51 protein-coding genes, 2 tRNA genes and 2 pseudogenes (1 of these 55 running past the window's edge) are annotated in these 57,671 nt (G+C 55.7%); 24 read left to right on the top strand and 31 right to left on the bottom strand.

Annotated elements, in window-relative coordinates; all coding sequences use genetic code 11:
• Positions 1-110 carry the 5' portion of a ribonuclease E inhibitor RraB gene (rraB, locus tag L579_RS18830; protein ID WP_013507725.1) on the bottom strand. 310 nt of this gene lie to the left of the window's left edge, so the window shows 110 of its 420 coding nt (coding positions 1-110); its start codon is at positions 108-110; the stop codon falls past the left edge of the window.
• Between the two features lie 164 nt (positions 111-274).
• On the opposite strand from rraB, the gene argF reads away from it, so the two are divergent.
• The 4 genes from argF to ridA all read left to right on the top strand — a co-directional run bounded on the left by argF (position 275) and on the right by ridA (position 3,407).
• Positions 275-1,282, top strand: coding sequence for an ornithine carbamoyltransferase (gene argF / locus L579_RS18825; protein ID WP_021185762.1), 1,008 nt, complete (start codon positions 275-277; stop codon positions 1,280-1,282).
• Between the two features lie 244 nt (positions 1,283-1,526).
• Entirely contained in the window at positions 1,527-2,462 is a 936-nt protein-coding gene (gene pyrB, locus L579_RS18820) for an aspartate carbamoyltransferase (RefSeq protein WP_021185760.1), read from the top strand.
• A 13-nt stretch (positions 2,463-2,475) separates the two neighbouring features.
• Positions 2,476-2,940: an aspartate carbamoyltransferase regulatory subunit gene (gene pyrI, locus L579_RS18815; RefSeq protein ID WP_021185759.1), complete on the top strand. Its 465-nt coding sequence runs from the start codon at positions 2,476-2,478 to the stop codon at positions 2,938-2,940.
• Between the two features lie 80 nt (positions 2,941-3,020).
• Complete coding sequence (gene ridA / locus L579_RS18810; protein ID WP_021185758.1) at positions 3,021-3,407, top strand: 2-iminobutanoate/2-iminopropanoate deaminase; 387 nt, start codon at positions 3,021-3,023, stop codon at positions 3,405-3,407.
• Positions 3,408-3,495: 88 nt separating this feature from the next.
• Here ridA and L579_RS18805 read toward each other — a convergent pair whose 3' ends face one another.
• On the bottom strand, positions 3,496-5,880 hold the full coding sequence (locus L579_RS18805) for a beta-N-acetylhexosaminidase (protein WP_021185757.1): 2,385 nt from the start codon (positions 5,878-5,880) through the stop codon (positions 3,496-3,498).
• Positions 5,881-6,149: 269 nt separating this feature from the next.
• Between L579_RS18805 and nrdD the strand changes: the two genes are divergently transcribed.
• Both nrdD and nrdG read left to right on the top strand, forming a co-directional pair.
• Positions 6,150-8,288, top strand: a complete 2,139-nt coding sequence (nrdD, locus tag L579_RS18800; protein ID WP_021185756.1) for an anaerobic ribonucleoside-triphosphate reductase — start codon at positions 6,150-6,152, stop codon at positions 8,286-8,288.
• Positions 8,285-8,749 (top strand): annotated as a pseudogene (gene nrdG / locus L579_RS18795) (anaerobic ribonucleoside-triphosphate reductase-activating protein); the annotation flags it as partial. The gene nrdD and the pseudogene nrdG, both read left to right, overlap by 4 nt.
• Here the strand turns inward: nrdG and L579_RS18790 are convergent.
• A complete protein-coding gene (locus tag L579_RS18790) occupies positions 8,744-9,781 on the bottom strand; it encodes a permease (protein WP_021185755.1) in 1,038 nt (345 codons plus the stop codon). The pseudogene nrdG and the gene L579_RS18790 sit on opposite strands and share 6 nt — an antisense overlap.
• A 179-nt stretch (positions 9,782-9,960) precedes the next feature.
• Positions 9,961-10,389 carry a YhbP family protein gene (locus L579_RS18785; RefSeq protein WP_021185754.1) on the bottom strand — a complete coding sequence of 143 codons (429 nt, stop codon included), beginning with the start codon at positions 10,387-10,389 and terminating at the stop codon, positions 9,961-9,963.
• Positions 10,390-10,489: 100 nt separating this feature from the next.
• Between L579_RS18785 and L579_RS18780 the strand changes: the two genes are divergently transcribed.
• Positions 10,490-10,777: a GIY-YIG nuclease family protein gene (locus L579_RS18780; protein WP_013507715.1), complete on the top strand. Its 288-nt coding sequence runs from the start codon at positions 10,490-10,492 to the stop codon at positions 10,775-10,777.
• Here L579_RS18780 and L579_RS18775 read toward each other — a convergent pair.
• Together L579_RS18775 and L579_RS18770 are read right to left on the bottom strand one after the other, a co-directional pair.
• Positions 10,761-11,267: a GNAT family N-acetyltransferase gene (locus L579_RS18775; protein WP_013507714.1), complete on the bottom strand. Its 507-nt coding sequence runs from the start codon at positions 11,265-11,267 to the stop codon at positions 10,761-10,763. The two genes, L579_RS18780 and L579_RS18775, sit on opposite strands and share 17 nt — an antisense overlap.
• A complete protein-coding gene (locus L579_RS18770) occupies positions 11,261-11,788 on the bottom strand; it encodes a ubiquinone anaerobic biosynthesis accessory factor UbiT (RefSeq protein ID WP_021185753.1) in 528 nt (175 codons plus the stop codon). The genes L579_RS18775 and L579_RS18770 overlap by 7 nt, the downstream gene beginning before the upstream one ends.
• A 202-nt stretch (positions 11,789-11,990) precedes the next feature.
• Between L579_RS18770 and L579_RS18765 the strand changes: the two genes are divergently transcribed.
• The 3 genes from L579_RS18765 (at position 11,991) to L579_RS18755 (ending at position 15,011) form a co-directional block, all read left to right on the top strand.
• Entirely contained in the window at positions 11,991-12,986 is a 996-nt protein-coding gene (locus tag L579_RS18765; RefSeq protein WP_021185752.1) for a ubiquinone anaerobic biosynthesis protein UbiU, read from the top strand.
• Between the two features lie 9 nt (positions 12,987-12,995).
• A complete protein-coding gene (locus L579_RS18760) occupies positions 12,996-13,883 on the top strand; it encodes a U32 family peptidase (protein ID WP_021185751.1) in 888 nt (295 codons plus the stop codon).
• A gap of 117 nt (positions 13,884-14,000) precedes the next feature.
• The gene (locus L579_RS18755; RefSeq protein ID WP_021185750.1) at positions 14,001-15,011 is read left to right on the top strand and encodes a luciferase-like monooxygenase; all 1,011 of its coding nucleotides are present in this window, start codon (positions 14,001-14,003) and stop codon (positions 15,009-15,011) included.
• Between the two features lie 3 nt (positions 15,012-15,014).
• On the opposite strand, the gene L579_RS18750 is transcribed toward L579_RS18755, so the two are convergent.
• Positions 15,015-15,929: an AraC family transcriptional regulator gene (locus L579_RS18750; RefSeq protein WP_021185749.1), complete on the bottom strand. Its 915-nt coding sequence runs from the start codon at positions 15,927-15,929 to the stop codon at positions 15,015-15,017.
• Positions 15,930-16,112: 183 nt separating this feature from the next.
• Here L579_RS18750 and L579_RS18745 point away from each other — a divergent pair, with 183 nt between their 5' ends.
• The gene (locus L579_RS18745) at positions 16,113-16,859 is read left to right on the top strand and encodes an SDR family NAD(P)-dependent oxidoreductase (protein ID WP_021185748.1); all 747 of its coding nucleotides are present in this window, start codon (positions 16,113-16,115) and stop codon (positions 16,857-16,859) included.
• Between the two features lie 59 nt (positions 16,860-16,918).
• Here L579_RS18745 and L579_RS18740 read toward each other — a convergent pair whose 3' ends face one another.
• From L579_RS18740 to rlmE, 17 genes are all read right to left on the bottom strand, one after another.
• Positions 16,919-18,844 carry a DEAD/DEAH family ATP-dependent RNA helicase gene (locus L579_RS18740; RefSeq protein WP_021185747.1) on the bottom strand — a complete coding sequence of 642 codons (1,926 nt, stop codon included), beginning with the start codon at positions 18,842-18,844 and terminating at the stop codon, positions 16,919-16,921.
• Between the two features lie 16 nt (positions 18,845-18,860).
• Positions 18,861-18,917: a protein YrbN gene (gene yrbN, locus L579_RS24355; RefSeq protein WP_100229640.1), complete on the bottom strand. Its 57-nt coding sequence runs from the start codon at positions 18,915-18,917 to the stop codon at positions 18,861-18,863.
• A gap of 105 nt (positions 18,918-19,022) precedes the next feature.
• Positions 19,023-19,907, bottom strand: a complete 885-nt coding sequence (gene nlpI / locus L579_RS18735; protein WP_021185746.1) for a lipoprotein NlpI — start codon at positions 19,905-19,907, stop codon at positions 19,023-19,025.
• Between the two features lie 132 nt (positions 19,908-20,039).
• Complete coding sequence (gene pnp / locus L579_RS18730; protein WP_021185745.1) at positions 20,040-22,178, bottom strand: polyribonucleotide nucleotidyltransferase; 2,139 nt, start codon at positions 22,176-22,178, stop codon at positions 20,040-20,042.
• A 309-nt stretch (positions 22,179-22,487) separates the two neighbouring features.
• A complete protein-coding gene (rpsO, locus tag L579_RS18725) occupies positions 22,488-22,757 on the bottom strand; it encodes a 30S ribosomal protein S15 (RefSeq protein WP_013507704.1) in 270 nt (89 codons plus the stop codon).
• A gap of 123 nt (positions 22,758-22,880) precedes the next feature.
• On the bottom strand, positions 22,881-23,825 hold the full coding sequence (truB, locus tag L579_RS18720) for a tRNA pseudouridine(55) synthase TruB (protein ID WP_021185744.1): 945 nt from the start codon (positions 23,823-23,825) through the stop codon (positions 22,881-22,883).
• Complete coding sequence (gene rbfA, locus L579_RS18715; protein WP_013507702.1) at positions 23,825-24,232, bottom strand: 30S ribosome-binding factor RbfA; 408 nt, start codon at positions 24,230-24,232, stop codon at positions 23,825-23,827. The genes truB and rbfA overlap by 1 nt, the downstream gene beginning before the upstream one ends.
• Before the next feature lie 65 nt (positions 24,233-24,297).
• Positions 24,298-26,991 carry a translation initiation factor IF-2 gene (gene infB, locus L579_RS18710; RefSeq protein ID WP_021185743.1) on the bottom strand — a complete coding sequence of 898 codons (2,694 nt, stop codon included), beginning with the start codon at positions 26,989-26,991 and terminating at the stop codon, positions 24,298-24,300.
• 17 nt (positions 26,992-27,008) lie between these two features.
• The gene (gene nusA, locus L579_RS18705) at positions 27,009-28,496 is read right to left on the bottom strand and encodes a transcription termination factor NusA (RefSeq protein ID WP_021185742.1); all 1,488 of its coding nucleotides are present in this window, start codon (positions 28,494-28,496) and stop codon (positions 27,009-27,011) included.
• A gap of 24 nt (positions 28,497-28,520) precedes the next feature.
• On the bottom strand, positions 28,521-28,973 hold the full coding sequence (gene rimP / locus L579_RS18700) for a ribosome maturation factor RimP (RefSeq protein ID WP_021185741.1): 453 nt from the start codon (positions 28,971-28,973) through the stop codon (positions 28,521-28,523).
• A gap of 212 nt (positions 28,974-29,185) precedes the next feature.
• Positions 29,186-29,262 (bottom strand) — tRNA-Met (locus tag L579_RS18695).
• A 59-nt stretch (positions 29,263-29,321) separates the two neighbouring features.
• Positions 29,322-29,408, bottom strand: a tRNA-Leu gene (locus L579_RS18690).
• A gap of 47 nt (positions 29,409-29,455) precedes the next feature.
• Positions 29,456-29,788, bottom strand: a complete 333-nt coding sequence (gene secG, locus L579_RS18685; protein WP_021185740.1) for a preprotein translocase subunit SecG — start codon at positions 29,786-29,788, stop codon at positions 29,456-29,458.
• A gap of 218 nt (positions 29,789-30,006) precedes the next feature.
• Positions 30,007-31,341 (bottom strand): phosphoglucosamine mutase, encoded by a 1,335-nt coding sequence (glmM, locus tag L579_RS18680; RefSeq protein WP_021185738.1) that lies wholly within the window; start codon positions 31,339-31,341, stop codon positions 30,007-30,009.
• A 6-nt stretch (positions 31,342-31,347) separates the two neighbouring features.
• Complete coding sequence (gene folP, locus L579_RS18675; RefSeq protein WP_021185737.1) at positions 31,348-32,181, bottom strand: dihydropteroate synthase; 834 nt, start codon at positions 32,179-32,181, stop codon at positions 31,348-31,350.
• A gap of 85 nt (positions 32,182-32,266) precedes the next feature.
• A complete protein-coding gene (ftsH, locus tag L579_RS18670) occupies positions 32,267-34,195 on the bottom strand; it encodes an ATP-dependent zinc metalloprotease FtsH (RefSeq protein ID WP_036627470.1) in 1,929 nt (642 codons plus the stop codon).
• 174 nt (positions 34,196-34,369) lie between these two features.
• Complete coding sequence (rlmE, locus tag L579_RS18665) at positions 34,370-34,999, bottom strand: 23S rRNA (uridine(2552)-2'-O)-methyltransferase RlmE (RefSeq protein ID WP_013507694.1); 630 nt, start codon at positions 34,997-34,999, stop codon at positions 34,370-34,372.
• Between the two features lie 126 nt (positions 35,000-35,125).
• On the opposite strand from rlmE, the gene yhbY reads away from it, so the two are divergent.
• On the top strand, positions 35,126-35,422 hold the full coding sequence (gene yhbY, locus L579_RS18660; protein ID WP_021185735.1) for a ribosome assembly RNA-binding protein YhbY: 297 nt from the start codon (positions 35,126-35,128) through the stop codon (positions 35,420-35,422).
• Positions 35,423-35,529: 107 nt separating this feature from the next.
• Here yhbY and greA read toward each other — a convergent pair whose 3' ends face one another.
• Positions 35,530-36,006 (bottom strand): transcription elongation factor GreA, encoded by a 477-nt coding sequence (greA, locus tag L579_RS18655; RefSeq protein ID WP_013507692.1) that lies wholly within the window; start codon positions 36,004-36,006, stop codon positions 35,530-35,532.
• 246 nt (positions 36,007-36,252) lie between these two features.
• Between greA and dacB the strand changes: the two genes are divergently transcribed.
• From dacB to pmrB, 3 genes are read left to right on the top strand one after another with little or no spacing between them, the layout of a single operon-like run.
• The gene (gene dacB / locus L579_RS18650) at positions 36,253-37,686 is read left to right on the top strand and encodes a serine-type D-Ala-D-Ala carboxypeptidase (protein WP_036627468.1); all 1,434 of its coding nucleotides are present in this window, start codon (positions 36,253-36,255) and stop codon (positions 37,684-37,686) included.
• Positions 37,686-38,348: a two-component system response regulator PmrA gene (gene pmrA / locus L579_RS18645; protein ID WP_021185733.1), complete on the top strand. Its 663-nt coding sequence runs from the start codon at positions 37,686-37,688 to the stop codon at positions 38,346-38,348. Before dacB ends, pmrA begins: the two co-directional genes overlap by 1 nt.
• Positions 38,345-39,403: a two-component system sensor histidine kinase PmrB gene (gene pmrB, locus L579_RS18640; RefSeq protein ID WP_021185732.1), complete on the top strand. Its 1,059-nt coding sequence runs from the start codon at positions 38,345-38,347 to the stop codon at positions 39,401-39,403. Before pmrA ends, pmrB begins: the two co-directional genes overlap by 4 nt.
• Here the strand turns inward: pmrB and L579_RS18635 are convergent.
• Positions 39,400-41,652 carry a TonB-dependent siderophore receptor gene (locus L579_RS18635; protein WP_021185731.1) on the bottom strand — a complete coding sequence of 751 codons (2,253 nt, stop codon included), beginning with the start codon at positions 41,650-41,652 and terminating at the stop codon, positions 39,400-39,402. The genes pmrB and L579_RS18635 overlap by 4 nt on opposite strands.
• Before the next feature lie 253 nt (positions 41,653-41,905).
• On the opposite strand from L579_RS18635, the gene fes reads away from it, so the two are divergent.
• From fes to L579_RS18620, 3 genes are read left to right on the top strand one after another with little or no spacing between them, the layout of a single operon-like run.
• The gene (gene fes, locus L579_RS18630; RefSeq protein ID WP_021185730.1) at positions 41,906-43,117 is read left to right on the top strand and encodes an enterochelin esterase; all 1,212 of its coding nucleotides are present in this window, start codon (positions 41,906-41,908) and stop codon (positions 43,115-43,117) included.
• Between the two features lie 29 nt (positions 43,118-43,146).
• A complete protein-coding gene (locus tag L579_RS18625) occupies positions 43,147-43,368 on the top strand; it encodes an MbtH family protein (protein ID WP_021185729.1) in 222 nt (73 codons plus the stop codon).
• On the top strand, positions 43,361-47,278 hold the full coding sequence (locus L579_RS18620) for an enterobactin synthase subunit F (protein WP_021185728.1): 3,918 nt from the start codon (positions 43,361-43,363) through the stop codon (positions 47,276-47,278). The genes L579_RS18625 and L579_RS18620 overlap by 8 nt, the downstream gene beginning before the upstream one ends.
• Positions 47,279-47,354: 76 nt before the next feature.
• On the opposite strand, the gene L579_RS18615 is transcribed toward L579_RS18620, so the two are convergent.
• From L579_RS18615 to fepD, 3 genes are read right to left on the bottom strand one after another with little or no spacing between them, the layout of a single operon-like run.
• Complete coding sequence (locus L579_RS18615) at positions 47,355-48,149, bottom strand: ATP-binding cassette domain-containing protein (protein WP_021185727.1); 795 nt, start codon at positions 48,147-48,149, stop codon at positions 47,355-47,357.
• On the bottom strand, positions 48,146-49,117 hold the full coding sequence (gene fepG / locus L579_RS18610; protein ID WP_021185726.1) for an iron-enterobactin ABC transporter permease: 972 nt from the start codon (positions 49,115-49,117) through the stop codon (positions 48,146-48,148). The genes L579_RS18615 and fepG overlap by 4 nt, the downstream gene beginning before the upstream one ends.
• Complete coding sequence (gene fepD, locus L579_RS18605; RefSeq protein WP_036627465.1) at positions 49,114-50,103, bottom strand: Fe(3+)-siderophore ABC transporter permease; 990 nt, start codon at positions 50,101-50,103, stop codon at positions 49,114-49,116. Before fepD ends, fepG begins: the two co-directional genes overlap by 4 nt.
• A gap of 148 nt (positions 50,104-50,251) precedes the next feature.
• Here fepD and entS point away from each other — a divergent pair, with 148 nt between their 5' ends.
• Entirely contained in the window at positions 50,252-51,502 is a 1,251-nt protein-coding gene (gene entS, locus L579_RS18600; protein ID WP_036627502.1) for an enterobactin transporter EntS, read from the top strand.
• Here entS and fepB read toward each other — a convergent pair.
• Positions 51,497-52,462, bottom strand: a complete 966-nt coding sequence (fepB, locus tag L579_RS18595; RefSeq protein WP_021185723.1) for a Fe2+-enterobactin ABC transporter substrate-binding protein — start codon at positions 52,460-52,462, stop codon at positions 51,497-51,499. The two genes, entS and fepB, sit on opposite strands and share 6 nt — an antisense overlap.
• 176 nt (positions 52,463-52,638) lie before the next feature.
• Between fepB and L579_RS18590 the strand changes: the two genes are divergently transcribed.
• From L579_RS18590 to L579_RS18570, 5 genes are read left to right on the top strand one after another with little or no spacing between them, the layout of a single operon-like run.
• A complete protein-coding gene (locus L579_RS18590) occupies positions 52,639-53,817 on the top strand; it encodes an isochorismate synthase (protein WP_021185722.1) in 1,179 nt (392 codons plus the stop codon).
• 10 nt (positions 53,818-53,827) lie between these two features.
• Complete coding sequence (locus L579_RS18585) at positions 53,828-55,444, top strand: (2,3-dihydroxybenzoyl)adenylate synthase (protein ID WP_021185721.1); 1,617 nt, start codon at positions 53,828-53,830, stop codon at positions 55,442-55,444.
• Between the two features lie 17 nt (positions 55,445-55,461).
• Entirely contained in the window at positions 55,462-56,316 is an 855-nt protein-coding gene (locus tag L579_RS18580) for an isochorismatase family protein (protein ID WP_021185720.1), read from the top strand.
• Positions 56,313-57,071: a 2,3-dihydro-2,3-dihydroxybenzoate dehydrogenase gene (dhbA, locus tag L579_RS18575; RefSeq protein ID WP_021185719.1), complete on the top strand. Its 759-nt coding sequence runs from the start codon at positions 56,313-56,315 to the stop codon at positions 57,069-57,071. The genes L579_RS18580 and dhbA overlap by 4 nt, the downstream gene beginning before the upstream one ends.
• 3 nt (positions 57,072-57,074) lie before the next feature.
• Positions 57,075-57,491, top strand: coding sequence for a hotdog fold thioesterase (locus tag L579_RS18570; RefSeq protein ID WP_021185718.1), 417 nt, complete (start codon positions 57,075-57,077; stop codon positions 57,489-57,491).
• A gap of 47 nt (positions 57,492-57,538) precedes the next feature.
• On the opposite strand, the pseudogene L579_RS24205 reads toward L579_RS18570, so the two are convergent.
• Positions 57,539-57,671: pseudogene (locus L579_RS24205) on the bottom strand (IS110 family transposase); the annotation flags it as partial.

The raw sequence follows: 57,671 nt of genomic DNA, 5'->3' as shown, positions 1-57,671 counted from the left end.
TGGTGCTCGATGGTGTAGAGGGCATCAGGATCGCTGCCATCTTCCAGTAATTCATCAATGATCAACCGCGTCTCTTCGCGTTGTTCTTCCAGCAATGCTTCGTATGCCATGGGGATATCCTCAAAATGTTCGGCAATGAATGCAATTATTTTCCCACACTGCCTCGCGCGCCACTACTCAAAACAGAAAGTTTCTTAACGCTGGGGTTGAAAATGCATATTCATACGGTTAGATTGAATTTTAATTCATTTATGATCCCCACACGGAGCGCTGTATGAGTCAGCTGAACCAACGTCATTTCCTGAGATTGCTGGACTTCACCCCAGCAGAAATTGATTACCTGTTAAGACTGGCCGGTGAATTAAAACACGCAAAGAAAAACGCCAGCGAAACACAGTACCTGAAAGGCAAAAACATCGCGCTCATCTTCGAAAAAGACTCGACTCGTACCCGTTGCTCTTTCGAAGTTGCCGCTTACGATCAGGGTGCTAACGTGACTTACCTCGGCCCAAGCGGCAGCCAGATCGGCCATAAAGAGTCGATGAAAGACACTGCGCGCGTGCTCGGACGTATGTATGACGGTATTCAATATCGTGGTTATGGTCAGGCGTTGGTGGAAACCCTGGCGGAACATGCCGGGGTGCCGGTCTGGAACGGTCTGACCACCGAATTCCATCCAACTCAGTTGCTGGCGGATCTGCTGACGATGCAGGAACATCTGCCACAAAAATCGCTGAACCAGATGACGCTGGTGTATGTTGGCGATGCGCGCAATAACATGGGCAACAGCATGCTGGAAGCAGCTGCGATGGTCGGGCTGGACCTGCGTCTGGTGGCACCGAAAGGCTGCTGGCCGGAAGAACAACTGGTGGAACAATGCCGCATCGCAGCGCAAAAAACCGGTGGCAAAATCACGCTGACCGAAGATATCGCCACCGGCGTGCAGGGTGCCGATTTCATCTACACTGACGTGTGGGTCTCGATGGGAGAAGACAAATCCGTGTGGTCTGATCGTATCGCGCTGTTGCGCCCGTATCAGGTAAACAGCGCGATGCTGGCGTTGACCGGCAATCCGCAGGTGAAGTTCCTGCACTGCCTGCCAGCGTTCCATGATGACCAAACCACGCTGGGACGTCAGATGGCTGAGCAGTATGGCCTGAACGACGGTATGGAAGTCAGCAACGAGGTGTTTGAATCGGCACACAGCATTGTGTTTGACCAGGCAGAAAACCGCATGCACACCATTAAAGCCGTGATGGTGGCAACGCTCGGCCAGCCCTGACTCAGGCGGCAGCAAACGATTACCTCGCGTGCGATTTTTGCTTGATGCAAAGCAGTGAATGCGTATAATGCGCCACAATTTGCCGGGAGGAAGCATGCAACAGCGCAGCGCACAATTTGACGCTCAATTACGCCAGAAAGCTGGCGGCGCACCTGTTTCTTTCCGTCATCAATCGATCGCAAATCAAGCCCCTTAAGCAGGGGCTTTTTTTTGTCCGTTATCCGGCAGCGCAGAGGAGAGAGCTATGGCCAACCCGCTATATCGTAAGCACATTATTTCAATTAACGATCTCAGCCGCGCTGAGCTGGAGCTGGTACTGCATACCGCCGCGCAGCTCAAGGCACACCCGCAGCCGGAATTGCTGAAACACAACGTCATCGCCAGCTGCTTCTTTGAAGCCTCAACGCGTACCCGTCTGTCGTTTGAAACCGCCATGCATCGCCTTGGTGCCTCGGTCGTCGGTTTTGCCGACGGCAGCAACACCTCGCTCGGTAAGAAAGGGGAAACCCTCGCCGATACCATTTCGGTGATTGGTACCTATGTCGATGCCATTGTGATGCGCCATCCGCAGGAAGGCGCGGCCCGTCTCGCTACCGAGTTTTCCGGCGGCGTGCCGATTCTCAACGCCGGAGACGGGGCTAACCAACATCCGACGCAAACCCTGCTCGATTTGTTCACCATTCGTGAAACCCAGAGCCGTCTGGATAACCTGAATGTGGCGATGGTGGGTGACCTGAAATATGGCCGTACCGTGCACTCCCTGACTCAGGCGCTGGCGAAGTTCGATGGCAACCGGTTCTTCTTTATCGCCCCTGATGCACTGGCGATGCCGTCTTACATCACCGATATGCTGGATGAGCAAAACATTCGCTGGTCGCGCCATGACAGCATCGAAGAGGTGATGCCGGAACTGGATATCCTGTACATGACGCGCGTGCAGAAAGAGCGTCTCGACCCGTCAGAATACGCCAACGTCAAAGCGCAGTTTATTCTGCGCGCCAGCGACCTGTTGGGCGCACGCGACAATATGAAGGTGCTGCACCCGCTGCCACGAATCGATGAGATCACCACGGATGTCGACAGCACACCGCACGCCTGGTATTTCCAGCAGGCCGGGAATGGCATCTTTGCCCGCCAGGCGTTGCTGGCTCTGGTACTGAATCGCGATCTGGCCCTGTAAGGAGGAAAACAGCATGACACACGATAACAAATTGCAGGTTGAAGCCATCAAACGCGGCACGGTGATTGACCATATCCCGGCGCAGGTTGGCTTTAAATTACTGTCGCTGTTTCGCCTGACCGAAACCGATCAGCGCATCACCATTGGTCTGAATCTGCCTTCTGGCGAAATGGGGCGTAAAGATCTGATCAAGATCGAGAACACCTTTCTCACCGATGATCAGATCAACCAACTGGCGGTGTATGCCCCTCATGCCACGGTCAACCGTATCGACGAATATGAAGTGGTGGCAAAGATCGCCCCGACACTGCCGGATCGCATCGAACGGGTGCTGACCTGCCCGAACGGCAACTGTATCAGCCGCAGTGAGCCAGTGTTCTCCAGTTTTGCCGTGAAAAAACGCGACGATGAAGTGCACCTGAAGTGCAAATATTGCGAGAAAGAGTTCGCGCACCATGTAGTGCTCGGTCACTGGTAATCGTCGGCATCGCCCCTATAATGGGGCGATCTTTTCATGCCGTCGGGAGCACTGGCGGCGCATTTTCTTAAGGAGAAACAATGTCTCGCGAAATCAGTACCGAAAAAGCACCGGCAGCGATTGGTCCGTACGTACAGGGCGTGGATCTCGGTAGCATGATCATTACCTCCGGCCAGATCCCGGTTGATCCGCAAACCGGCGCAGTGGCTGACGATGTGTCTGCTCAGGCGCGTCAGTCGCTGGAAAACGTGAAGGCGATTGTTGAAGCTGCCGGTCTGAAAGTGGGCGACATTGTGAAAACCACGGTGTTTGTCAAAGACCTGAATGACTTCGCCACCGTGAACGCAACCTATGAAGCGTTTTTCACCGAGCATAACGCCAGCTTCCCGGCTCGCTCCTGCGTGGAAGTGGCGCGTCTGCCGAAAGATGTGAAAATCGAAATCGAAGCCATCGCGATTCGTCGTTGATGCCCCCCGTAGCGGCGCGATTTATCGCGCGGATTTTTCCCGCATAGCGCACGAAATCGCGCGATAAATCGCGCCGCTACATCCTGGGTTATTTGACAGAACGCAGCAGTTTCTCCAGCGGTCGTACTAACGCCAGCACCGTCTCATCCTGCACCTCGGCAGCGTCATCCAGTTTCTCTTGCATCTGCGCCACTTCTCCCGCGCCATACGCCTGATTACGCTCCAGCGTCGCGACCAAATCCAGCCCCATGCGGCAGAGAATTGCCACCTGCTGTGCCTGCGGTTGCAGTGCATGCAGTTGATAGTTATGCAGCGTCAGCGGCAGCACCCGGTCGCTGTTACTTAGCCAGCGTTGCAATTGCTGGCGAATCACATTAGCGGCCTGCCGGTTGCCCCGATTAGCGATCAAGGCATCCACCGGCTTGTCCAGCAAACGCACCGCTTCGCTCTCGGCGGGCAGAATATCGGCCAGACGGTTAAGCGGCTCGAAATAGTTATAGTGGCCTGCCTGGAATTTCAGATGCTGCCGCGTGTAATATTGTGCCGGTTCCAGCACCTCACTCAGCACGCGCAGTGGGGTAATATCGGTGCTGTTCGCCAGTCGCATCATCTGTACCTCCGCCTGCTGATGTTGTTGCAGACCAACGGATATGGCACCCCAGCGATCGATGGCGCTCAACCGCTGATACATATTATCGCTGTCATTCACATCGGCAGCAGACCACAGGCGTTCCGCCACCACAAAGGTTCGTGGCCACAGTTTGGTGTCAATAATCTGGCTATTGACGTTTTCCGCCCACAGCGCCGCTTCACCCCCTTTCAGGTTTTCGCTTAACTGCTGCGGGCTGGGCAACGAAGGGGCAATCCCACTGGGTACTTGTGCCAGACGGCCCCCCTCGGTGGGATAACGGACATTGCCCACCAGCATATATCCGGTCAGTTTATTGTCCGTCAACGTCACCACCGGCTGCACTTCCCCCATCCAGGTATCCACCCGGAACGTGACCTGGCTGGATGACAACCAGTCAACCTGCTGCACCAGGCGCCGCGCTTTGCCGTTAAAGTCAATAAAACCGCGCCACCCCTCTTTTCCCTCAATCAGGGTGAAACTGCCCTGCACCGCGCTGCCTTTCAGACGTGGCAGGGTGAATGCCCAACTCTGTGCCTGCTCATCCGCCTGCACCTGATCCTCGCGGTTCAGCCCCTGCGGGAAAGGCTCATTACGATAGTGGTAAGCCGCAGGTTGTGGTTGATCAAGGTAGAAGCCGGTTGAAAGGATGCCGCGATAGTCGTTTTTCACCACCTCACCTAAGGCATCCTGCCCCTGCCACGACTGGATCAGAATGCTGCGCGGCAGATCGGGATGATAGATTTCGTCCCAGCCCACCATGCGACGTTGATGCGCTTCAAGAATCTTTTCCACCCGCTGATTAAACCAGGCCTGCAACGCATGGGCATCCTTTAACCCGTGATCGCGCATAAACTGTTGAATTTTAGGCGAGTCATTCCACTGCGCAGGATCAACCTCATCACCGCCAATATGCAGGTACGGATCCGGGAAGATCGCTGCCACTTCCCCCACCAGCGTATCGATAAAGGCAAAAACCTGTTCATTGCTCGGATCGAGCAGCGGCTTAAATACCCCCCAGCCTCGCTCCATTGAGTACGGTCCCGGTGCGCTGATCAGCTCTGGCATCGCCACGGCGATGGCCGAAGCATGGCCGGGTAGATCAATTTCCGGGACAACGCGGATGCCACGCTGCGTGGCATATTGCACCACATCGCGCATCTGCTGCTGGGTGTAGTAGCGACCATCACTGGCTTTATCCTGCAACTGCGGATAATGACTGGAGGCAAAACGCCAGCCCTGATCGTCGGTCAGGTGCCAGTGAAAAACATTCATACGGGCTGCCGCGATGCCATCAATCTGACGTTTGATGGTCTCCACCGGCATAAAATGACGTGCGGAGTCGATCAGCAAACCGCGCCAGGCAAAGCGCGGTTGGTCATTGATGGTGACATACGGGATGACCGTGCCGCTTTCGCTATTCTCAATCAGTTGCAGCAGAGTCTCCATACCACGCATGGCACCGAAGCGTGTCTGCGCCTCGAGCAAGACACCATCGCTGTTCACCTCCAGCTGATAGCTTTCATCGCTGTCCGGTTGCGGTAATGGGTCAACCGCCTCTTTGATTTGCACCCGGATAGTCGCCTTTTCATCCGATGCGTCCGTTGGCAACAACGGCCAGCCAGTTTGTCGCGCAATACGTCTGAGCCAGCGCGTCTCCGCCCCCTCCAGATGGTCCCCCGATATGTGTAGCGTCAGCTGTGGCGTTAGTTGATAGGCACCGCCGCTCCGAGGCAGCTCAACCTGTTGCGGCCAGGGCATCAGCGGCAGATCACCCGCCGGGGTGGCGAAAGCGGAAAAACTCACGGATAAACAACAGGCAAGCAGCGTGCGTTGCAGAGGCATGAAGGGCATCCTTGTTAACGATTGTCGGACCAAAGCGGGCAAAAGGCTCATTAAACCTGTTTCGCGTCGCACATCAAGTTGCAGAAAGCGGAACTATGGGCGGGTTAAAACTTTTTCAGTTTAGTCAGCGTTGCTGATTGCGCGCCTTTCAAACTTCCTTATTGCTTCTTTGCGCCATATCAAAAACCCTGCAATTAATTCTCAGGCAAACACCATATATAGCGATTACACTTCGTAAAAATCACAACATGTAGTTTCACGGAGAGTAAATGGCAACGGTAGTGATTAAGCGTGACGGCTGCAAAGTGCCGTTCGATGCCCAGCGCATTGCCTGCGCCGTACAGGCTGCGGCCAGTGCGGTACAGGTGAACGATGCGGCCTGGTGCGCCCAGGTTGCGGCAGAAGTGGAACAGCAACTGGCTGCACGCCACGAGGTGGATATCCGCGATATCCAATGCGCGGTCGAAGAGACGCTGATGAGCGGTCCGTGGCCGCAGCTGGCACGCGCCTATATTGAATATCGTCACGACCGTGACCTGGCGCGTGAACAGCGCGGGAAACTACATCACGCTATTCGTGGCCTGGTTGAACAAACCAACGCCGCGCTGTTGAACGAGAACGCCAACAAAGATAGCAAGGTGATCCCCACCCAGCGTGATTTGCTGGCAGGGATCGTCGCCAAACATTATGCGCAACAACAGATCCTGCCACGCGACGTGGTGCTGGCGCACGAACGCGGTGAGATCCACTACCACGATCTCGATTATTCGCCCTTCTTCCCGATGTTTAACTGCATGTTGATTGATCTGCACGGCATGCTAACCAACGGCTTCAAAATGGGTAACGCTGAGATCGAGCCACCCAAATCGATCGCCACCGCCACCGCCGTCACCGCGCAGATCATCGCCCAGGTCGCCAGCCACATTTACGGCGGCACCACCATTAACCGTATCGATGAAGTGCTGGCCCCCTTTGTCACCCTGAGCCTGGAAAAACATCGTGCTGTCGCCCTTGAATGGCAGATTGCCGATGCCGAGGCGTATGCCCGCGCGCGTACCGAAAAAGAGTGTTACGACGCCTTCCAGTCGCTGGAGTATGAGGTCAATACGCTGCATACCGCCAACGGCCAAACCCCCTTTGTCACCTTTGGTTTTGGCCTCGGCACTGACTGGGCGGCACGTTTGATCCAACAATCGATCCTGCGCAACCGTATTGCCGGGCTGGGCAAAAACCACAAAACCGCGGTATTTCCGAAGCTGGTATTTGCCATCCGTGAAGGGGTTAACCGCCGTGCGGGTGACGTCAATTACGACATCAAACAACTGGCGCTGGAGTGTGCCAGCAAGCGGATGTATCCCGATATCCTCAATTATGACCAGGTGGTGAAAGTCACGGGTTCGTTCAAGACGCCAATGGGTTGTCGCAGCTTCCTCGGCGTGTATGAAGAGCATGGTGAGCAGATCCACGAAGGACGCAACAACCTGGGCGTGATCAGTCTCAACCTGCCACGCATTGCGCTGGAAGCCCAGGGTGATGAGGCACGTTTCTGGTCGCTGCTGGATGAACGCCTGGCACTGGCGAAACGTGCGTTGATGACCCGTATCGCGCGGCTGGAAAAAACCAAGGCCCGCGTCGCGCCGATTCTGTATATGGAAGGTGCCTGTGGCGTACGCCTGAAGGCCGATGACGATATCGGGCCGATTTTCCGCAATGGCCGTGCCTCCATCTCCCTTGGCTATATCGGCCTGCATGAAACCCTCAATGCGTTGAGCGGTAACGAAGTGCATCCGTATGATGCCGATTATCTGCGCGCCAAAGGGGTGGCGATTGTCGCCCATCTGCGTCAAGCCGTGGATGCATGGAAAGCGGAAACCGGCTATGGCTTTAGCCTCTACAGCACGCCAAGCGAAAACCTGTGTGACCGCTTTTGCCGCCTTGATGCCGCCGAGTTTGGCGTGGTGCCGGGCGTCACCGACAAAGGTTATTACACCAACAGCTTCCATCTCGATGTCGAGAAGAAGGTTAATCCGTACGACAAAATCGACTTTGAAGCGCCTTACCCACCGATCGCCAACGGCGGTTTTATCTGTTACGGCGAATATCCCAATATCCAGCATAACCTCAAGGCGCTGGAAGATGTCTGGGACTATAGCTACGACCGCGTGCCCTACTACGGCACCAACACGCCCATTGATGAGTGCTACGAATGCGGCTTCAGCGGCGAATTCAGTTGCACCAGCAAAGGCTTTACCTGCCCTTGCTGCGGCAATCATGATCCGGCGCGGGTGTCGGTGACACGGCGCGTGTGCGGCTATCTCGGTAGCCCGGATGCACGTCCGTTTAACGCCGGTAAACAGGAAGAGGTGCAGCGCCGCGTGAAACATCTGGATACGGGACAACTGGGATGATGCATATCCATCGCTATTATGACGTCGATATTGTTAACGGTCCGGGCACACGCTGCACGTTGTTTGTCGCCGGTTGCGAACACCAATGTCGCGGCTGCTACAACCAAAGTACCTGGCGACTGGACTCCGGCGTGCCTTTCACGCTGGCGATGGAAGAACAGCTGATCGCCGATCTCAAAGATCGGCGCATTCCGCGTCAGGGATTGTCGCTCAGCGGCGGCGATCCGCTGCATCCCCATAACGTGCCACATATCCGCCGCCTGGTGAAACGGGTGCGGCGTGAATGCCCTGATAAGGATATCTGGCTGTGGACCGGCTACCAGTTAGCGGAACTGAACGCCGCGCAGCGGGAAGTGATCGCCGAAATCGACGTGTTAATCGATGGGCGATTTATCGAAGCGGAGAAAGATGCGCGGCTGCTATGGCGCGGCAGCCGCAATCAGAAAATCTGGTATCTACGCCAGCCACAGGGCGAGCACACCGACCAGCATTCCGCTGCAAGCGACGCCCAGCAAGGCTATCCACAACGCGCGGGCCGGGAATGCCCGGTGCAGCATCAGTAATGAGGGGACGCTGACCGCTGGCAATGTCAGCAGCAATGCCAGCGCGGGCGCGATGCCCATCCCGGCCAGCATCATGGTCTGGACAATCGGGATCTCTGCCGCAGTCGGGATGACAAACAGACATCCCGCCACTGCCATCACCACTACCCAGAACAACGTGTTACCCACGGCCCCATCCGCATGCGGGAACAGCCAGACGCGGGCAGCGCCAAGCAGCAGCACCGCCGCCACATACAACGGGATGGTGTTCCAGAACAGCCGCCACAGCACCCGCCACCAGCGCTGGAGAAAGGGGTCTTCCGGGGGAGCCGATGCCCTGGCCTCAAGTGCACCGACTTTCTGCGGCACGCTACGTTGCACCAGCCAGGCAATGCCCAGCACCATGATGATCCCCGCCACCAGACGGATGGCCGCGAACTGCCAGCCCAGGACAAAACCCATAAAAATCAGGGTGGCTGGATTCAGTACCGGATTCGCCAGCCAGAATGCCATCGCCGCGCCGCTGGAAACCTGCGACTGCCGCAAACCCGACGCAACCGGTGCGGCACAGCACGTACACATCATGCCTGGTAGCCCAAGCCCGGTGCCAATCAATGCGGAACCAAAACGGTTCTTGCCCATCAGACGCAACAGCCAGCTACGGGGGATCAACACCTGTACCAGCGATCCGAGCAGTACGCCGAGTACCGCCGCTTTCCACACCGCCAGAAAATAGACCATCGCGTAATCCAGCGCGGCACGCCAGGGTGACGCATCCGCGTTGGCTAAAATCGATTTACCGATCGAATGAGTCTCTGCCGCCGTGAATGCTTTGCCGTAGTAGGGTTGCCATTTGACGTACCAGAGGCCAACAATCACCACCAGCAGAAATAGCAGCGGTTTCCACCAGACAAAACGCGTTGCCGCAGCAGTTGAAGTGAGTTGAGTCATGACAGGATTCCGTATTCAGACTGAATAACGAATGCCGTACCGGAGGCACGACGGATTAACCCGCGGCGGCGCGATTTATCGCGCGGTTTTATCATCCATCGCGCACGAAATTGTGCGATAAATCGCGCACGAAATTGCGCGATAAATCGCGCCGCTACGGATAGAGGGTAGCAGAACGCTTAATCCGCGCGCTGCCAGACAATTTTTTTGCCAAACCCCAACGCGTTATCCGTCATCTTCACCTCTTCCAGCACAATTTCCCACAGTGGCGCTGTGACGGCTCGCGAAATGGGGAAACGTTTCTGGTAGGCATGACGCGCCTGTTGCTCGGCTTCATCCCTTAAGCGCTGAATATGGCCGCGATACTGCACACCCTTAATCAGCAACACGGTTTTCGGCTGGCCGTTAACCGTGCCCGCCACGCGCGGATTAGCCAACATCAGTTGACCATGACGGGTATCTGGCTCGGTCATCAGCCAGAACACCATGCGGGATTCATCAAAAACATAAAAACAGTTGGCGCACCAGAGATCGTCACCGTCTGTCGCGCACAGCGACAGCGCATGCTGTTTCTTCAGGTAGCGAATCAGATGGGAATGGTCGGACACAATCGAGCTCCCTTGCAGGCCAGAGGCCTGTGCTGACCAATAGCGGCAACGCCGGATGCGCGCTACACTGCCTGCCAGCAATTTTTCCGAGGTTAGTCATATGGAGCAGGGCTGGCAGCTTTATATGCTGCAAACCGCCGCAGGCATGCTTTACACCGGCATCACAACGGATGTTAACCGGCGTTTACAACAGCATCAGCAAGGGCGTGGAGCACGATCACTGCGCGGCAAAGGCCCGCTGACGCTGGTATTTCACTGTGATGCCGGGGATCGCGCCGCCGCATCACGACTGGAGTATCAGGTTAAACAGTTAAGCCGGGCGCAAAAGTTACAACTGGTAGCGCAACAACCGCTCAACCTGACGAACTGGTTTACGCAAAGCGATTGAAAGGCTCGGCAAAATCGATCTGCCCTTCTGCCCCGACGAACGCATCGTCGGCCAGTTTGTACACCTGAAACGCCGCTTCTGAACCGGTCCAGCGGCAATGCAAACCATGACGCGCTGCCGGTTCAAAACCGAAGGCATTGTAGTAAGCCGGGTCACCCAACACCACCACCGCGCTGTAACCAAATTCGTTCAGCGCGTCTAATCCCTCGTACACCAGCTGTTTACCGATACCCTGTTTACGTACCGTCTCGTCCACCGCCAGCGGTGCCAACGCCACCCAGCCGCGATCCTCACCCTGCAAGGTTACCGGGCTGAAAGCGGCATAACCCAATACCTGGCCTTCATCATCAGTCGCCACCACGCCGAGGGTCAGCAAACCATCTTCACGTAACTGTTGTACCAGTTCCGCTTCGGCGGCGCTGGCAAAACAGCGCTTTAACAGGCTGTCGATGCTGGCTGCATCAACACCAATTTCAGTACGAATTAACATGAGATCCTCGCGCGCGACTCACTGGCCTTCGCGTCCTGTTTCAGTCCTGCCTCAACAAAGGCAGCCAGCTGTTGCAACCCCGTGCGCAACGGCGTGGGCATGGCATCCAGTTCAATGGCATCCATCAGGTTTTTCACCTCCAGTCCCAGCTCCGTGTCGCCTTCAATCACCAGGCGGCGTTGAAAGAACAACATATCGGGGTCTGCTTTGCGTGCTGCCACCAGCAACAGATCGTTAGCTTCACCACGAAACCAGACATCAGCCTCTGTATCGTGTGAAACGGTCAGACGCCCATCCTGCAAGGTCGTCATCCAGCGCAAATTGATGTCGCTGATTTCAATCCCCAGGGAACGTCCTTCCAGAAAGTCTAACTCACCTTCAGCCAAAGCATGGCGAAATTGCCAGTTTAGGAGTTGTTGCAAAACGGCTTTTTTCAGCGCAAAAGGGGTCAATGAAACCGGTAACCCGAGGAATTTTGGGCCTTTTTCAACAATCAGGCCGCGTAAGCGAGTAAACACCATCTGCACTCCCTTTAGAAAATTTTACCTATTCTGCCACATCCGTTTGGCTTCGCATCCACTGAGATCAAGGAATTCGCAGTCTGGTTGTGTGAAAAATCTTCACTCTGCATCACCATTGGCCGTTTCACTGCCTTAAATCAACATTCTGCGGCGAGGGCTTACCTACACTCAACGCCGTCCAGAACCTGGGGGAGGAAAAAGTATGGAACTGCTGTGCCCGGCGGGGAATCTGCCTGCGCTGAAATCGGCGGTGGAGCATGGCGCCGACGCCGTTTATGTCGGCCTGAAAGACGATACCAATGCCCGCCACTTTGCTGGCCTTAATTTTACCGATAAAAAACTGGCCGAAGCCGCGCGCTATCTGCACCAGCATCGGCGCAAACTGCATGTGGCGATTAACACGTTTGCCCATCCCGATGGCATGAATCGCTGGCAGCAAGCGATTGATATCGCTGCCCAGAATGGTGCGGATGCGCTGATCCTCGCGGATATCGCCACGCTGGAATATGCGGCGAAGCACTATCCACAGGTTGAACGCCATCTGTCGGTACAGGCTTCGGCCACCAATCTGGAAGCGATCCGTTTTTATCATCGCCATTTTCAGTTGCACCGCGTGGTGCTGCCGCGCGTACTGTCGCTACATCAGGTGAAACAGCTGGCGCGTGAAACACCTGTCCCGCTGGAGGTGTTCGCTTTTGGCAGCCTGTGCATCATGGCCGAAGGTCGTTGTTATCTCTCCTCATGGCTGACGGGTGAATCGCCCAACAGCGCCGGAGCCTGCTCACCCGCCAAATTCGTGCGCTGGCAGCAGACGCCAAATGGCATGGAGTCACGCCTGAATGAAGTATTGATTGACCGTTACGGCCCCGATGAAAGCGCCGGTTATCCCACCCTGTGTAAAGGGCGCTATGAAGTCGATGACCAGCGTTATCACGTCCTGGAAGAACCGACCAGCCTGAACACTCTGTCGCTGTTGCCGGACTTGCTGCGGGCCGGTGTGGCATCCGTGAAGATCGAAGGACGCCAGCGCAGCCCGGCCTACGTGGCGCAAGTGGCGAAAGTGTGGCGCCAGGCGATTGATCGATGTATCGCCGCACCGGAACAGTTTGCCGTGCAGACCCCGTGGATGCAGGCGTTGGGAGAACTTTCTGAAGGTAGCCAGACCACGCTCGGCGCTTACCATCGCGACTGGCAGTAAGGAGTCAGCATGAAATACGCAATCGGACCGGTGCTGTGGTACTGGCCCAGCGACAAACTGGAAAATTTTTATCAACGTGCCGCGCAATCCAGCGCGGAAATCGTTTATCTGGGGGAAGCGGTATGCAGCAAACGCCGCGCTACGCCGTTCGCGCAATGGATGGAGATGGGCCGGGCGCTGGCGCAGCACGGTAAGCAGGTGGTGATCAGCACGCTGGCGCTGCTGCAATCGCCTTCAGAACTCAAGGAGCTGCGGCGCTATGTGGAAAACGGCGAGTTTCTGATTGAAGCCAACGATATCGGCACCGTGAATATGGCGGCTGAACGCCAGTTGCCATTTGTCGCTGGCCCAACGCTCAACGTCTACAACGCGCAAACGCTTCAGCTGCTGTTGCAGGAAGGAATGACGCGCTGGTGCATGCCGGTCGAGATGTCACGCGACTGGCTGATCCAGCTGTTGCAACAGTGCGATGCGGCAGGCGTACGTGATCGTTTTGAGGTAGAGGTGCTGGGTTACGGCCATCTGCCACTGGCGTTATCCGCACGCTGCTTTACCGCCCGCTCGGAAAATCGTGCCAAAGATGATTGCCAGACCTGCTGCATTGATTATCCCAATGGCCGACGCGTGCTATCCCAGGAAGGCCAGCAGGTGTTCGTGCTCAACGGTATCCAGACCATGAGCGGCTACTGCTACAACCTTGGCAATGATCTGGCCGGTATGCATAACTGGGTCGATATCGTGCGTTTATCGCCGCAGGATGAAAGCACACTGGAAGATGTGGATCGCTTCCGCGCCAACGAAGCCGGTGAAGCGCCCTTAATGGTGGCGCGCGGCAGCGACAGCAACGGTTACTGGCGACGCCTGGCCGGGATGGCGCTGGATACGACAGGCCGCTGAAAGGCACGTTCCGGCTATATTCCTGCGGTTATTAGCAGTTTTAATATGGGTACTGATGCGTAATACTGGATGGCGCAGGTTTGATGAACACCTGCGCCATACTTATTTGGAGTGCCCATGTCTGAGAAAAAAACAGTTCGCCTGTCCGTGCTGGATCTGGCTCCTATTCCACAGGGTTCAACGCCCCGCGATGCGTTCCAGAATTCGCTGGCATTGGCCCGTCAGGCTGAAGCCCTTGGCTTTCATCGCTACTGGTTGGCAGAGCACCACAATATGACCGGCATTGCCAGCGCGGCAACCTCCGTATTGATTGGTTATCTGGCTGCCAACACCGAAACCCTGCGTCTCGGCTCCGGCGGCATTATGCTGCCGAACCATTCACCGTTGGTGATCGCCGAACAATTTGGCACCCTGGAGGCGCTCTATCCGGGACGTATCGATTTAGGGCTGGGCCGTGCGCCGGGTTCCGACCAGCGTACTATGCTGGCGCTGCGTCGCCATCTGTCGAGCGCACAGGCCGACAGCTTCCCCGATGATGTCGTTGAGCTGCTGAACTGGTTTGATGCTGAGGTGGGTGAATGTCCACCGGTTCAACCGGTGCCCGGCCTGTGCTCAAAAATTCCGGTGTGGCTGCTGGGTTCCAGTCTTTACAGCGCCCAGTTGGCCGCACAGCTTGGCTTGCCATTTGCCTTTGCCTCGCATTTTGCCCCGGATCTGCTGCTCCAGGCATTGCACCTGTACCGTGAGAAGTTCCAGCCTTCAGCGCGTCTGGAAAAACCTTACGCAATGGTGTGCGTCAATGTGGTGGCCGCCGATAGCGAACGTAATGCGCGCTTCCTGTTTACCTCAATGCAGCAGCAATTTATCAATCTGCGTCGCGGTAAACCGGGTCCACTCCCTGCGCCAGTGGAGAATATGGACAACTTATGGTCGCCGTCAGAGCAGTACGGCGTGCAGCAAGCACTCAGCATGTCGATCGTCGGAGATAGCGATAAAGTTCGCCACGGTCTCGCGGCGCTGGTGCGCGAAACTCAGGCGGATGAAATCATGGTGAATGGCCAGATTTTCGATCCACAGGCGCGCCTCAGCTCCTTCGCTATCGCGATGGAAGCTGCCCGCTCGCTGTAACGGTTATTGCGGTGGGTACGCTTCCTGGCCCACCGCCATCTGACGGATATCCCGTCCAGGAGACTGGCCATAGAATCGGCTGTATTCACGGCTGAACTGTGAAGCGCTTTGATATCCCACCCGATAGCCCGCCGTTCCGGCATCCAGTTTTTCCATCAACATCAGACGTCGCGCTTCATTCAGACGTAGCTGTTTTTGATACTGCATTGGCGTCATGGCAGTGACCGATTTGAAGTGATGGTGCAGTGACGAAATGCTCATGCCTACGTTGCTTGCCAGCTGATCCATCTTTAACGGCTGATGAAAGTTTTCCCGCAACCAACGCGCAGCGCGCGCCACTTTGTTACCCGGACGTTCTGCCAGTGCCATATTCAGAATGCGCGGCCCTTCCGGCCCGGTCAGCAGACGATAAAAAATTTCCTGCTCAATTAACGGTGCCAGCGCCGCGATGTCCTGTGGCTGATCCAGCAGTTCAATCAGGCGAATGACCGCATCCACTAACGGCGGGGCCACTTTATGCACCGTAATGCCACGCTCATTAGTGGTGGCGGCGGCTACCTGATGCAACGGAAAGTGCTCCAGATAACGCATCAGACGTGCCTCATTGATGGTTATGCCCACCCCCAGATTGGGTTTCTCCTCCGTCGCCATCACCACGCAGGATTGCACGGCCATATCCAGCGTCACCAACAGCAAATCGCCCGCCCCGTAATGCATCACATCCTCTCCCATGCGCAGCGCTTTCTGTCCCTGCGCGACCAGCGCAAAGCTGGCCCAGGTGGCAACATGCGTCAGGCTGGTGGGTCTGGAACTGCGGCCAAAAGAGAGAAAATCGATTGCGCTGTGGTGACGGCCATCAGCCGGTGCGTGGCGGGCTATCATGGCAACCAGTTGCTGCCACTGTTCCTGATGAATCATGCGTTGGGCGCTCCGCGATGAAAGATCGTTAAGTCGCTATTCTAACCTGGCGTGGTTGTTAAGCCTGCTCCCTGGGATGGAGATTTGCAGGATCGTGCAAAAAGCTTGCAGGATTGCGCTACCGGTAGATTGTATGGACAGCGCATTCTTATGCTTCCCCGAAACCTCAGGTGGAGAGACACAATGAAAGCACTTGAAGGCAAAATTGCGCTGGTGACGGGCGCTTCGAAAGGCATTGGTGCCGCCATTGCCATGACTTTCGCGGCGGCCGGCGCCCGGGTGGTAGTGAATTATCGTCAGGATGAAGTCGGCGCAGCTGACGTGGTGACGGATATCCGTGCTCTGGGTAGCGATGCCATCGCCGTGCAGGCTGATGTCTCGCGTGAAGCTGATGTTGCACGGCTCTTTGCTACCGCCATTGATCAATTCGGCGCACCGGACATTGTGGTGAACAACGCAGGCATTTTTCATCATGGTGATTTCACCGCGCTGAGTGTCGTTGAGATGCAGCAACAGCTGAATGTAAACCTGTTCGGCACACTTCTGGTTTGCCAGCGAGCAGCACAGCATTTTCCGTCACGCGGCGGTTGCATCATCAACCTGAGTGCGTTGAATAGCCAGCGCAGCACGCCCGGTTCAGTGCTGTGGGCCGCCACCAAAGGCGCGATCGATACCCTGACACAGGGTCTGGCACGAGAACTTGGGCCGCGTAATATCCGCGTCAATGCCCTGGCCCCAGGCATTATCCTGACCGAAGGTTTACTGGCGGCGAAGAAGATGCACCCGGAACTGAAAGCACAGTTAATTGCAGCAACACCGCTGGGACGCTTTGGCTTACCGGAGGATGTGGCGCAGGTCGCGCTGTTCCTCGCATCGGAGGAGTCTGCCTATGTCAGCGGCGAACGGCTGCTGATTGCTGGCGGCGTGTAGGAAATAAGAAAAAAAATGGGACGCCGAGGCGTCCCATTTTGTTATTCAGCGTTTATCGCTTAGATATCACGACGACGCGGTGCTGCTGCACCCGCTTCTTCGCGACGCGGGCCACGGTTACCTTCACGGCTGAAACGGCCACCTTCACGACCACCTTCACGACGTTCAGAGAAACGACGACCGCCTTCACGACCTTCACCACGCGGTGCGCCACCTTCACGGTTACCACCACGACGCTCACCACCGAAGTCACGACCACCGCCACGACGTTCGCTGCGCTCACCGCGCTCAAACGGCTGTGCGTCGCCCAGCAACTGCATATTCATCGGTTTGTTCAGAATACGCGTGCGGGTGAAGTGTTGCAGAACTTCGCCCGGCATGCCTTTCGGCAGCTCGATAGTAGAGTGAGAAGCAAACAGCTTGATGTTACCGATGTAACGGCTGCTGATGTCGCCTTCGTTAGCGATCGCGCCCACGATATGACGAACTTCAACACCATCATCACGGCCCACTTCAATGCGGTACAGCTGCATTTCGCCCACATCACGACGCTCGCGACGCGGACGGTCGCCATCACGGCTGTCACGCGGACCACGAGAATCGCGAGAGTCGCGGGAATCACGACGATCATCACGATCACGGAATTCACGACGCGGCGGACGCGGTGCATCAGCAGGTACGATCAGAGGACGTTCGCCCTGGGCCATTTTCAGCAGTGCCGCAGCCAGGGTTTCGATATCCAGATCTTCTTCCGGCTGCATTTTGCTCAGCAGAGCACGGTACATTTCCAGATCGCTGCTTTCCAGCTGCTGCTGAACTTTCGCCGCGAATTTAGCCAGACGACGCTCACCCAGCAACTCAGCATTCGGCAGTTCAACTTCCGGAATGGTCAGCTTCATGGTGCGTTCGATGTTACGCAGCAGACGACGCTCGCGGTTCTCAACGAACAGCAGCGCACGACCTGCACGGCCTGCACGACCGGTACGGCCGATACGGTGAACGTAAGATTCTGCGTCCATCGGGATGTCATAGTTAACAACCAGGCTGATACGCTCAACGTCCAGACCACGGGCAGCAACGTCGGTTGCGATCAGGATGTCGAGACGACCATCTTTCAGACGCTCCAGCGTCTGCTCACGCAGTGCCTGGTTCATGTCGCCGTTCAGTGCTGCGCTGTTGTAACCACTGCGCTCCAGCGCTTCAGCCACTTCCAGCGTTGCGTTTTTGGTACGCACGAAGATGATCGCAGCATCGAAGTCTTCTGCTTCGAGGAAACGCACCAGCGCGTCAGTTTTACGGCCATAAGCGGTCCAGTAAGACTGAGAGATGTCCGGGCGGGTAGTCACGCTTGACTGGATGCGCACTTCCTGCGGATCTTTCATGAAACGCTTGGTGATACGACGAATCGCTTCCGGCATGGTGGCAGAGAACAGAGCGGTCTGATGACCTTCCGGGATCTGCGCCATGATGGTTTCAACGTCTTCAATAAAGCCCATACGCAGCATTTCGTCAGCTTCGTCCAGTACCAGACCACGCAGGTTGGACAGATCAAGCGTACCGCGTTTCAGGTGGTCAAGCAGACGACCCGGGGTGCCCACGACAATTTGCGGGCCCTGACGCAGTGCACGCAGCTGTACGTCATAACGCTGGCCGCCGTACAGGGCCAACACGTTTACGCCACGCATGTGTTTGGAGAATTCAGTTGCTGCTTCAGCAACCTGCACCGCCAGCTCACGGGTCGGTGCCAGCACCAGAATCTGCGGTGCTTTCAAATTTGGATCAATGTTATTCAACAGCGGCAGAGAGAATGCTGCAGTTTTGCCACTACCGGTCTGTGCCATACCCAGCACGTCACGGCCAGCCAGCAGGTGCGGAATGCACTCAGCCTGGATCGGTGACGGCTTGACGTATCCCATGTCGTTAAGAGCAGACAGGATGGATTCGTTCAGGCCCAGATCAGCAAAAGTGGTTTGAATATCAGTCATGTAGTACACGTGCCTCTTAGATTGCGGCGGCCAGTCTACATAACTCGTCATGAAAATTTTCAGTCATTTTCATCGAAAAGTGTGAACCGGCTCAAATTAGAAGTTTCGACGAACAGAAAAGCCCTCATCCCGGAAGATGATGACTTAACGGGTAATTCAGGCAATAAAAGTTCGTCAGCTATTGCTGGTCAGATTCTGATAAATCGTCTTGTGCCTGGCCGAGTTGCGCCAGTTCCAACAATGCGTATCGGTGTTCAACAAAGTTGTTAACGTTGTTGGCCACCGCCAGTTTGAACAACGCTTTCGCGTCGTCCTTCTCCCCCAGACTTAGGTAGTACTTACCTAAATAGAAGTTGGTTTCACTGAGATGTTCAGCGAGCGAGGTGTTATCCGTTGCGTCCGCCTTGAGACGTTCCATCAATGTTTTTTCACTGATGTCGCCCAGGTAGAACTCGACAATATTCCATCCCCATTGATCCCGGACCGCTTTGTCGTAACGCTGTTTCAGCGAAACTTTTGCTTTGTCGACATCCATCTCGCGTTCAACGAGGTAGAGCCACAGGCTGCGGAATGGATCATTAGGATCGTCTTGATAAAACGCCAGCAGATCATCTTGCGCTAACTTGTATCGACCGCCGTAATAGAGGGCGATACCACGGTTTAAATGCGCATAGTTGTAAGTTGGATCAAGCTCAAGTACAGAATCAAACGCTTCATAGGCAGCATCAAAATTGCCTGCCTGCGTTAAATATATGCCGAGATAGTTAAACACCTCAGGCATATCCGGTCTGATAGACAGCGCTTGCGAGAAATCGTTCCGCGCTAATGCTCTCAGACCTAAGCTATCATACAACACTCCACGCTCATATAATAGCTGTGCGCGTTCATCATCGGTCAGGGCGCGACTGGCAAGAATTTGTTCCATTCGCGCCAAAATCACTTCCTGCTGCAGTGTGGGCTGCAAAGGTACTGCCAGAACTTCGTTCTTACGCCAATTGGAGTTGCTGCATCCTGCCAGCGTCAAAGCTGTCGCAACAAAACACCAGCGCAAAAAAGGCTTCATTTCCCACTCCCGAATACAAACATTGGGATAACCATCCTGTCATCCGCCTGCTGTGCACAAGGATTCCCGCCCTCGCGATGATACAAACACCTCTCCCCACCAAACGGCAGGGAGAGGCTAATCAGGAAACGCTTACTCGGCGTCAGGTGCATCGGTCGCAGCGGTAGTCTCGACCGCCTGCGGTTTCTGCTCTGTCGCTTCTTTGATGCTCAGACGTACACGGCCCTGACGGTCCACTTCCAGTACTTTAACCGGAACTTCCTGGCCCATCTGCAGATAGTCGGTCACCTTCTCAACGCGCTTGTCAGCGATTTGAGAGATGTGTACCAGACCTTCTTTGCCGCCGCCAATCGCAACAAAGGCACCGAAATCAACGATACGGGTCACTTTACCACTGTAAATGCGGCCCACTTCGATTTCTGCGGTGATCTCTTCGATACGACGAATAGCTTCTTTCGCTTTCAGGCCATCGGTCGCGGCGATCTTCACGGTGCCATCATCTTCGATTTCGATGGTGGTGCCGGTTTCTTCAGTCAGCGCACGAATGACAGAACCGCCTTTACCGATGACATCTTTGATCTTGTCTGCATTGATCTTGATGGTGTAAATACGCGGTGCGAACTCAGAAATCTCCTGACGCGGCGTGCTGATTGCCTGCTCCATCACGCTCAGAATGTGCAGACGCGCACCCTTAGCCTGGTTCAAAGCAACCTGCATGATCTCGCGGGTGATCCCTTCGATTTTGATATCCATCTGCAGCGCGGTCACACCTTCACGGCTACCGGCCACTTTGAAGTCCATGTCGCCGAGGTGATCTTCGTCACCCAGGATGTCAGACAAAACCACAAATTTTTCGTCTTCTTTTACCAGGCCCATCGCGATACCGGCTACGGCAGCTTTGATCGGCACACCAGCATCCATCAGCGCCAGAGAAGCGCCACACACGGAAGCCATAGAAGAAGAACCGTTTGATTCGGTGATTTCAGATACCACACGTACGGTGTACGGGAAATCTTCCTGCTTCGGCATCACCGCCAGCACGCCGCGTTTCGCCAGACGACCGTGACCAATTTCACGACGCTTTGGTGAACCGACCATACCGGTCTCACCCACCGAGTACGGAGGGAAGTTGTAGTGGAACAGGAAGCTGTCGGTACGTTCGCCCATCAGCTCGTCCAGGCTCTGCGCATCACGGGCAGTACCCAGGGTAGCAGTAACCAGCGCCTGAGTTTCACCACGGGTGAACAGCGAAGAACCGTGGGTACGCGGCAGCACGCCAGTGCGCACGTCCAGACCACGAATCATGTCTTTTTCACGGCCATCGATACGCGGTTCGCCGTTCAGAATACGGGTACGTACCACGTTCTTTTCCAGGCTGTGCACGATGTCGCCGATTTCAGCGTCATCCAGCGTTTCGTCTTCAGCCAGCAGCGCAGCAATGGTTTCGTCTTTGATAACGCCAACCTGAGCGTAACGTTCCTGCTTATCAGTGATGCGGTAAGCATCGCTGATGCGTGCTTCAGCCAGTGCGGCAACGCGTGAAATCAGTGCATCGTTAGCAGGCTCTGGCTGCCAGTCCCAACGCGGTTTACCGGCTTCAGCCACCAGCGCGTTGATGTTTTCGATGACAACCTGTTGCTGGTCGTGGCCGAATACCACCGCACCCAGCATCTGATCTTCAGTCAGGATATCAGCTTCAGATTCCACCATCAGCACGGCGTTCTGTGTACCGGCAACCACCAGATCCAGACGAGATTGTTTGATTTCGTCAGCCGTCGGGTTCAGTACGTATTGATCGTTGATGTAACCAACGCGCGCAGCACCGATCGGGCCGTTGAACGGAATACCAGACAGCGACAGCGCAGCAGAAGCACCAATCATCGCAACGATATCCGGGTTAACCTGTGGGTTAACAGAAACAACGGTAGCGATAACCTGAACTTCGTTAACAAAACCTTCCGGGAACAGCGGGCGAACCGGGCGGTCAATCAGACGCGCGATCAGGGTTTCACCTTCGCTCGGACGGCCTTCACGACGGAAGAAGCTACCCGGGATACGGCCAGCAGCGTAAGTACGCTCCTGATAGTTGACGGTCAACGGGAAGAAGTCCTGACCTGGTTTAGCTTTTTTCTGGCCAACAACGGTTACGAAAACCGCGGTGTCGTCCATGCTTACCATCACAGCAGCGGTGGCCTGGCGTGCCATCATGCCAGTTTCCAGCGTGACGGTATGCTGACCATATTGGAATTTGCGTACGATCGGGTTCAGCAAAATTAAAGTCCTTAACGTCGGGGCAGACCCATCTCAGGCCCGCCGGGGATTACCGATCTTCAGCTGCATCCTCGCGACTAATGACAACCTTTAACCGCCCTTGCGGTAAAGCCTCTCATTAGCCGCGCGAACCTCTGCAAGCGAAGATCACTCTCAGCAACAATACATGAGTTTGGACCGGATTGCTGCCGATTGCTCGAAAAAAGGGGCCATAAAGGCCCCCTTTTCGCGAAACTCGCACAAATCTGATCATCAGATGCGTTTTTTTGCATACTGTCTGCGCTACACCCTTGATCAGATTCTTCAGACTTAGCGACGCAGACCCAGGTTTTCGATCAGGCTGGTGTAGCGTGCAACGTCTTTACGCTTCAGGTAGTCCAGCAGCTTACGACGCTGGGATACCATGCGCAGCAGACCGCGACGGCTGTGGTGGTCTTTTTTGTGCTCAGAGAAGTGACCCTGCAGGTGGTTAATCTGAGCAGTCAGCAGAGCAACCTGAACTTCAGTTGAACCGCTGTCGTTAGCACCACGACCGTATTTGGCAACGATCTCTGCTTTAGCTTCTACGCTTAGAGACATAATAAACTCCAGTTATTAATGAATGTATGGGTGCCGATCTCTAATTCAGCAGCCCGCTTTTAAAGCCGCGCTATTCTACTCTTCGCCCAGCGGCAACGCAAATACCCCGTTGGGCGAACCGCATTATTGCGGAAATTCTACCACCAGACGGCGTGGCGCAACACGCAGTCGCTCGTCAATCTCTGCCATACCGATAAATTTACGCGCTTCGCCTTCCGTGACTCGCACCAGGCCCGCCGCAGGCACCCCTTCGGCCTGCACCGGCTGGCCCAGCTTAAAGAAAGCGGCAACGGCATCGGGCAGATTCACTTCCGGAAAATCCGCAGCCGGGCTATCCATCGGTAACAAGAGCGGATCGAGCAGTTCAGCAGGCGCGATTTCTGCCGCTGTGGCTTGTTCCAACAACGCTTGCAACTGTTCAAGCGTGACCATTTTCTCTGCCGGATAGCGGGAAACCTGCAAACGACGCAGCATGATCACATGGGCACCACAACCGAGTTTCTCGCCGAGGTCGTCGATGATGGTCCGAATATAGGTGCCTTTGGAGCAGTGGATTTCCAGCTCCAGCTCATCCCCTTCCCAACGAATAAACAGCAGTTCATACACGGTGATGGGACGGGCATCACGCTCAACGGTAATCCCCTGGCGTGCATACTCATACAACGGACGCCCCTGATGCTTCAGCGCCGAAAACATGGTCGGCACCTGCTGGGTATCGCCACGAAAACTTTCCAGTGCAGCATCCAGCTCAGCCTGAGTAAAGCTGACCGGACGGGTTTCGACCACATTGCCGTCGGCATCAGAGGTATCGGTACGCTCACCCAGGCGAGCAATCACCCGGTAACGCTTATCCGAATCCAGCAGATACTGCGAAAACTTGGTGGCCTCACCGAGACAGATGGGCAGCATGCCGGTTGCCAGCGGATCCAACGCACCGGTATGGCCCGCTTTGTTCGCATTAAAGATGCGTTTTACTTTTTGCAGCACGCCGTTAGAGGACGCACCCTGATGCTTATCCAGCAGCAATACACCATGCACATCGCGACCGCGACGACGAGGACGACTCATCAATCCTCCTTGTCGTCGTCCGTTGCATGATCGCCACGGCGTTCAGCATCATTTTTGACAACGTTGGTGACCAGGTTTGACATGCGCATACCTTCGATCAACGAGTTGTCATAGAAGAAGGTCAGCTCAGGCACAATGCGCAGACGCATCGCTTTACCGACTAAAGTACGGATATAACCTGAAGCCTCTTTGAGTGCCTTCAGACCGTTTTTCACCGCTTCTTCGTCTTTATCATTCAAAAAAGTGACAAACACTTTGGCATAAGCCAGATCGCGTGACACTTCAACGCCAGAAACCGTCACCATCATACCAAGGCGCGGATCTTTAATTTCGCGTTGCAGGATGATTGCGATCTCTTTCTGCAATTCCTGTGAAACGCGCTGTGGGCGGCCAAATTCTTTCGCCATTATGCTTTCTCCCAAATAATTCGGGAGGCCAGCGGCCTCCCAAATTGCAACACATCAGATGATGATCAATCGATGGTGCGTTTAACTTCAATCACTTCAAAGACTTCGATCATATCGCCGACACGAACGTCGTTGTAGTTCTTCACGCCGATACCACACTCCATGCCGTTACGCACTTCGTTGACATCGTCTTTGAAGCGACGCAGGGATTCCAGTTCGCCTTCATAGATAACAACGTTGTCGCGCAGAACACGGATCGGGTTGTGACGTTTGATGTTGCCTTCGGTAACCATACAGCCCGCGATCGCACCAAATTTCGGTGACTTGAACACATCACGAACTTCAGCCAGACCAATGATCTGCTGTTTGTATTCCGGAGCCAGCATGCCGCTCATCGCCGCTTTCACTTCGTCAATCAGGTTATAGATGACGGAGTAGTAACGCAGGTCCACGCTTTCCGCTTCAATTACGCGACGAGCCGAAGCATCAGCACGCACGTTGAAGCCGAGGATGATCGCGTTGGAAGCCGCAGCCAGCGTCGCGTCGGTTTCGGTGATACCACCTACGCCCGAACCGATAATCTTCACCTTCACTTCGTCGGTGGAGAGTTTCAGCAGGGAGTCGGAGATCGCTTCCACAGAACCCTGTACGTCGGATTTCAGTACGATGTTCAGCTCGGACACTTCGCCTTCGGTCATGTTGGCGAACATGTTCTCCAGCTTAGATTTCTGCTGACGCGCCAGTTTCACTTCGCGGAATTTACCCTGACGATACAAAGCAACTTCACGCGCTTTCTTCTCGTCACGGACCACGGTGGCTTCATCACCCGCAGCCGGAACACCGGACAGACCGAGGATTTCGACCGGAATTGACGGACCAGCAGCCAACACTTCACGGCCCAGCTCGTCACGCATCGCACGCACACGGCCATATTCGAAGCCGCACAGCACGATGTCGCCTTTATTCAGCGTACCTTCACGCACCAGAACGGTAGCGACCGGACCACGACCTTTGTCGAGGAACGATTCAATCACCACGCCGCTTGCCATACCTTCACGGATAGCAGTCAGTTCCAGAACTTCCGCTTGCAGCAGAATTGCGTTCAGCAGGTCATCAATGCCGGTACCGGCTTTCGCAGAAACGTTGACGAACATGTTCTCGCCGCCCCACTCTTCCGGGATGATACCGTACTGAGTCAGCTCGTTCTTAACGCGATCCGGATCGGCTTCTGGTTTGTCGATCTTGTTCACGGCAACCACAACCGGCACACCGGCCGCTTTCGCGTGCTGGATAGCTTCAATGGTCTGCGGCATCACGCCGTCATCCGCGGCCACGACCAGGATAACGATATCCGTTGCCTGTGCACCACGCGCACGCATCGCGGTAAACGCGGCGTGGCCCGGGGTATCCAGGAAGGTGATCATGCCGTTTTCGGTTTCAACGTGGTAAGCACCGATATGCTGGGTAATGCCGCCCGCTTCGCCTGAGGCGACTTTGGTGGAGCGGATGTAGTCCAGCAGTGAGGTTTTACCGTGGTCAACGTGACCCATGATAGTCACGACCGGTGCGCGGCTTTCCTGCGCAGCGTCGGTATCACGATCGTCCATCACCGCTTCTTCCAGCTCATTCTCACGGCGCAGGATCACTTTGTGACCCATCTCTTCCGCAACCAGCTGGGCAGTTTCCTGATCGATAACCTGGTTAATGGTCGCCATAGCGCCCATCTTCATCATGGCTTTGATGACCAGGGAACCTTTCACGGCCATTTTGTTAGCCAATTCTGAAACGGTGATGGTTTCACCGATGATAACATCACGGTTCACTGCCTGAGCTGGCTTGTTAAAGCCTTGTTGCAGGGAGCTCGGTTTGCGATGTTTACCGCCTTTACCACCACGAACAGCGGCGCGCGCTTCTTCACGGTCAGTTTTGGCTTCAGAATGCTTGTTGCCTTTCTTGGCAGGGCGAGCAGCTTTAGTGGTGCGGCCACGGCCACGACCGCCTTCAACTTCGCGATCGTTTTCATCTTCAGCCTGGCGGGCATGGGTCGAGGTGGTGACGTGATAGTCGCCTTTATCCTCTTCTTCCGGTTTTTCCCACTCAGCAGCTTTTTCTTCTGCCAGACGGCGGGCTTCTTCAGCCGCACGTCGTGCGTTTTCTTCCAGCTTACGGCGCGCTTCTTCTTCGGCTTTACGCTTCAGTTCTGCGGCTTCGGCTTCACGACGGGCCTTATCAGAATTCGCGGCTTTGGTTAGTTCGTCGGTAGGTTGATTAGTCACTTTGTCATTTTCCGCTGCTTCACGCTTCGCCTTGTCAGCGGCTTCGCGCTTGGCTTTTTCTTCGGCTTCACGTTGCGCTTTTTGTTCAGCTTCGCGACGGGCTTGTTCTTCCGCCTCGCGACGCGCCTTCTCTTCCGCTTCACGCTGCGCCTCGGCTTCAGCTTCAGCCTGAGCCTGCGCTTCGGCTTCTGCATCACCCTTCACATAGGTGCGCTTTTTGCGGACTTCGATTTGCACCGACTTACTTTTACCCCCGGTGCCAGGAATATTCAAGGTGCTGCGAGTTTTACGTTGCAGCGTCAGTTTACCTGAACCGGCCTGACCATGTTCACGATTCAGGTGGGACAATAAGGTTTCTTTCTCTTGCTGGGTCACCGCGTCGTTCTCAGACTTACGGATCCCCGCATCAGCAAATTGCTGTACCAGGCGATCTACCGGAGTCTGAATTTCGGCGGCCAGCGATTTTACGGTTACATCTGTCATGCTGTTCCTTCCTGTAATTATGCGTCATCGCCGAACCAGCAGATATTACGCGCGGCCATGATCAGCGCGCCGGCTTTCTCATCATCCAGCCCTTCGATATCTGTCAGATCGTCGACACCTTGCTCGGCAAGATCTTCCAGCGTGCAAACGCCAATCGCTGCCAGACGGTAAGCCATCGCACGATCCAGACCCTCGAGATTCAGCAGATCCTCAGCAGGCTCCTGATTGCCACGGCTCTCTTCTTTCGCCAGTGCCAGGGTAGTTAACGCATTTTTTGCTCGTTCACGCAGGGCTTCTACCGTGTCTTCATCGAGGCCGTCAATTTCCAGCAGCTCGTTGATCGGTACATATGCCAGCTCTTCAAGAGAAGAGAAGCCCTCTTCCACCAGAATGGTGGCAAACTCTTCGTCGATGTCGAGATGTTTGGTGAACATATCGATGGCCGCGTGGGCTTCAGCCTGATGCTTCGCCTGCAGGTCATCGACGGTCATTACGTTCAGTTCCCAACCGCTCAGCTGGGAAGCCAGACGTACGTTTTGGCCGTTACGGCCGATCGCCTGAGCCAGATTGCCAGCTTCAACAGCGATATCCATGGTGTGATTGTCTTCATCCACCACAATTGACGCTACATCAGCCGGAGCCATAGCGTTGATGACGAACTGTGCCGGGTTATCGTCCCACAGCACGATATCGATACGCTCGCCACCCAGTTCGCTGGAGACAGCCTGCACGCGAGCGCCACGCATACCTACGCAGGCACCCACCGGATCGATACGTTTGTCATTGGTTTTTACCGCGATTTTGGCGCGAGAACCGGGATCACGCGCTGCCGCTTTGATCTCAATAACTTCTTCGCCAATTTCCGGTACTTCGATGCGGAACAGTTCGATCAGCATTTCCGGCTTCGAACGGGTCACGAACAGCTGCGCACCACGCGCTTCCGGACGCACGGCATACAGCACACCGCGAATACGGTCGCCAGGGCGGAAGTTTTCACGCGGCAGCATATCTTCACGCACGATGACCGCTTCAGCATTGCTGCCGAGATCCAGCGTGATGTTGTCGCGGTTCACTTTCTTCACCACGCCAGTGATGATGTCGCCTTCCTGCTCGCGGAACTGATCCACCACCATTGCGCGTTCAGCTTCGCGCACTTTCTGCACGATAACCTGCTTCGCCGTCTGGGTGGTGATACGGTCAAACGTGACCGATTCAATCTGATCTTCAACAAAATCGCCCAGATTGAATGCTTCATCTTCGAAGCGGGCTGCTTCCAGCGTGATCTCGCGAGTCGGCTGCGTCACTTCATCAACAATCAGCCAGCGACGGAAAGTATCGAAATCGCCACTACGGCGGTCAATGCTGACACGCACGTCGATTTCCTGCTCATACTTCTTTTTGGTCGCAGTGGCCAAAGCGCTCTCCAGCGCTTCGAAGATTTTCTCACGCGGCAGGGCTTTTTCGTTAGAAACGGCTTCTACTACAGCTAAGATCTCTTTGTTCATCCTGGTTAGCCTCAATCCGGACTTTTAAAAGTGGGGGACCAGGTTCGCTTTCTGAATGTTGCTCAGCGCGAACACTTCATCCTTACCCTCAACGGTTACCGTGATCATCTCGCCTTCGACAGACTTAATGATGCCCTGCCATTTACGGCGGTTCTGCACGGCCATACGCAGTACCAGACTTACCTCTTCACCGGCAAAACGCGCGTAGTGTTCAGCAGTAAAAAGAGGACGGTCAAGACCCGGTGAGGAAACTTCAAGGTTGTAAGCCACGGTGATGGGATCTTCCACATCCATCACAGCGCTGACCTGGTGGCTGACATCGGCGCAATCATCAACATTGATACCCTCTTCACTATCAATATAGATGCGCAAGGTTGATGTGCGACCACGAATAAATTCGATACCGACCAATTCGTAGCCAAGCGCTTCTACCGGAGCAGAGATCAACTCTGTCAATTTTTGCTCTAATGTGGACAAGCCCACCCCCAAGACATAAAAAAAGGGCCTAATAGCCCAGTGTTGCGATTTCCTGATAACAAAAAACCCCGAAAAATCGGGGCTTTTTGTGACTGGACCCTGTATGCCGCGATGCGGCTCGGAGCACAATCCAGAAGAATTTTTTTCAAAACTCACTGCGAATGCGTCCGTCGATGCATACAGTATATTTGAAAAAGAACTCTAAGGGAAAGTGGTTGCGGGGGCCGGATTTGAACCGACGACCTTCGGGTTATGAGCCCGACGAGCTACCAGGCTGCTCCACCCCGCGTCCGAAAACGTGGCGAATGTTACGCCGAACATGCAAAAATTGCAAGTCATACTGAGATTTGGTACCGAGGACGGGACTTGAACCCGTAAGCCCAATCGGGCACTACCACCTCAAGGTAGCGTGTCTACCAATTCCACCACCTCGGCACTTCACTGACGGCGACGATAATATGTCGCACTGCAAGCTGACGATCTTACTGCGGGATATCGTTACCCGGGGTTGCCGGTTTGGCTGGCTGAGTCTGTTCAGATTTAGCCGGCGCAGTCAGATTTTCCCACTCGCTTCCTTTGGAAGTTTTATTCGTGTTCAGGTTACCCAGAATCAGGCTAATGATGAAGAACAGCGTCGCCAGCACTGCGGTCATGCGAGTCATAAAGTTACCATACCCGGTAGAACCGAACAGCGTCGCAGAAGCGCCTGCACCAAATGATGCTCCCATATCAGCGCCTTTACCTTGTTGCAGCATGATCAGACCAACAAGGCCCAGTGCCACAATAAGGAAAACAACTAAAAGAGCTTCGTACATAATCAACCTGTTTCCTTGCGCGTAAACCGCACAGTTAAAGCTTCAACCAGTATCGATGGGGAGTCTCGTCATCACCCATCAGAAGCGGGTGTGAATACTAACCAAAGGCACATTGCTCTGCAAGCGCAATTTTCACGAACCTCATCAATTGCGGAAAAAAGCGCCATCATGGTGATTTTACAGGCGGAAAGAGAAAAATCTTACCGCCTGTAAGGCACTTAAACCGCCTTCACCGCATCGGCAATTTTGTGCGCCAGCGCGGTCACCTGCGCTTCATCTTCACCTTCCACCATCACCCGAATCAGTGGCTCAGTGCCGGATTTACGTAACAGCACGCGACCACGACCCGCCAGCGTTTTTTCCACTTCTGCGCTGGCCGCTTTGACGGCATCACTTTGTAAAGGATCGTTGTTGCCGCTGAAGCGAACATTGACCAACACCTGGGGCAACATCTTCATGCCGCTACACAGGTCATGCAGGCTCATATGGTTTTGCACCATTGCAGTAAGTACTTGCAAACTTGCAACGATGCCGTCGCCAGTGGTGGTTTTGTCCAGCAGGATGACATGGCCGGAGTTTTCCGCCCCCAGACGCCAGCCCTTCTCCTGCATTTTCTCCAGCACGTAGCGGTCGCCAACTTTGGCACGCACAAACGGGATACCAAGCTGCTTCAACGCCAGTTCAAGGCCCATGTTGCTCATCAGCGTCCCCACTACACCACCGCGCAGTTGACCCTGACGTAAACCTTCTCGCGCAATGATGTAGAGGATCTGGTCACCATCAACCTTCGCGCCTAAATGGTCAACCATCATGATGCGATCGCCGTCGCCATCGTAAGCCAGGCCGATATCGGCCTTCTCTTCCAGCACACGTTGCTGCAACATTTTCAGATCGGTTGCGCCGCAATTTTTATTGATGTTCATACCATCCGGTTGAGTCGCGATGGCAATCACCGTAGCACCCAGTTCACGCAGCACGTTTGGCGCAATGTGATAGGTCGCCCCGTTCGCGCAATCCACCACGATTTTTAAGCCATTCAGGCTCAGTTCACTGGGGAAGGTGCCTTTGCAAAACTCGATGTAGCGCCCGGCAGCATCGACAATGCGGCTGGCACGTCCCAGCTCAGCAGACTCAACACAAGTGATCGGTTTTTCCATCTCCAGTTCGATCGCTTCTTCCACTTCATCTGGCAATTTGGTGCCTTCAGCAGAGAAAAATTTGATGCCATTATCGTCGAACGGGTTATGTGAAGCCGAAATCACAATGCCAGCTTCGGCGCGGAAAGTGCGTGTCAGATAAGCAATCGCCGGCGTCGGCATCGGACCGGTAAACGCCGCAGACAGGCCCGCCGCTGCCAGCCCGGCTTCCAGAGCCGATTCCAGCATGTAGCCCGAAATACGCGTATCTTTGCCAATCAACACTTTCTTAGAACCGTGACGGGCCAGCACTTTTCCTGCCGCCCAACCCAGCTTCAGAACGAAATCCGGGGTAATTGGCGCTTCACCCACTTTGCCGCGAATCCCATCCGTACCGAAATATTTACGATCACTCATGCCTTTTTATCCTTTTGCTCTGCGTGTCGCTTCAACCACACGCATCGCTTCAACAGTTTCTTTCACGTCATGCACGCGAATAATGTGCGCGCCTTGCATGGCGGCAATGACCGCACACGTCAGGCTGCCGGTCAGGCGCTGCGCCGGGCCGACATTCAGCAACTGACCAATCATGGATTTACGCGACATCCCCACCAATAACGGCAAACCGAAATGATGAAAATGGCTCAGTTCAGCCAGTAGCTCATAGTTGTGGCTGAGATTCTTACCGAAACCAAAGCCGGGGTCGAGTAGCAGATTCTCTTTTTTAATACCGGCGTCGACACAACGCGTAATCTGTTCTGTGAAGTAAGCATCCACTTCACTGACGATGTTTTGATACTGCGGTGCTTGCTGCATGGTGCGCGGCTCACCTTGCATATGCATCAGGCACACCGGCAATCCGGTATCAGCCGCAGCCTGCAACGCACCGGGTTCAGATAATGAGCGAATGTCATTAATGATGTGAGCACCCACTCGCGCAGATTCACGAATCACTTCAGCCTTTGAAGTATCGACAGAAATCCATACCTCAAAACGCTGGGCGATGGCTTCCACCACCGGGATAACCCGCTCCAGTTCCTCCTCAAGGCTCACCTCATCGGCTCCCGGACGGGTCGATTCGCCACCAACATCAATAATGGTTGCCCCGGCATTGACCATCTCATTGGTGTGCGTCAGCGCATCCACCAATGAATTGTGCTTACCGCCATCGGAGAAGGAGTCCGGCGTGACATTCAAAATGCCCATCACATGGGGAAACGAGAGATCGAGATGGGTATCACGGGCGTACAACTTCATGGCGAGAGCCTCCTTGAGGAATTACGGAACTGCGGGATGTAAAAAACCCCGGACCGGCCGGGGTTTTTGTCGAGGTTTGCGCCTCTTATTTGTCGAGCTGTTCTGACATGGTGTTGCCTGGGTTCGGCGTACGCGGTTCATCAACCGGACGTGGCGCCTTCGGCGTACCGTTGTTGTCAGAAGAGTTGCTGCCTGGATCTTCCCAGCCAGCAGGTGGACGCACTTCACGGCGTGCCATCAGGTCATCAATCTGCGGTGCATCAATGGTTTCATACTTCATCAGCGCGTCTTTCATCGCGTGAAGAATGTCCATGTTTTCACCCAGGATACGGCGTGCGCGTTGGTAGTTGCTGTCGATCAGGTGTTTAACTTCCTGGTCGATAATACGCGCCGTTTCATCAGACATATGCTTGGCTTTCGCCACAGAACGTCCGAGGAACACTTCTCCCTCTTCCTCTGCATACAGCAGTGGACCGAGTTTTTCTGAGAAGCCCCATTGGGTCACCATGTTACGCGCCAGATTAGTGGCAACTTTGATGTCGTTTGATGCACCCGTCGATACGTGTTCCACACCGTAGATAATCTCTTCAGCCAGACGGCCGCCGTACAACGTAGAGATCTGGCTTTCCAGTTTTTGACGACTGGCGCTGATCGCATCGCCTTCCGGCAGGAAGAAGGTCACACCCAGTGCACGACCGCGCGGAATAATCGTCACTTTATGTACCGGATCGTGTTCCGGCACCAGGCGACCAATAATCGCGTGCCCCGCTTCGTGATAGGCAGTCGATTCTTTCTGCGCTTCCGTCATCACCATAGAGCGGCGTTCCGCACCCATCATGATTTTGTCTTTCGCTTTCTCGAATTCAACCATCGATACCACGCGCTTATTGGAGCGGGCAGCAAACAATGCAGCTTCGTTGACCAGGTTCGCCAGGTCAGCACCGGAGAAGCCCGGCGTACCACGCGCGATGATGGCAGCATCAATATCGGTTGCCAGCGGCACGCGACGCATATGCACTTTCAGAATCTGCTCACGACCACGCACATCTGGCAGACCGACCACCACCTGACGGTCGAAACGGCCAGGACGCAGCAGCGCCGGGTCCAGCACGTCAGGACGGTTAGTAGCCGCGATAACGATAATACCTTCGTTGCCTTCAAAACCGTCCATTTCAACCAGCATCTGGTTCAGCGTTTGTTCACGTTCATCGTGACCACCGCCTAAACCTGCGCCACGCTGGCGACCCACTGCATCGATCTCATCGATAAAGATGATGCAAGGTGCGGCTTTTTTCGCCTGTTCGAACATGTCACGCACACGAGATGCACCGACACCCACGAACATTTCAACGAAGTCAGAACCGGAAATGGTAAAGAAAGGCACTTTAGCTTCACCGGCAATCGCTTTCGCCAGCAGCGTTTTACCCGTACCCGGCGGACCAACCATCAGTACGCCTTTCGGGATTTTACCGCCCAGTTTCTGGAAGCGACTCGGTTCGCGCAGATATTCGACCAGCTCACCCACTTCCTCTTTGGCCTCATCACAACCGGCCACATCCGCAAAAGTGGTTTTGATCTGATCTTCGGTCAGCATGCGGGCCTTGCTCTTGCCGAAGGACATCGCGCCCTTCCCGCCGCCACCTTGCATCTGACGCATAAAGAAGATCCACACGCCAATCAGCAGCAGCATCGGGAACCAGGAGATGAAGATCGAAGCCAGCAGACTCGGCTCTTCCGGCGGTTCGCCAACCACTTTGACGTTTTTGGTCAACAGGTTATCGAGTAACTTGGGATCGTTGACAGGAATATAGGTCGTGTATTTATTACTGTCTTTTTTGGTAACGTTAATCTCACGCCCGTTAATACGTGCCTCGCGGACCTGATCCTGGTTCACTTCCGACAGGAAGGTTGAATAATCAACCCTACGGCCATTCGACTCGCTGGGCCCAAAGCTCTGGAATACTGACATCAGCACAACCGCGATGACTAGCCAGAGAATCAGGTTTTTCGCCATGTCACTCAAGGGATTAACCTCATATTACAACGGTGTTAACAGACAGCGTAGGGTACTATATATCCTTCATACCTGGAATCTCGGCGCTGATGATTTTGCTTGTTTACCCTGAAAGTCAGAATACTCATCGGTGTAAACGCATTGGTCGCCTTGCTTTGATTCCTGTCAATCAGGTTATAGTTTGCGCCCTGTCGCCACAATGTACACTTCGCGCGAACGTGAACGCGAAGCATCCGGCTTACGAATTTTCACTTTCGTAAACAGGGAGCGAATTTCCCGCAGGTATTCATCGAAGCCATCTCCCTGAAACACTTTCACTACAAAACTGCCGCCTGGTGCCAGGATATCCCGACACATTTCCAACGCTAACTCTACCAAATACATGGAACGTGGAATATCAACCGCCGGTGTACCACTCATGTTCGGAGCCATGTCCGACATGACAACCTGCACTTTTTCGTCACCAACACGTTCCAGAAGCGTCTTCAGCACGGCTTCGTCACGAAAATCGCCTTGCAGAAAATCGACCCCAACAATCGGGTCCATGGGCAGCAGGTCACACGCAATAATACGGCCAGAAGAGCCAATCAGTTGTACCACATATTGCGACCAGCCACCGGGTGCAGCTCCCAGATCTACCACTGTCATACCGGGTTTGAAAAGCTTGTCACCCTGCTGTATTTCCTCAAGTTTAAACCAGGCGCGCGAACGCAACCCTTTTTTCTGTGCCTGTTGCACATATTTATCGCTAAAGTGTTCCTGAAGCCAGCGACTGGAACTGGCCGAACGCTTTTTACCCGTCATAATTTTTCCAGTTAAATCGTCATCGTAGCGATAAATCAGCACGCATCGGTTGCGTTGATTTGGCGATATACCCGAGATGGCGGTAGAATGAACCGTTTTCAATCCCTAAGTAAGCAAAAAAATACGATGAATCTGAGTACCAAACAAAAACAGCACCTGAAAGGTCTTGCCCATCCATTGAAACCCGTTGTTATGCTGGGCGGAAATGGCCTGACTGAAGGCGTGCTCGCCGAGATCGAACAGGCGCTGGAACATCACGAATTAATCAAGGTAAAAATTGCCTCGGAAGATCGTGAAACCAAACTGTTGATCGTTGACGCAATCATTCGCGAAACGAAAGCTTGCAACGTACAGGTCATCGGCAAAACGCTGGTGCTGTATCGCCCTGCAAAAGAGAGCAAAATTTCTCTGCCTCGCTCATAAGGCGGGCAAAGAAAGTGCCATGCTCCTGCATGGGATAAAAGGCCGCTATGCGGCCTTTTTCCTTTCTTTACAATATGCAGCAATGCATTTCAAAGCGTAGCAATATCTTAAAGGTATTCCACCTTCAGGATCTCATATTCCACATCGCCACCCGGGGTTTTGATGATGGCGACGTCATCCGCCTCTTTTCCGACCAGACCACGCGCCATTGGCGAGTTCACCGAAATCAGATTTTGTTTAAAATCGGCTTCATCATCCCCCACGATGCGGTAGGTGGATTCTTCGTCGGTATCAAGGTTCAGCACCTGCACGGTCGCACCAAAAATGACGCGGCCGGTTTTCGGCATCTGAGTCACATCAATCACTTGCGCATTGGAGAGCTTAGCTTCGATCTCCTGAATACGACCCTCGCAGAAACCCTGTTCTTCGCGGGCGGCATGATATTCGGCATTCTCTTTCAAATCGCCGTGCTCACGGGCTTCGGCAATTGAGGCGATGATGCGCGGGCGCTTAACGGTTTTCAGTTCGTTCAGCTCTTCGCGCAGCTTCTCAGCGCCTTTCAACGTCATCGGAATCTGATTCATTTTAGCTCCTCGTCATCTTTCCTGGTTAACGGCGTCATCCTGACAGGTGACAGCAGAAAACAGCTTCTGCGGCGCGTTACCTCATTTCACAAGCAAAAGAATCCTGACCCGGAAAGCGTTCCGGGTCAGGATTGGTTTTGCATTTTGATACGTATTTTACCCCAGAGTTCCCTGTGGGTCATCGTTTACTTTGCACCGTCCGGGGACGTAGTATTGTCGCCTTCACCCGTCAGTTACCGCGAGATTATGCGATTTTCACGACTTGTTACCGGACTAACCTGTGCGTTTATGCTGCAGGCACAAGCAGCCCCCGTTGAAGAATACATGCAGTATTTGCCAGACGGCGCAAACCTGGCGCTGATGGTACAAAAAGTGGGCGCATCAACCCCGATAATCGACTTTCATGGCAAACAGATGGCGCTGCCCGCCAGTACCATGAAAGTGGTCACCGCGCTGGCGGCGTTGCTGGAACTCGGACCCGACTTCCGTTTTCAGACCACGCTGGAAACCAAAGGCGCCGTTAGCGATGGTACGTTGAATGGCGATTTGGTGGCGCGCTTTGCCGGTGATCCGACGCTCAGCCGTCAGGATCTGCGCAACATGGTTGCCGCACTGAAAAAGCAGGGTATCACCCATATTAAAGGCAACCTGGTGATCGATACCTCGGTCTTCGCCAGCCATGATATGGCACCGGGTTGGCCGTGGAACGACCTGACCCAATGCTTCAGCGCCCCGCCGGGCGCGGCTATTGTGGATAAGAACTGTTTCTCCGTTTCGCTCTACAGCGCCAACACACCGGGCGAAAATGCCTTTGTGCGCATCGCCTCTTATTATCCGGCTCACATGTTCAGCCAGGTACGCACCCTGGGCCGCAACAGCGGTGAAGGACAATATTGTGAGCTGGATGTGGTGCCAGGTGAACTGAATCGTTACACCCTGACCGGCTGCATGCGTCAACGTGCCGAACCGCTCCCGCTGGCGTTTGCCGTTCAGGATGGTGCCGCCTGGGCCGGAGAGATTCTGCGCGATGAACTGCGCGCCGCAGACATTGATTACAGCGGTCATCTGGTACGCCAGACGCAGGTTACATCGCCGGGCACGGTGCTGGCCTCAACACAATCTGCGCCGCTGCATAATCTGCTGCACACCATGCTGAAGAAATCGGACAACATGATCGCCGACACCGTATTCCGTACCATCGGCCATCATTACTTTAACGTGCCTGGCACCTTCCGCGCCGGTTCTGACGCAGTGCGGCGTATCCTGCGCGAAAAAGCCGGTATTGATCTCGGTAACAGCATTCAAGTAGACGGTTCCGGCCTGTCACGCCATGATTTGATCGCACCGGATACCATGATGCAGGTGCTGCAATACATTGCGAAAAATGATTCGACGCTGAATTATATCTCGATGCTACCGCTTGCGGGTTATGACGGCACGCTACAATATCGTGGTGGTCTGCATGAAGCGGGTGTGGATGGCAAAGTCTCGGCCAAAACCGGTTCACTTCAGGGTGTCTATAATCTGGCAGGATTTATTACCACAGCCAGCGGCGCGCGTGTCGCCTTTGTGCAATACCTTTCAGGTTATGCTGTGCCACCGGAAGATCAGAAGACGCGACGTATCCCACTGGTACGTTTTGAGAGCCGCCTCTACAAGGATATTTACCAGAACAACTGATGAAACTGTTAATCGTTGAGGATGATGCGCTGCTGCAATCGGGCCTGGCCCAGGCATTGAGCGCTCAGGGTTACGCCGTGGACTGTGCCGCCAACGCCGCAGAGAGCAATGCCTTGCTGCGCAGCGGCCAGTACAGCCTGATCGTGTTGGATCTCGGTCTGCCGGATCGTGACGGCGCAACCTTGTTGCGCCAGTGGCGACGTGACGGCATCAACGTGCCGGTATTGATTCTCACCGCTCGCGATGCGCTGGAAGATCGCGTAGACGGGCTGGATGCCGGTGCCGATGACTATCTGGTAAAACCTTTTGCGCTGGTCGAGTTACAGGCCCGGGCACGCGCATTGATTCGCCGCTATCAGGGACACAGCGACAACCTGCTTCAGCAGGGCGATTTGACCCTCAACCTCAGTTCTCAACAGGTGTTGCTGGAAAACCTGCCGCTGGAGATCACCCCCAAAGAGTTCGCGCTGCTGACGCGCCTGCTGATGCGGGTCGGGCAGAACGTGCACCGTGAAACCTTGCAGCAGGATCTCTACAGCTGGAATGATGATCCCGGCTCCAACACCCTGGAAGTCCATATCCATAATCTGCGCCGCAAACTCGGCAAAGACCGCATCAAAACCGTCCGTGGTGTGGGTTACCGGCTGGAAGTGCGCGAATGAACAGCATGCGTCAGCGGTTACTGATTATGCTGGCGCTGATTCTGCTCACCTGCCAGATCATGAGCGCCGTGTGGCTGTGGCACGAAAGCCGGGAGCAGATTGGCTTTCTGGTGAGTGAAACCCTGTCCGCCAAAGCGCGCAATGAACACGTTGAAAATGAAATCCGTGAAGCGATAGCCTCGTTACTGCTGCCTTCGCTGGTGATGGTGTGCCTGACGCTGCTGTTCTCCTTCTGGGCAATCAACTGGATTATCCGCCCACTGAAGTCACTGCAAAACAGCCTGGCACATCGCTCTGCCGATAACCTGTCCCCCTTGCCGATCTACTCTGAGATGGAAGAGATCGTGGCGGTGACCACCTCCATTAATCAGCTGTTGTCACGCCTTGACCATACCATTCAGCAGGAGCGCTTATTCACCGCCGATGCCGCCCATGAGTTGCGTACACCGTTAGCGGGGTTACGTCTGCATCTGGAATTACTGCAACAACAGAATGTACCGCAGAGCGAAATGTTGGTGGCGCGTATTGACCAACTGATGCACACCGTCGAACAGTTGTTGATGCTGTCACGCGCCGGTCAGGCATTGGCCAGTGGTCATTATCAACAGCTGCACTGGCAGCAAGACATCATGCAACCGCTCCAGCCCGAGATGGCCGAACTTTATCAGCAACGCCAGCAGCAGCTGCACTGGCCGCAGGGTGCCGACGTAGCGCAGCAGGGCGAAGCGGTATTGCTGCGCCTGATGCTGCGCAATCTGCTGGAAAACGCCTCGCGCTACAGCCCAGAAGGGAGTGAAGTGAAGGTGGTGTTACGTCAGGAACAACAACAAGTGATTGTTGAAGTCTGGGATCAGGGACCAGGCATCGAAGCCAGCGCGGCAGAGGAGTTAACCAAAGCCTTTCGGCGGCGCGATCAACGTTACGGCGGCAGTGGGCTGGGCTTGAATATCGTGCTGCGCATCGTGCAGATGCATCGTGGTCGTCTGGAGTTACTGAACCGTAAAGATGGCAGCGGACTGATTGCCCGCTGCCATTTGCCTCAGTTGCTGAATTAGAACTGGGTGTTGAGGCTCATGTAGTAAGTACGGCCTGAATCGTTGTAGGTATTGGCACCCGCACCGTAGAGGTAAGCGCCGGTAGTTGAGTTACCGGTAGTCTGGGCATTACCCTGACGCCAGTGGCGCTTGTCAAACAGGTTGTCGATACCTACCGTCACGCTGACGTACTTGTTCACATCATAAGTACCGCTCATGCCGAGGATGGAGTAAGGGCTAACCTGATCGGTGGCGCTGCCGGTAACCGGATCGCCATGATAGTCATACTTCTTCGGCACCTGCTTACCATACCAGGTAAAGGTGGTTTGCAGTGACAGATCTTCCATTGCCTGCCAACTCAGTGTCGAGTTCAGGGTATATTGCGGAATAATCGACAAACGGTCGCCCGTAGTTTTGTTCTTACTCTGCAACATGTAGGTGAAGTTGTTATTCCAGGTCACCGTATCGGAGAAAGGAATGTTAACCGTTCCTTCCAGCCCTTCAACCACCGCTTTTGGCACGTTCTCCCATTTGTAGATGTTAGTGGTGCCGTTGGAAGCGGTACCGGTTGACACCATACCCGCTTCAATTTTGTTGCGATAATCGTTACGGAACCAGGTCAAACCGGCCTGATAACCCTCGTGTTTCCACTCCAGACCAATCTCTTTGTTGATGCTGTTTTCCGCTTTCAGGTCTTTGTTACCTTGCAGATAACAGGCGCTGGAGGCGTCAGCACAACCCTGACCGTTGCTGTACAACAGATAGTTCGGGTTGGTCTGATACAGGCTTGGTGCCTTATAAGCACGGCCAATACCCATCTTCAACGTGAAATCATCACCCAGACCTTGCGACAGGTTCAGTGATGGGCTCCAGTTGTTGCCAACAATCGAATGATGGTCGAAACGCAGGCTTGGGGTCAGCATGGTGCTGTCCGTGACTTCCATATTATCTTCAGCAAACAACGAGAAGATTTCAGCCTGTGAGTAAGGACTACGCCCGGTATTGGAGATACCCGGCACGCTACCGTAGTTGGCCGCCTGCGTGGTTGAAGACGGATCCTTCATACGCTGCTGGTTCCATTCAGTGCCCAGGGTCGCCGTCTGGTTGATCAACCATTCAAACGGGATGCTGATTTCACTGTGCAGCATGATGTCATCCAACTGAATGGTGTTAAAACCACTGTTGGAGAAGATCCCCTCGGTGCCGCCTGCCAGGCCTTCATTAATGCGGGTATTACGGGTTTTCTCGTAGCGTCCCCAGGTATTGGTGCTGACGCCATTATCCCAGGCACCGGTCCACTTCAGCGAGACGTTCTGACGATACAGGCGGTTAGTTTCGTCACCGTACAGGCTTTTCACCAGCGTGCTGGTGTTAGTGTTCTGGGTATCACCGGCATACAGGTTGCCCTGACGGCTATAACCCGCCTGAAGTTCCAGGGTCTGCATCGGCGCAAACGCCCAGCTTAATAAGGCATTGATATCTTTATTGACTGAACCTTCGCGTCCCGCCGGATAGCTGCCCGCGTAAGTCCCGGTACGATCTGCCGCATGGCCTTCGTTGATATCGTAAGCATCAGCCTGAGTTTTGGCTAAACCGCCATATAAACGGAAGTTGAAATCATCGCCCAGCGGGCCTTGCAGACTGAAGTTGGTGCGTTTGGTTGCGCCTTCATCTTTATGCTGCGGTACGTTGAAATAGGTATTCCAGGAACCGTGCCACTGCTGATCGGTGTATTTTTTGGTGATGATGTTCACCACACCGCCCGCCGCGCCGTTACCGTAGCGCACCGCTGCCGGTCCACGGATCACGTCGATATGGTCGATCAACTCGGGTGGCACCCAGTTGGTATCGCCACGGGTGTCACGCTCGCCACGCCAGCCGAGTCGCACCGAGTTACGGCTGGTGATCGGCATACCATCAACCATAATCAGGGTGTTTTCTGGCCCCATGCCACGAATATCGATCTGGCGATTGTTGCCACGCTGGCCGCTGGTGGAGTTACCGGTCAGGTTAACACCCGGCATGGTTCGAATGATTTCAGAGACGTCACGGGCTGGCGGATGCTTTTTGATTTCATCAGCGGTGATGGTGGAAACACCGGGAGCCTGTAGCGTCTGTTGCTCGGCGGTCACCATCATGGTGCCGCCATCGTGTGAACTGGCGTCTGTGCTGGTAGTCGTACTACTGGAGGTATCTGCTGCCCAGGCGCTGCTGGAAAGTAGGCCCAGTTCAATCAGAATGGCTAATGATAAACGCGAATATTTTGTCATTTTTTCGTTCCTGGATTGCCAGCAAAGGTGGCTGGCGAGCCGGTGAGAAGGTCACAGTCCTTATCAAAACCCCGTTCCAAGCCTGGCAGTGCTATCCGTTGCGCATCCTTTCCTTAATGGGAAAGTTGACAGGCGGAACGAGCGTGCTCATTTATGAGCGGAAACACCCTATTGCAAATGCAAATAATTATCAATAGTATTATTTATAACCTTTGTGAAAGAATCCTTGAGTAAATGGCGACTGGCAGCACCTATGACCTGGCTAAATGATCTGACCGGCAGTGAAGCCTGGTGGCAGGAGCAACAACGTAAAGGTATCCCGCGTGTGGAAGGCGAAGTGAACGGCGAGTGCCAGGTCACTTTCCTCTGGCGCGATCCGCAGGGCAACGAGACGCAGTCACCTATCCAGCGGGTATGGATTAACATCACCGGTGTGACCGATCACCACCAGCGCCGCGCCCCACAATCCCTGATGCGAGTAGCCAATACCGATGTCTGGTACTGGCAAACCACCCTGCCAGCCAACTGGCGTGGCAGCTACTGCCTGATGCCGGATGAGCAGGCGACGGATTTTTCCGGCGATGTCGATATGTACAGGCTGCGCAACTGGTGGCGTGACAAATTCCCGACCGCCCAGGCGGATCCGCTCAATGCCCTGCGAGGCTGGTCTGGTGGACGCGGCATGGGGGTATCCCCATTGCATCTGCCGCTGGCACCCAATCAGCAGCTATGGCGTGCGATAGATGAAGGCCACGCCCCTGCAATCCCTTTGCAAGAATATCGCTGGGACAGCCACTTACTCGGCAACAGTCGCCGGGTGTGGATCTATTGCACCGGCGAGGCCCAACCCGCGTCACGGCCACTGGCAATTTTGCTCGACGGTCAGTTCTGGGCCAACAGCATGCCGATTGCCGGACCGCTGCAACAACTTACCGATGAAGGCGCACTGCCTGCTGCCGTCTATCTGTTTATCGACATCATTGATCGTGAGCACCGCAGCCGTGAGTTGCCGTGTAACCCGCAATTCTGGCAAGCCTTGCAGGAAGAATTACTTCCCCAGGTCGCGCAGTGGGCACCGTACCAACCGCAGGCTACCAGTACCGTGGTCGCCGGGCAGAGCTTTGGCGGTCTGGCATCAGTGTTTGCGGCGCTGCACTGGCCGCAGCAGTTTGGCAACGCCATCAGTTTATCGGGCTCCTTCTGGTGGCCGGAGCGTGGTAATCCGCATGGCTGGCTGTTGCAGCAATTGGATCAAGGTCTGGCACCGCGCCAGCCGCTGCGTTTCTGGCTGGAAGCGGGTAAACGTGAAGGACTGATTTTGCAGGCAAATCAGCAACTACAACAGAAGTTGCAGGCCTCCGGCTATCAGGTGCACTACCAGCCAGTAGAAGGGGGACATGACGCGCTGTGCTGGCGTGGTGGCCTGCTTGATGGTTTACAGGCGTTGTGGCGCACCCCGACATAAATTCATCTCGCCCGGACTCAGGAGCCGACATGGAACATCGCAATCCCTTCGACGATCCGCAACAGGATTGTCTGGTGCTGCGCAATCCGCAGCAACAATACAGTTTATGGCCCGCGTTCAGCGCCCTCCCCGCTGGCTGGCTCGCCGTGTATGGCCCGCAGCCACAGCCTGATTGCCTCAACTGGCTGGAACAGAACTGGGGGAATATCCGCCCAGTGACGCAGGACACCAACCGGAGCGACAATGTCTGAATCCCTGATGAATCGACCCCATACCGAACAACAAACCCTGCCGCTGGTGGCAGCACAGCCCGGCATCTGGATTGCCGATCAGCTGTCGCCCCATCACAACGCCTATGCGGTCGCGCACTTTATTGAATTGCAGGGCGATATTGATAGTGAGTTGCTGAGCAAAGCGATCATCGCTGGGATGCAGGAGGCCGATACGCTGAACATGGCGTTTGGCGAGGTAGACGGCGAAGCGCTGCAATGGCCGCAGGTCCAGCATTTCACCGCACCGCAAGTGGTTGACCTGCGCTCCGACGAGAATCCGGCAGACAAAGCCCGCGCGCTGATGCGTGACGATATGAATGGCGATCTGCGCGTGCTGAGCGGTTCCCCCTTATATCATCATTGCCTGTATCGCCTCGGCGAGCAGCATTGGTTCTGGTATCAGCGTTATCACCACCTGGTGGTGGATGGCTTCAGTTTTACCGCCCTGACGCGGCGCATCGCCAACCTGTACAGCGCCTGGGCGCGCCAGCAGGAGCCAGAACCCACGCCGTTTATCCCCTTTAGCGAAGTGGTCGAGGAGTATCAGCGTTATCAGCAATCCTCCTCCTTTGAACGTGATCGCCAGTTCTGGCGTGAAAAAGGGGCGTCCCTGCCCGCCCCTGCCTCACTGGCGGCGCAACCGCTGGCCGGACAAAGCGCCAGCACCCAACTGCTGCGCCATAGCCTGACGATGGATCACGCCACCTTCCAGACGCTGGTCAGCCAACATCCGCAGCACAGCGCCGCCGATCTCGCCTTCGCGCTGGTTGGCTTATGGTTGGCGCGCCTCAGCGGGCAAAACGATTTTTCCGCAGGTTTCATCTTTATGCGGCGTATCGGTTCGGCCGCGCTATGCGCCACCGGGCCGGTGATTAACGTGTTACCGATGGCGATCCATTACGACCCGTCACAGCCACTGGCCGCACTGGCAACGCAACTGGCGGGTGAAGTGAAGAAAATGCGCCGCCACCAGCGCTATGACGCTGAACAGGTGCAACGCGATCTGGGACGCCTTGGCGATGGCGATCCGATCTACGGTCCGGTGATCAACCTGAAGATGTTTGATTATCAGCTGGATTTCGCCGGTGTGGAGGGCATCACCCATCAACTGGCTTCTGGTCCGGTACGCGATCTGGAAATCGCCATCTATATCAGTGAACAGGGTGAGCTGACGCTGGAGTTGCTGGCGAATGCGGAACGCTACAATCTGGCGACGCTGCAACGCCACGCCAGCCGTTTTGCGCTGTTGCTGACCCAGTTGGCCGCGGAACCGCAGCGCCCGTGCGGCGAGTTGGATCTGTTGACCGCAGCAGAACATCACTGGCTGGCGGATATTAACCATACCCCTCACCCGGTACCTGCCGAGACTCTGGCATCGCTGTTGGCTCAGCAGGTAACCCGCACCCCGGATGCGCCAGCGCTGGCCGATGCACAGCATCAACTCAGCTACTGTCAGATGCAGCAGCAGGTATTTGCGCTGGCACAACAGCTAAGCGCCGCCGGTGTCGCACGGGGCGATATTGTTGCCGTCGCGCTGCCGCGTTCGGTGCAGTTGTCGCTGGCACTCCAGGCGATCGTTACACTCGGTGCGGCTTATCTGCCGCTTGATACCGGCTACCCTGATGATCGCCTGCAACTGATGCTGGAAGATGCCACACCACAAACGTTAATCACCTCAGCGTCACTCGCACCACGTTTTGCCGCCATCTCCGACGTCAGCCAGCTACATTTCGATGCGCTGTTTAATCACACGGATGCGCCAGCCCCGCTCAGCGCGCCGCAACCGCAGGACGGTGCCTACATCATCTATACCTCGGGTTCTACCGGGCGTCCCAAAGGGGTGCTGGTCGGTCATGAGGCGATCGTTAACCGTCTGCTATGGATGCAAAATCACTATCCGTTGCAGGCTGACGATGTGGTGTTGCAGAAAACCCCGAGCAGCTTTGACGTTTCGGTATGGGAATTCTTCTGGCCGCTGCTGGTCGGTGCCCAACTGGTGATGGCCCCACCGGAAGCCCATCGCGACCCGGAAGCCCTGCAACAGTTGTTCGCGCAACATCAGGTCACCACCACCCACTTTGTGCCTTCGATGCTGGCGGCGTTTGTCGCCGCATTGCAGGACGATGCCGCGATTAACAGTTGTGCCAGCCTGCGCCGCGTGTTCTGTAGCGGCGAAGCACTGCCAACCGATTTATCCCGCGAGTGGGAGCAGTTGACTCAGGTACCGCTGCACAATTTATACGGCCCGACGGAAGCGGCGGTGGATGTGAGCTGGTATCCGGCGTTCGGTGAGTCACTGGCGGCGGTTGAAGGTGCCAGCGTGCCGATTGGCTATCCGGTCTGGAACACCGGCCTGCGTATCCTTGATGCGCGCCTGCAACCGGTGCCGCCGGGTGTGGCGGGCGATCTCTATCTGACCGGCATTCAACTGGCACACGGTTATCTGGGGCGTCCCGATCTCACCGCCAGCCGCTTCGTCGCCGATCCGGCCGGCAAGGGTGAACGCATGTATCGCACTGGCGACGTGGCGCGTTGGCTCGACAACGGCGCGGTGGAATATCTTGGCCGCAGTGACGACCAGTTAAAAATTCGTGGTCAGCGCATCGAACTCAACGAAATCGATCATGTGTTGTGCGCTCAGCCTGGCATTGAGCAAGCGGTGACGCACGCCGTGGTGCTGGGGGGGGCCTCGGCACAAGGCGATGCCCGCCAACTGGTGGGTTATGTCATTGCCGATCATGCTGTAGACGGTGAGGCCCTGCGTAACGCGCTGGCCCAGCAACTGCCCGCCCATATGGTGCCAGTGGCGATTGTCCAACTGGAGGCTTTCCCGCTCAGCAGCAACGGCAAACTGGATCGCAAAGCCCTGCCGCTGCCCCAGGCGAGCAGCGCCAGCGCCGGGCGTGAACCGCATCCCGGCCTGGAAAGCCAACTGGCTGCGGCGTTTTGTCAGTTGCTGGCACGCGACAGCATCAGCGCCCAGGATGATTTCTTTGCCCTGGGTGGTCATTCACTGCTGGCGATGCGCCTTGCTGCCCAGTTGCGCCGTGAACTCCGGCAGCCGGTGACCGTCGGACAGATCATGGTTGCCTCCACCGTCGAGAAGCTGGCTGCATTGTTAAGTGATGCGCAATCCCACCAGCAGGCCGGTTTTGAGGCCGTGCTGCCGTTGCGCCAGGGCAGTGGGCCGAATTTGTTCTGTTTCCATCCGGCCTCGGGCTTTGCGTGGCAATTCAGCATCCTGCAACGCTACCTTGATGCGCGCTGGTCGTTGATCGGCATTCAGTCGCCGGACACCGCCAGCCCGTTGAATCAAAGCACGCATCTGGACGAGGTGTGCGACACCCATCTGCGCACCCTGCGCGAGGTACAGCCGCATGGCCCTTATTATTTCCTCGGCTATTCACTTGGCGGCACGCTGGCTCAGGGGATTGCGGCACGGCTGGCGGCTGCCGGTGAAGAGGTAGCGTTCCTCGGCCTGCTTGATACCTGGCCGCCAGAGACGCAAAACTGGGATGAAAAACGCGGCGAGAACGTGCTGGACCCGGCAGTGCTGGACGAAGTGAACCGCGAGCGCGAGCAGTTTATTGCGGCGCAACGGCATCAGGCGGGTGAAGAGATGCAGGCGATGTTTGACACTATCGAAGCCAACTACGCCAGTTCAGTACGTCTGTTGGCAACGGCACGCAGCGCCAGCTTCAGTGGCCGCGCAACCTTGTTCCTCGCAGAACAGACACAACAGCCGGGACAGGATGCACGCCGCGCCTGGGCACCTTATGTCGGCGAGCTGGAGGTGTGGCCGATGGATTGCGCCCACGTCGATATCATTTCACCGAAGATGTTTGAGCAAATCGGACCGTTATTACAACGGCTACTGAGCAAACTCTGATCCAGAATGTAGGGCGCGATTTATCGCGCCGTTTTTTTCCAGCACCGCGCACGGAACCGCGCGATAAATCACATCGCTACGGCCGTCCCAGCGGCACAATCATTGGCGTATGCGCCACCGGGTCTTCCACAATCACGCAGCGCAAGCCGTATACCTGCTCAATCAACGCGGGCGTGACAATCTCTGCCGGTTTCCCTTCCGCGATAATCCGTCCATGACGCATAGCAATCAGGTGCGTGGCATAGCGGCAGGCGTGATTCAGATCATGCAGCACCACCACCAACGAACGGCCATGCTGTTGATTGAGATCCTGCATCAATTCCAGCAATTCAATCTGATGGGTGATATCCAGCCAGGTGGTCGGCTCGTCCAGTAACAACAACGGCGTTTGCTGCGCCAGCACCATCGCAATCCACACACGCTGACGCTGACCGCCAGACAAGGTATCCACCTGCTGATCAGCGAGATCAGACACCCCGGTCGCCAGCATCGCCTGCTGCACCGCGGCTTCATCTTCAGCACGCCAGCGCCCGAACAGCGCCTGATGTGGATAACGTCCACGCGCCACCAGCTCAGTGACGCTGATGCCTGCCGGGGCGTTAGAACTTTGCGGCAGTAGGCCCAGGCGGCGTGCCACCTCTTTGGTGGGATAGCGCGCTATGGCTTCTCCGTCCAAAAACACCTGGCCTTTTAACGGCGTATTCAGACGACTCAGGGTGCGTAACAGGGTTGATTTGCCACAGGCATTCGGGCCGATAATCACCGTCAGCTCCCCTTCCGGGATCGCCACCGACAAATTTTCTGCCACCACTTTTTTGTCGTAACCCAGCGTCAACCCTTCGCCATAGAGACGACTGGAGATTTCGGTCATTGGCGTCGTGCCTCCCGCACCAGTAAAGCAATCAGATAAAGGCCGCCGATGCTGACGGTAATCACCCCCACCGGCAATTGATAAGGTAAGAACAGATGCTGGGCCGCGAAATCGGCAGCAATCAGCAACAGCGCACCACACAATCCGGCCAGCGGCATGCCGCCGCCGAGACGGCGCGCAATCTGCGGTGCCAGTAGCGCTACAAAGGAGATCGGGCCGACCAGCGCCGTTGAAGCAGCGATCAGCACCACGCCAAGCAGCATCAACCACAGGCGGCTACGCTCCACCGGCACACCAAGGGCGCAGGCGGTGTCATCCCCCATCTCCAGCAAACGCATCCGGCGGGCCAGCAGCGCCACCAACAGCAGCGCCAGCAGTAACACCACGATCACCGGCGGCGTTTTTGTCCAGGTAATACCGTTCAGCGAACCGGCGCTCCACAGACCGGCGCTGAGGGCAGCATCCAGCGAAGCGCTGATAATCAACCAGCTGTTAAGCCCCATCAACAACGCGCGCACGCTGATGCCGACGATAATCAAACGGAAAGTTTCCACGCCGTTACGCCAGGCAAACAGGTAAACCAGCGCGGCAGTGGCAATGCCGCCAATCATCGCAGCGGCCGTCATCGCCGAGGCGTTTTGGTTGAACAACACCAGCGCCACCAGCACACCGCTGTAGGCACCGGTGTTAAAGCCAAGAATATCCGGGCTGCCTAATGGATTACGCAACAGTGACTGGAAAATCGCGCCGCTCACGCCCAACGCCGCGCCAATCAGCAACGCCATCAACACGCGTGGCAGACGCCACTCCAGCACGATCAGTTTGATATTGCTGGCACCCTGTCCCAGCATCACCTGCCAGATTTGTTCACCGCTGACCGGCAAAGCACCCCGTGTCATCGCCAGAAACGCGAGCAACCCGCAACCGAGCAGCAACCAGAAGGTATGAAACAGGACGCGCCGGGTCATACGACACCCCGCGCAAGTTTGCGCCGCACCAGTACAATCAACATCGGTGCTCCCAGCATGGCGGTGACGATAGAAACGCGCAGCTCACCAGGCACCAGCAGCCGACCAATAATATCCGCCGTTAACAGCAGGATCGGCGTCACCAACGCGGTAGCAGGCAGTAGCCAGCGATGGTCATTCCCCACCAGCCAGCGCGCCAGATGCGGCGTCATCAACCCAACAAACGCAATCGGTCCAACCGCTGCGGTGGCTGCACCGCACAGCAGCGCAATCGCCAGCAGCCCCAGTACCTGGGTACGGGCCACGCGCGTACCCAGCGCGGTCGCCATATCGCCGCCCATACTCAGGCTGTTTAACGCTTGCGACAAACAGAAAGCCACCACGCTTCCGACGGCAACGGCTGGCCACAGGGTACGCAGGATGCTGAAGTCGCGAATATCCAGCGAACCACTGTGCCAGAAACGCAGGTGATCATAGATGTCAGGATTGAGCAGCGAGATGCCTGAGGTCAGCCCTTCCAGTACCGCGCTTAACGCGACACCGGCCAGGGTTAAACGCACCGGATTGACGCGCCCGCCACCTATCGCGCCGGTCATCGACACCAATAACGAAGCCAACAACGCACCGCCAAAAGCAAAACCGAGCCATTCAGACGGGGTATTTGCGCCAAACCACGCAATGCCCAGCACCACGGCGAAGCTGGCTCCGGCATTCACACCGAGAATGCCGGGGTCAGCCAGCGGATTGCGCGTCAGGCTTTGCATTAACGCGCCAGCCAGTCCCAGAGCCACGCCCGCCAGCAATCCGGCCAGGGTGCGCGGCAGACGTGCCTCGCGAACGATAACGCAATCCGCACTACCACAGGTGGTGGTAACGGCATGATAAACATCGGAAAGAGAGATGGATTTTGCCCCCAGCATTAAACTCAGGGCAATAAGGAGCACCAGCAGCATCCCTGATCCTGCAAGTGCGCGAGTCTGGTGCATAGCGTTATGAACCTTTAATCATCAACGTAATCGCGTGCGTAGGGTAAATGTGATAATGATATTTGTTATCGTTATTACTCGTATTTGTCTATGTTATCATGACTCGCCTCGCGGAAGATGAGGAAAATTGGTGCAAAAAGGCGAAGAAATGAACAAACCCTCCCACTTTATCGATCTCTCCCTGCTTAAATCCCATCCGGCGTTTCGCGCGGTATTTATCGCCCGCTTTATCTCGATTGTCGCACTCGGCATGTTGGCGGTGGCGGTGCCGGTACAAATTCAGCAGATGACAAAATCCCCCCTGCTGGTTGGACTCGGCGTTACGGTAGCCGCCTGCGGCATGTTTATTGGTTTGCTAACCGGCGGGGTACTGGCCGATCGTTATGAACGTAAGAAACTGATTTTATTCGCCCGCTCGACCTGTGGTCTGGGCTTTGTCGGACTGGCGATCAACGCGGCGTTGCCTGAACCCTCACTGACTGCGGTGTATCTGCTGGGGTTGTGGGATGGCTTTTTCGGTGCGATTGGCGTCACCGCGCTGTTGGCCGCGACTCCCGCGCTGGTCGGACGCGAGAATTTGATGCAGGCGGGCGCAATTACCATGCTTTCGGTACGTTTCGGCTCCATCCTGTCACCGGCGATAGCCGGCATGGTAATTGCCAGTGGCGGCGTGGTATGGAACTTCGTCCTCGCGGCGCTGGGGACCTTACTGACCGTGCTGACCTTACTAAAACTGCCGATGCTACCTCCGCCACCACAGCCGCGCGAGCACCCCCTGAAATCGCTGGCAACCGGTGTGCAATTTCTTTTTACCACGCCTTTGGTGGGGATGGCGGCGTTGATGGGCGCACTGGTGACGCTGGCGAGCGCGATTCGCGTGCTCTATCCGGCGCTGGCTCCGCATTGGGAGGTGAGTGCCGACCGACTGGGATTGATGTTCGCTGCCGTGCCTTTGGGTGCCGCAATCGGCGCTGTCACCAGTGGTCGGTTAGCACAGGCCGCACGTCCCGGTTTATTGATTCTCAGTAGCGCTATCGCCTCATTTCTGGCGCTCGGGCTGTTTGGCCTGATGCCAGACTTCCCCCTCGCGTTGCTCTGCCTGGTGGCGTTTGGTTACTTCAGTTCCATTACCAGCCTGGTGCAGTACACCCTGATTCAGGCATTAACCCCTGATGCGCTGCTGGGACGTATTAACAGCTTATGGACGGCACAAAACGTCACCGGGGATGCGCTGGGCGCGGCGCTGATTGGCGGGATCGGTGCCTGGCTGTTACCTCAGCAGGCGGCCGCGGTGTTTGGCTTTGCTGCCACCCTGCTGGGCGTGCTGATGTGGCTGGTGATGGGATCGTTACGTCGCTATCAACCGCCAGCCGTAACGCTGGCGGAAGAAGCATCATGACTTCACAAACAGTTTTTCCAGGCGAGCCAGCAGGTTGCTGGCGCTGAAGTAATCAAGGCGGAAGCTGTCAACGCCCATTGCATAAACCTGTTGCTGCATCACGGCGGCGTTTTGTGCGAGGAACGGATTAGCCAGCACCGACTGACGGGTTTTGTCATCGCCAGCAAATAACAGGAAGCTGTGTCCCGTCAGGCCGCTGGCAACGTTTTCACCCGCGAGCTGAATGATGTCCTTGCGCTGTCCCATGCTGTGGCTTTGTTGAATATTGGCCGGGGGCATCGCCAGGGTGAAGCCCAGTTGCTGCAACAATTTGCCCTGCGCCGATTCAGCGGTCCACAAATTCACCGCGCGTCCATCGCCATTCCACACCAGGGCGGAAACCGGCTGCGGCGGTAATGTGATGGCTTTTTTCAGCGCGGCCTGACGATCGGCAAAGGCTTTAATATGCTGCGCCGCCTCGGTTTCATGACCGGTGGCCTCACCGAGCAGCGTCATCAGGTCCTGCCAGCTTTTATCGTCGTAGTTAATCACCAGCGTCGGTGCAATGGCAGAAAGCTGACTCACCAGCTTGATGGCGGAGTCGTTGCCCGTGGCGCTGACGATAATCAGATCCGGTGCTTCGGCTGCCACCGCTTCAGCGTTGGCTTCACCGATATACAGGCGTTTGACGCCGCGTTGTTTCGCCACCTCGCCCCACTGACGGAAGAAGCCCTGATCGTCGGAGAGGCGACTGTTGGGGGCGGTAGCACCCGATGCAATCACCGGCGCATCAATCGCCAGCAGTGAACCGGTCAAGGTGACGCTGGTTGAGACAATACGCTGGGGGGCTTTGGTCAATGTCACTACGCCCTGTTCGGTCTGAATTTTGCGTGGCCAGCCCTGTTCGGCACGCGCAAGTCCACTAAAAGCCTGTAAAATGAACAACAGGACAACCATGCCCCATAAACCGCATTTATTCATAAGTTTTCATCCATCATTTAGCTTATTTCCGCCCCCGGCTTAAATGCCGGAAAACGCTTAAAGATAAGGGAACACCCGCGAACTGATTGACTCTTTGGACCATTCGACGTAGGTTACAGGGCCATAATAAAAATGATAATCATTCTTAATAATCTTATCATTTATAGGTGAAAATTATGGTGGAATCCTCCACGTTTGAAAATGCCTGGCTGAAGGATTTTTCCGCACTTTGTCGCGGATTCCTGTTCACATCTCCCTGGCGCAGCCTGGTGACTCAGGGTTGCTACACCACCCTGACCGAACCGGTTCAGGATGCTGCTGCGTTAGACGGTGATTTTCAGCAACAGCTGCGCCAGCATTTTGCGGCGGCGAAAAAACAGGGTATCGAGCAACCGATTCTGGTCGGTGCGATCCCGTTTGATGTCAGCCAACCTGCCGCTTTGTTTATTCCTGAATCCCATCAGACCTTTAAGCGTGCCGATTTACTGGCCGCGTTACCGACCGAACTGAGTGCGCTGCCCGCCGTGCGCCGCCGTGCGGCAGTGCCGGATCACGACGCCTTTACCCAAATGGTGGCAGATGCAGTGACGGCCACACAACGTGGCGATCTCGACAAAGTGGTCCTGTCGCGCCTGATGGATATCGTGACTGAACAACCGGTGGATAGCGCGGCGCTGATGCAGCGGGTCATGGCGCAAAACCCTAACAGCTACCATTTCCATCTGCCGCTGCCGCAGGGTGGCGTGTTGCTGGGAGCCAGTCCGGAACTGATGTTGCGCAAGCAGGGGCGTGACTTCAGCTCTTGCCCTCTCGCCGGTTCCGCACGTCGCGATAGCGACAGCCAAACCGACCGCGCAGCCGGCGAAACGTTGATGAACTCCAGTAAAGATCGGCACGAACATCAGCTGGTCACCGATGCGATGCGCTCCACGCTGCAACCGCGCAGCCGTCTGCTGTCGGTGCCGACAGTGCCCTCGCTCATCACCACCTCAACGTTATGGCATCTCGCCACGCAGATTGATGGTGAAGTGCAGGATCCGCGCGAGAATGCCCTGTCTCTCGCCTGCCTGCTGCATCCGACTCCGGCTCTCAGCGGTTTCCCGCATCAGCAAGCGCAGCAGCTGATCCAACAGTTGGAGCCGTTCGATCGTCAGCTGTTTGGCGGCATCGTCGGCTGGTGCGATGACGCAGGCAATGGCGAATGGGTCGTCACCATCCGCTGCGGCACGGTACATGACAGCCGCGTGCGCCTGTTCGCGGGTGCCGGAATTGTGGCCGACTCTCAACCCGAATCAGAATGGCGTGAAACCGGCGTGAAGCTGGACACCATGTTGCGCGCCTTTGGACTGCAATAAAGGAAAGACCATGAGTATTCCCTACAACCGCTGGCCTGATGAACTCGCCGCCCGTTACCGCGAAAAAGGCTACTGGCTCGACGTACCAATGACCGACATCCTGGCGCGTCAGCAACAGAATGACGCCATCGCGGTGATCGACGGCGAACGCCAAATCAGCTATCGCGAAATGGATCAGCTGACCGACAACCTGGCGGCTGCCCTGCAACGTCGCGGCCTGAAAACCGGCGATACCGCGTTGGTGCAGCTCGGCAACGTGGCGGATTTCTATCTGACCCTGTTTGCTTTATTTAAAATCGGCGTGGCACCCGTCAATGCGTTGTTCAGCCATCAGCGCACAGAAATGACCGCCTACGCGGCGCAGATTGAACCGGTGCTGCTGATTGCCGATCGTACCCATCCGCTGTTCGCTGATGATAGCTTTATCGATGTGCTGTGCCGCAGCCATCCCTCGTTGCAGCAGGTGATTCTGCGCAATGACACCCAGCCGGAAAACACCCTGGAAACGCTGCTGGCGGAAAGCGTCGGTGATTTCACCCCAACGCCGAGTGCGGGTGATGAAGTGGCCTTCTTCCAGCTCTCCGGCGGCAGTACCGGTACGCCGAAGCTGATCCCGCGTACCCACAACGATTACTACTACAGCATTCGTGGCAGCGTGGATATTTGCGCCGTGACCGACCGCACCCGCTATCTGGTGGCACTGCCTGCGGCACATAACTTTCCGATGAGTTCACCCGGCGCACTCGGCGTGTTTTATGCCGGTGGTCAGGTGGTACTGGCCGCCGATCCCAGCGCAACACTGTGCTTTCCGTTGATCGAAAAACATCAGATCACCGATACCGGCCTGGTGCCGCCTGCGGTGAGCCTGTGGTTGCAGGCGATTCAGGAATGGGGCAGCAACAAACAACTGGCCTCACTGGAACGGATGCAGGTGGGCGGTGCGAAGTTGGGTGAGACATTGGCTTCCCGCATCCAACAAGAAATTGGCTGCCGGTTACAACAGGTTTTCGGTATGGCGGAAGGGCTGGTGAACTACACACGCTTCGACGACGACGAGAAAACCATCCTCACCACCCAGGGACGTCCAATTTCGGATGATGATGAAGTCTGGGTCGCCGATGCCGACGGCAATGCATTGCCGGTAGGTGAAGTGGGCCGTCTGATGACACGCGGTCCTTATACCTTCCGTGGTTACTATCGCAGCCCGGAGCATAACGCCGCCAGCTTTGATGCCGACGGGTTTTACTGTTCCGGCGATCTGATTGAGATTAACCCGCAGGGTTACATCACCGTACAGGGACGCGAAAAAGATCAGATCAACCGTGGCGGAGAGAAGATCGCCGCTGAGGAGATCGAAAACCTGCTGCAACGTCACCCGGATGTGATTCACGCTGCGCTGGTATCGATGAATGATGAGCTGATGGGTGAAAAGAGCTGCGCCTTTATTGTCGCCAGCCAGCCGATTAAGCCGGTGGCGCTGCGTCGCCATCTGCGCGAACTGGGCGTAGCCGAGTTCAAATTACCCGATCGTATTACCTGCGTAGACGCCCTGCCGCTGACCCCGGTTGGTAAGGTAGATAAAAAACGTCTGCGCCAACAACTTGCCGACCAACAAGCGCAAGCCTGACCTGTTCCGGAGATTGTATGGCTATTCCAAAATTGACCTCTTATCCGCTGCCGACCGCCACCGAGTTGCCTGCCAACAAGGTGAAATGGGCGCTGGAGCCGCAACGCGCGGCGCTGCTGATTCACGATATGCAGGCCTATTTCCTTAATTTTTGGGGCGAAAACAGCCCGCTGGTGAATCAGGTTGTCGAAAACATCGCGCGGCTGCGGGCTTACTGCAAAGCGCAAGGCATCCCGGTGTTCTACACCGCGCAGCCTAACCAGCAGAGCGATGAAGATCGTGCGCTGCTGAATGACATGTGGGGGCCGGGCCTCAACAAGCATCCCGATCAACAGAAGATCGTTGATGCTCTGGCCCCGGATCAGCACGATCATGTACTGACCAAATGGCGTTACAGCGCTTTCCATCGTTCGCCGCTGGAGTCGATCCTGCAAGAGATGGGCCGCGATCAGCTGATCATTACCGGCGTTTACGCCCATATCGGTTGCCTGACCACCGCCACTGACGCCTTTATGCGCAACATCCAGCCATTTATGGTGGCCGATGCGCTGGCTGACTTTACCCGTGAAGAACATCTGATGGCGCTGACCTACACCGCTGGCCGAAGCGGCAAAGTGGTGATGACCGCTGATCTGATGCCGCTGCCGCTGAGCAAAGACGATCTGCGCGCGCTGATCCTGCCGCTGCTGGAAGATGACGATGTGCCGGAAGATGATGAGAATCTGATCGACTACGGTCTTGATTCCGTACGCGTGATGGCGCTGGCAGCGCGCTGGCGTCAGGTACACAGCGATATCGATTTCGTTAGCCTGGCGAAGAATCCCAGCATTGACGGCTGGTGGGCACTGCTGTCGCGGGAGTCGACGAAATGAGCCTGCCGTTTGATTTCCGCGGAAAAATTGTCTGGGTAACCGGGGCAGGTAAAGGCATCGGCTACCATACGGCGCTGGCTTTTCATCAGGCGGGCGCGCAGGTGGTGGGCTTCGATCTGCGTTTTGATCAGGCCGACTATCCGTTTGCCTGTCAGGTGATGAACGTTGCTGATGCTGCTGAAGTGAAAACCGTCTGCCAGCGTCTGCTGGCGGATCAACCGCGTCTCGATGTGCTGGTAAACGGTGCTGGCATTCTGCGTATCGGCAGCACCGAAGAACTGGCGTTTGAGGACTGGCAGGCTTGCCTCGCCGTCAACGCCGGTGGTGCGTTCAATATGTTCCAGCAGACGCTGCCGGTGTTCCGCCAGCAACGGGCTGGCGCTATCGTCACCATCGCTTCGAATGCCGCCCATGCACCACGCCTTGGCATGTCTGCCTATGGCGCATCCAAAGCGGCGCTACGTAGCCTGTGCCTCACCGTAGGTCTGGAGATGGCTCCGCTCGGCGTGCGTTGCAATATCGTCTCACCAGGATCGACCGATACCGATATGCAGCGCAGCCTGTGGCATACCCCGGAGGCGGAGCAGGAGATGATCAACGGTTTCCAGGATCAATATAAACTCGGGATCCCGCTGCGTAAGATCGCCAAACCGCAGGAGATCGCTGCCAACATTCTGTTCCTTGCTTCCGATCTCGCCAGCCATGTGGTACTCCAGGATATCGTGGTGGACGGTGGCGCGACGCTGGGAGCCTGATGCATGGCAATCTGGAAACGATCGATAGAACTGGATGAACTGAACCGGATGGGTGAGAACTCACTGGTGGCGCATCTGGGCATTGTGTTTACCGTGATCGGCGACGATTACCTTGAGGCCATCATGCCGGTAGATGCACGCACGCAGCAGCCATTTGGTTTGTTGCACGGCGGCGCATCGGTGGTGTTGGCGGAATCTATGGGATCGATTGCCGGCTATCTCAGCGTGGAAGAGGGAAAAAGCGTGGTGGGGATTGAGGTGAGTGCCAGTCATCACCGCGCGGTCAGCAGCGGCGAAGTCCGCGGTATCTGCCGCCCACTGCATCTCGGTGCACGTAATCAAAGCTGGCAGATTGAGATCCGCAATGGACGCGATCAGTTGTGCTGTAGTAGCCGTTTGACGGTGGCAGTGCTCGGGTAATTTGACCCGGTATGCCATCCTTTCTGCCGTAGCTACCGTCTTGAACGTCAAGCGGTAGCTGCGTAATTTTCATCCCACTTCATCCGCGTTTTCAGCACCCCGAAGCACTGATGAACCAGCTTGCGCATCACCGCTCCAAGCGCAGCCTTGCTGGCTTTGCCCTTCGCGATTAGCCTCTGG

This window comes from Pantoea sp. AS-PWVM4 (genome assembly GCF_000468095.1).
In the GTDB taxonomy this organism is placed as follows: domain Bacteria; phylum Pseudomonadota; class Gammaproteobacteria; order Enterobacterales; family Enterobacteriaceae; genus Pantoea; species Pantoea phytobeneficialis.
The sequence above is the reverse complement of the archived record's forward strand: the minus strand, read 5'-3'. Positions and strand labels throughout refer to the sequence as shown.

Bases quoted from the DNA above. Each gene is read 5' to 3' on its own strand.
- L579_RS18755 (WP_021185750.1), top strand. From the start codon at position 14,001: ATGTCTGAGAAAAAAACAGTTCGCCTGTCCGTGCTGGATCTGGCTCCT.
- fepG (WP_021185726.1), bottom strand. From the start codon at position 49,117: ATGACCCGGCGCGTCCTGTTTCATACCTTCTGGTTGCTGCTCGGTTGC.
- entS (WP_036627502.1), top strand. From the start codon at position 50,252: ATGAACAAACCCTCCCACTTTATCGATCTCTCCCTGCTTAAATCCCAT.
- ridA (WP_021185758.1), top strand. From the start codon at position 3,021: ATGTCTCGCGAAATCAGTACCGAAAAAGCACCGGCAGCGATTGGTCCG.
- glmM (WP_021185738.1), bottom strand. From the start codon at position 31,341: ATGAGTGATCGTAAATATTTCGGTACGGATGGGATTCGCGGCAAAGTG.
- L579_RS18570 (WP_021185718.1), top strand. From the start codon at position 57,075: ATGGCAATCTGGAAACGATCGATAGAACTGGATGAACTGAACCGGATG.
- fepB (WP_021185723.1), bottom strand. From the start codon at position 52,462: ATGAATAAATGCGGTTTATGGGGCATGGTTGTCCTGTTGTTCATTTTA.
- folP (WP_021185737.1), bottom strand. From the start codon at position 32,181: ATGAAGTTGTACGCCCGTGATACCCATCTCGATCTCTCGTTTCCCCAT.
- L579_RS18775 (WP_013507714.1), bottom strand. From the start codon at position 11,267: ATGTTAATTCGTACTGAAATTGGTGTTGATGCAGCCAGCATCGACAGC.
- L579_RS18790 (WP_021185755.1), bottom strand. From the start codon at position 9,781: ATGACTCAACTCACTTCAACTGCTGCGGCAACGCGTTTTGTCTGGTGG.
- nusA (WP_021185742.1), bottom strand. From the start codon at position 28,496: ATGAACAAAGAGATCTTAGCTGTAGTAGAAGCCGTTTCTAACGAAAAA.
- L579_RS18635 (WP_021185731.1), bottom strand. From the start codon at position 41,652: ATGACAAAATATTCGCGTTTATCATTAGCCATTCTGATTGAACTGGGC.
- rbfA (WP_013507702.1), bottom strand. From the start codon at position 24,232: ATGGCGAAAGAATTTGGCCGCCCACAGCGCGTTTCACAGGAATTGCAG.
- L579_RS18765 (WP_021185752.1), top strand. From the start codon at position 11,991: ATGGAACTGCTGTGCCCGGCGGGGAATCTGCCTGCGCTGAAATCGGCG.
- ftsH (WP_036627470.1), bottom strand. From the start codon at position 34,195: ATGGCGAAAAACCTGATTCTCTGGCTAGTCATCGCGGTTGTGCTGATG.
- L579_RS18740 (WP_021185747.1), bottom strand. From the start codon at position 18,844: ATGACTGATATTCAAACCACTTTTGCTGATCTGGGCCTGAACGAATCC.
- rpsO (WP_013507704.1), bottom strand. From the start codon at position 22,757: ATGTCTCTAAGCGTAGAAGCTAAAGCAGAGATCGTTGCCAAATACGGT.
- nrdD (WP_021185756.1), top strand. From the start codon at position 6,150: ATGGCAACGGTAGTGATTAAGCGTGACGGCTGCAAAGTGCCGTTCGAT.
- secG (WP_021185740.1), bottom strand. From the start codon at position 29,788: ATGTACGAAGCTCTTTTAGTTGTTTTCCTTATTGTGGCACTGGGCCTT.
- L579_RS18580 (WP_021185720.1), top strand. From the start codon at position 55,462: ATGGCTATTCCAAAATTGACCTCTTATCCGCTGCCGACCGCCACCGAG.
- nlpI (WP_021185746.1), bottom strand. From the start codon at position 19,907: ATGAAGCCTTTTTTGCGCTGGTGTTTTGTTGCGACAGCTTTGACGCTG.
- dacB (WP_036627468.1), top strand. From the start codon at position 36,253: ATGCGATTTTCACGACTTGTTACCGGACTAACCTGTGCGTTTATGCTG.
- L579_RS18625 (WP_021185729.1), top strand. From the start codon at position 43,147: ATGGAACATCGCAATCCCTTCGACGATCCGCAACAGGATTGTCTGGTG.
- L579_RS18615 (WP_021185727.1), bottom strand. From the start codon at position 48,149: ATGACCGAAATCTCCAGTCGTCTCTATGGCGAAGGGTTGACGCTGGGT.
- L579_RS18760 (WP_021185751.1), top strand. From the start codon at position 12,996: ATGAAATACGCAATCGGACCGGTGCTGTGGTACTGGCCCAGCGACAAA.
- L579_RS18770 (WP_021185753.1), bottom strand. From the start codon at position 11,788: ATGGTGTTTACTCGCTTACGCGGCCTGATTGTTGAAAAAGGCCCAAAA.
- infB (WP_021185743.1), bottom strand. From the start codon at position 26,991: ATGACAGATGTAACCGTAAAATCGCTGGCCGCCGAAATTCAGACTCCG.
- fepD (WP_036627465.1), bottom strand. From the start codon at position 50,103: ATGCACCAGACTCGCGCACTTGCAGGATCAGGGATGCTGCTGGTGCTC.
- pyrB (WP_021185760.1), top strand. From the start codon at position 1,527: ATGGCCAACCCGCTATATCGTAAGCACATTATTTCAATTAACGATCTC.
- L579_RS18590 (WP_021185722.1), top strand. From the start codon at position 52,639: ATGGTGGAATCCTCCACGTTTGAAAATGCCTGGCTGAAGGATTTTTCC.
- L579_RS18745 (WP_021185748.1), top strand. From the start codon at position 16,113: ATGAAAGCACTTGAAGGCAAAATTGCGCTGGTGACGGGCGCTTCGAAA.
- greA (WP_013507692.1), bottom strand. From the start codon at position 36,006: ATGAATCAGATTCCGATGACGTTGAAAGGCGCTGAGAAGCTGCGCGAA.
- pyrI (WP_021185759.1), top strand. From the start codon at position 2,476: ATGACACACGATAACAAATTGCAGGTTGAAGCCATCAAACGCGGCACG.
- pmrA (WP_021185733.1), top strand. From the start codon at position 37,686: ATGAAACTGTTAATCGTTGAGGATGATGCGCTGCTGCAATCGGGCCTG.
- yhbY (WP_021185735.1), top strand. From the start codon at position 35,126: ATGAATCTGAGTACCAAACAAAAACAGCACCTGAAAGGTCTTGCCCAT.
- dhbA (WP_021185719.1), top strand. From the start codon at position 56,313: ATGAGCCTGCCGTTTGATTTCCGCGGAAAAATTGTCTGGGTAACCGGG.
- pmrB (WP_021185732.1), top strand. From the start codon at position 38,345: ATGAACAGCATGCGTCAGCGGTTACTGATTATGCTGGCGCTGATTCTG.
- L579_RS18585 (WP_021185721.1), top strand. From the start codon at position 53,828: ATGAGTATTCCCTACAACCGCTGGCCTGATGAACTCGCCGCCCGTTAC.
- L579_RS18805 (WP_021185757.1), bottom strand. From the start codon at position 5,880: ATGCCTCTGCAACGCACGCTGCTTGCCTGTTGTTTATCCGTGAGTTTT.
- truB (WP_021185744.1), bottom strand. From the start codon at position 23,825: ATGAGTCGTCCTCGTCGTCGCGGTCGCGATGTGCATGGTGTATTGCTG.
- fes (WP_021185730.1), top strand. From the start codon at position 41,906: ATGACCTGGCTAAATGATCTGACCGGCAGTGAAGCCTGGTGGCAGGAG.
- L579_RS18750 (WP_021185749.1), bottom strand. From the start codon at position 15,929: ATGATTCATCAGGAACAGTGGCAGCAACTGGTTGCCATGATAGCCCGC.
- rlmE (WP_013507694.1), bottom strand. From the start codon at position 34,999: ATGACGGGTAAAAAGCGTTCGGCCAGTTCCAGTCGCTGGCTTCAGGAA.
- L579_RS18780 (WP_013507715.1), top strand. From the start codon at position 10,490: ATGGAGCAGGGCTGGCAGCTTTATATGCTGCAAACCGCCGCAGGCATG.
- argF (WP_021185762.1), top strand. From the start codon at position 275: ATGAGTCAGCTGAACCAACGTCATTTCCTGAGATTGCTGGACTTCACC.
- L579_RS18620 (WP_021185728.1), top strand. From the start codon at position 43,361: ATGTCTGAATCCCTGATGAATCGACCCCATACCGAACAACAAACCCTG.